The sequence below is a fragment of the Streptomyces sp. NEAU-174 genome, from assembly GCF_052665095.1.
Window position 1 is genome coordinate 1 of sequence record NZ_JBQTCE010000004.1, and the last position, 57671, is coordinate 57671.

At 71.9% G+C, this 57671-nt stretch carries 45 protein-coding genes and 1 pseudogene (1 of these 46 running past the window's edge); 29 read left to right on the forward strand and 17 right to left on the reverse strand.

Annotated elements, in window-relative coordinates; translation table 11 throughout:
* Positions 1 to 782 (reverse strand): nitrilase-related carbon-nitrogen hydrolase (locus tag ACT2CW_RS13260; RefSeq protein ID WP_445516683.1); only part of this gene is annotated, 782 nt, incomplete at its 3' end.
* A 284-nt stretch (positions 783 to 1066) separates the two neighbouring features.
* Between ACT2CW_RS13260 and ACT2CW_RS13265 the strand changes: the two genes are divergently transcribed.
* The 11 genes from ACT2CW_RS13265 to add all read left to right on the forward strand — a co-directional run bounded on the left by ACT2CW_RS13265 (position 1067) and on the right by add (position 12404).
* A complete protein-coding gene (locus ACT2CW_RS13265; protein ID WP_086879946.1) occupies positions 1067 to 1675 on the forward strand; it encodes a helix-turn-helix domain-containing protein in 609 nt (202 codons plus the stop codon).
* 256 nt (positions 1676 to 1931) lie between these two features.
* Positions 1932 to 3299 carry an FAD-dependent oxidoreductase gene (locus tag ACT2CW_RS13270; RefSeq protein ID WP_445516684.1) on the forward strand — a complete coding sequence of 456 codons (1368 nt, stop codon included), beginning with the start codon at positions 1932 to 1934 and terminating at the stop codon, positions 3297 to 3299.
* Positions 3296 to 4486, forward strand: a complete 1191-nt coding sequence (locus ACT2CW_RS13275) for a CaiB/BaiF CoA transferase family protein (protein ID WP_445516685.1) — start codon at positions 3296 to 3298, stop codon at positions 4484 to 4486. Before ACT2CW_RS13270 ends, ACT2CW_RS13275 begins: the two co-directional genes overlap by 4 nt.
* Positions 4483 to 5292: an enoyl-CoA hydratase-related protein gene (locus ACT2CW_RS13280; protein ID WP_432049038.1), complete on the forward strand. Its 810-nt coding sequence runs from the start codon at positions 4483 to 4485 to the stop codon at positions 5290 to 5292. Before ACT2CW_RS13275 ends, ACT2CW_RS13280 begins: the two co-directional genes overlap by 4 nt.
* Positions 5293 to 5352: 60 nt before the next feature.
* The gene (locus tag ACT2CW_RS13285) at positions 5353 to 6273 is read left to right on the forward strand and encodes a dihydrodipicolinate synthase family protein (RefSeq protein ID WP_445516686.1); all 921 of its coding nucleotides are present in this window, start codon (positions 5353 to 5355) and stop codon (positions 6271 to 6273) included.
* A complete protein-coding gene (locus ACT2CW_RS13290) occupies positions 6273 to 7046 on the forward strand; it encodes an SDR family oxidoreductase (protein ID WP_445516687.1) in 774 nt (257 codons plus the stop codon). Before ACT2CW_RS13285 ends, ACT2CW_RS13290 begins: the two co-directional genes overlap by 1 nt.
* A gap of 31 nt (positions 7047 to 7077) precedes the next feature.
* Entirely contained in the window at positions 7078 to 8517 is a 1440-nt protein-coding gene (locus ACT2CW_RS13295; protein ID WP_445516688.1) for an aldehyde dehydrogenase family protein, read from the forward strand.
* 134 nt (positions 8518 to 8651) lie between these two features.
* Complete coding sequence (locus tag ACT2CW_RS13300; protein WP_182467344.1) at positions 8652 to 9680, forward strand: ABC transporter substrate-binding protein; 1029 nt, start codon at positions 8652 to 8654, stop codon at positions 9678 to 9680.
* Between the two features lie 23 nt (positions 9681 to 9703).
* Positions 9704 to 10567 carry an ABC transporter ATP-binding protein gene (locus ACT2CW_RS13305; protein ID WP_445516689.1) on the forward strand — a complete coding sequence of 288 codons (864 nt, stop codon included), beginning with the start codon at positions 9704 to 9706 and terminating at the stop codon, positions 10565 to 10567.
* Positions 10567 to 11409 carry an ABC transporter permease gene (locus tag ACT2CW_RS13310; RefSeq protein WP_445516690.1) on the forward strand — a complete coding sequence of 281 codons (843 nt, stop codon included), beginning with the start codon at positions 10567 to 10569 and terminating at the stop codon, positions 11407 to 11409. Before ACT2CW_RS13305 ends, ACT2CW_RS13310 begins: the two co-directional genes overlap by 1 nt.
* Positions 11409 to 12404 (forward strand): adenosine deaminase, encoded by a 996-nt coding sequence (add, locus tag ACT2CW_RS13315; protein WP_445516691.1) that lies wholly within the window; start codon positions 11409 to 11411, stop codon positions 12402 to 12404. Before ACT2CW_RS13310 ends, add begins: the two co-directional genes overlap by 1 nt.
* A gap of 17 nt (positions 12405 to 12421) precedes the next feature.
* Here the strand turns inward: add and ACT2CW_RS13320 are convergent, their stop codons facing one another.
* The 5 genes from ACT2CW_RS13320 to ACT2CW_RS13340 form a co-directional block, all read right to left on the reverse strand.
* On the reverse strand, positions 12422 to 15292 hold the full coding sequence (locus ACT2CW_RS13320) for an NHLP bacteriocin export ABC transporter permease/ATPase subunit (RefSeq protein WP_445516692.1): 2871 nt from the start codon (positions 15290 to 15292) through the stop codon (positions 12422 to 12424).
* A 1-nt stretch (position 15293) separates the two neighbouring features.
* Positions 15294 to 17576, reverse strand: coding sequence for an NHLP family bacteriocin export ABC transporter peptidase/permease/ATPase subunit (locus tag ACT2CW_RS13325; RefSeq protein WP_445516693.1), 2283 nt, complete (start codon positions 17574 to 17576; stop codon positions 15294 to 15296).
* Positions 17573 to 18379 (reverse strand): HlyD family efflux transporter periplasmic adaptor subunit, encoded by an 807-nt coding sequence (locus ACT2CW_RS13330; RefSeq protein WP_164423284.1) that lies wholly within the window; start codon positions 18377 to 18379, stop codon positions 17573 to 17575. The genes ACT2CW_RS13325 and ACT2CW_RS13330 overlap by 4 nt, the downstream gene beginning before the upstream one ends.
* Positions 18380 to 18504: 125 nt before the next feature.
* Positions 18505 to 18723, reverse strand: a complete 219-nt coding sequence (locus tag ACT2CW_RS13335; RefSeq protein WP_086879959.1) for a type A2 lantipeptide — start codon at positions 18721 to 18723, stop codon at positions 18505 to 18507.
* Positions 18724 to 19186: 463 nt separating this feature from the next.
* Positions 19187 to 20206 (reverse strand): glutathione S-transferase family protein, encoded by a 1020-nt coding sequence (locus tag ACT2CW_RS13340; RefSeq protein ID WP_445516694.1) that lies wholly within the window; start codon positions 20204 to 20206, stop codon positions 19187 to 19189.
* Between the two features lie 179 nt (positions 20207 to 20385).
* Here ACT2CW_RS13340 and ACT2CW_RS13345 point away from each other — a divergent pair, with 179 nt between their 5' ends.
* A complete protein-coding gene (locus ACT2CW_RS13345) occupies positions 20386 to 21396 on the forward strand; it encodes a DMT family transporter (protein ID WP_445516695.1) in 1011 nt (336 codons plus the stop codon).
* Between the two features lie 177 nt (positions 21397 to 21573).
* Here the strand turns inward: ACT2CW_RS13345 and ACT2CW_RS13350 are convergent, their stop codons facing one another.
* Together ACT2CW_RS13350 and ACT2CW_RS13355 are read right to left on the reverse strand one after the other, a co-directional pair.
* The gene (locus ACT2CW_RS13350; RefSeq protein ID WP_445516696.1) at positions 21574 to 23166 is read right to left on the reverse strand and encodes a helix-turn-helix domain-containing protein; all 1593 of its coding nucleotides are present in this window, start codon (positions 23164 to 23166) and stop codon (positions 21574 to 21576) included.
* Positions 23167 to 23343: 177 nt separating this feature from the next.
* Positions 23344 to 23928 carry a TetR/AcrR family transcriptional regulator gene (locus tag ACT2CW_RS13355; protein ID WP_445516697.1) on the reverse strand — a complete coding sequence of 195 codons (585 nt, stop codon included), beginning with the start codon at positions 23926 to 23928 and terminating at the stop codon, positions 23344 to 23346.
* Positions 23929 to 24126: 198 nt separating this feature from the next.
* Between ACT2CW_RS13355 and ACT2CW_RS13360 the strand changes: the two genes are divergently transcribed.
* The 16 genes from ACT2CW_RS13360 to ACT2CW_RS13435 all read left to right on the forward strand — a co-directional run bounded on the left by ACT2CW_RS13360 (position 24127) and on the right by ACT2CW_RS13435 (position 38393).
* A complete protein-coding gene (locus ACT2CW_RS13360) occupies positions 24127 to 25350 on the forward strand; it encodes a cytochrome P450 (RefSeq protein WP_445516698.1) in 1224 nt (407 codons plus the stop codon).
* A 132-nt stretch (positions 25351 to 25482) separates the two neighbouring features.
* Positions 25483 to 26625, forward strand: a complete 1143-nt coding sequence (locus ACT2CW_RS13365; RefSeq protein WP_445516699.1) for an amidase domain-containing protein — start codon at positions 25483 to 25485, stop codon at positions 26623 to 26625.
* Between the two features lie 349 nt (positions 26626 to 26974).
* Entirely contained in the window at positions 26975 to 29413 is a 2439-nt protein-coding gene (locus ACT2CW_RS13370; protein WP_445516700.1) for a beta-glucosidase, read from the forward strand.
* Between the two features lie 120 nt (positions 29414 to 29533).
* Positions 29534 to 30328: an SDR family NAD(P)-dependent oxidoreductase gene (locus tag ACT2CW_RS13375; RefSeq protein ID WP_182467329.1), complete on the forward strand. Its 795-nt coding sequence runs from the start codon at positions 29534 to 29536 to the stop codon at positions 30326 to 30328.
* A gap of 140 nt (positions 30329 to 30468) precedes the next feature.
* Entirely contained in the window at positions 30469 to 31137 is a 669-nt protein-coding gene (locus ACT2CW_RS13380) for a hypothetical protein (protein WP_445516701.1), read from the forward strand.
* Positions 31134 to 31331: a helix-turn-helix domain-containing protein gene (locus ACT2CW_RS13385; protein ID WP_445516702.1), complete on the forward strand. Its 198-nt coding sequence runs from the start codon at positions 31134 to 31136 to the stop codon at positions 31329 to 31331. The genes ACT2CW_RS13380 and ACT2CW_RS13385 overlap by 4 nt, the downstream gene beginning before the upstream one ends.
* Positions 31332 to 31497: 166 nt before the next feature.
* Positions 31498 to 31905, forward strand: a complete 408-nt coding sequence (locus ACT2CW_RS13390) for a hypothetical protein (protein WP_445516703.1) — start codon at positions 31498 to 31500, stop codon at positions 31903 to 31905.
* Positions 31906 to 31959: 54 nt separating this feature from the next.
* Positions 31960 to 32535: a phage tail tube protein gene (locus tag ACT2CW_RS13395; RefSeq protein ID WP_164423265.1), complete on the forward strand. Its 576-nt coding sequence runs from the start codon at positions 31960 to 31962 to the stop codon at positions 32533 to 32535.
* Positions 32536 to 32573: 38 nt separating this feature from the next.
* A complete protein-coding gene (locus ACT2CW_RS13400) occupies positions 32574 to 32864 on the forward strand; it encodes a hypothetical protein (RefSeq protein ID WP_086881880.1) in 291 nt (96 codons plus the stop codon).
* 14 nt (positions 32865 to 32878) lie between these two features.
* Complete coding sequence (locus tag ACT2CW_RS13405) at positions 32879 to 33268, forward strand: hypothetical protein (RefSeq protein ID WP_445516704.1); 390 nt, start codon at positions 32879 to 32881, stop codon at positions 33266 to 33268.
* A 12-nt stretch (positions 33269 to 33280) separates the two neighbouring features.
* A complete protein-coding gene (locus ACT2CW_RS13410; RefSeq protein ID WP_445516705.1) occupies positions 33281 to 33892 on the forward strand; it encodes a hypothetical protein in 612 nt (203 codons plus the stop codon).
* Positions 33893 to 33906: 14 nt separating this feature from the next.
* Positions 33907 to 35064, forward strand: a complete 1158-nt coding sequence (locus tag ACT2CW_RS13415) for a hypothetical protein (RefSeq protein WP_164423258.1) — start codon at positions 33907 to 33909, stop codon at positions 35062 to 35064.
* A gap of 1 nt (position 35065) precedes the next feature.
* Positions 35066 to 35974 (forward strand): phage distal tail protein, encoded by a 909-nt coding sequence (locus ACT2CW_RS13420; protein ID WP_445516706.1) that lies wholly within the window; start codon positions 35066 to 35068, stop codon positions 35972 to 35974.
* Positions 35975 to 36060: 86 nt separating this feature from the next.
* A complete protein-coding gene (locus ACT2CW_RS13425; protein WP_445516707.1) occupies positions 36061 to 37101 on the forward strand; it encodes a hypothetical protein in 1041 nt (346 codons plus the stop codon).
* Positions 37102 to 37107: 6 nt separating this feature from the next.
* A complete protein-coding gene (locus ACT2CW_RS13430) occupies positions 37108 to 38196 on the forward strand; it encodes a hypothetical protein (protein WP_445516708.1) in 1089 nt (362 codons plus the stop codon).
* Entirely contained in the window at positions 38196 to 38393 is a 198-nt protein-coding gene (locus tag ACT2CW_RS13435) for a hypothetical protein (protein ID WP_445516709.1), read from the forward strand. Before ACT2CW_RS13430 ends, ACT2CW_RS13435 begins: the two co-directional genes overlap by 1 nt.
* 21 nt (positions 38394 to 38414) lie before the next feature.
* Here ACT2CW_RS13435 and ACT2CW_RS13440 read toward each other — a convergent pair whose 3' ends face one another.
* From ACT2CW_RS13440 to ACT2CW_RS13475, 8 genes and pseudogenes are all read right to left on the reverse strand, one after another.
* Positions 38415 to 39536: a methyltransferase domain-containing protein gene (locus tag ACT2CW_RS13440; RefSeq protein WP_445516710.1), complete on the reverse strand. Its 1122-nt coding sequence runs from the start codon at positions 39534 to 39536 to the stop codon at positions 38415 to 38417.
* Positions 39533 to 40882: a glycosyltransferase gene (locus tag ACT2CW_RS13445; RefSeq protein ID WP_445516711.1), complete on the reverse strand. Its 1350-nt coding sequence runs from the start codon at positions 40880 to 40882 to the stop codon at positions 39533 to 39535. The genes ACT2CW_RS13440 and ACT2CW_RS13445 overlap by 4 nt, the downstream gene beginning before the upstream one ends.
* On the reverse strand, positions 40879 to 41715 hold the full coding sequence (locus tag ACT2CW_RS13450; protein WP_445516712.1) for an alpha/beta fold hydrolase: 837 nt from the start codon (positions 41713 to 41715) through the stop codon (positions 40879 to 40881). The genes ACT2CW_RS13445 and ACT2CW_RS13450 overlap by 4 nt, the downstream gene beginning before the upstream one ends.
* 3 nt (positions 41716 to 41718) lie before the next feature.
* Positions 41719 to 41973, reverse strand: coding sequence for an acyl carrier protein (locus ACT2CW_RS13455; protein ID WP_138913693.1), 255 nt, complete (start codon positions 41971 to 41973; stop codon positions 41719 to 41721).
* A 143-nt stretch (positions 41974 to 42116) separates the two neighbouring features.
* Positions 42117 to 46661, reverse strand: coding sequence for a beta-ketoacyl synthase N-terminal-like domain-containing protein (locus ACT2CW_RS13460; protein ID WP_445516713.1), 4545 nt, complete (start codon positions 46659 to 46661; stop codon positions 42117 to 42119).
* Positions 46658 to 53833: an SDR family NAD(P)-dependent oxidoreductase gene (locus tag ACT2CW_RS13465; protein ID WP_445516714.1), complete on the reverse strand. Its 7176-nt coding sequence runs from the start codon at positions 53831 to 53833 to the stop codon at positions 46658 to 46660. Before ACT2CW_RS13465 ends, ACT2CW_RS13460 begins: the two co-directional genes overlap by 4 nt.
* A gap of 275 nt (positions 53834 to 54108) precedes the next feature.
* On the reverse strand, positions 54109 to 55038 hold the full coding sequence (locus ACT2CW_RS13470; protein ID WP_445517005.1) for an ATP-binding cassette domain-containing protein: 930 nt from the start codon (positions 55036 to 55038) through the stop codon (positions 54109 to 54111).
* A gap of 123 nt (positions 55039 to 55161) precedes the next feature.
* A pseudogene (locus ACT2CW_RS13475) lies at positions 55162 to 55773 on the reverse strand (ATP-binding cassette domain-containing protein); the annotation flags it as partial.
* A 456-nt stretch (positions 55774 to 56229) separates the two neighbouring features.
* On the opposite strand from ACT2CW_RS13475, the gene ACT2CW_RS13480 reads away from it, so the two are divergent.
* Entirely contained in the window at positions 56230 to 56922 is a 693-nt protein-coding gene (locus ACT2CW_RS13480) for a hypothetical protein (RefSeq protein ID WP_445516715.1), read from the forward strand.
* A 72-nt stretch (positions 56923 to 56994) separates the two neighbouring features.
* Here ACT2CW_RS13480 and ACT2CW_RS13485 read toward each other — a convergent pair whose 3' ends face one another.
* A protein-coding gene (locus ACT2CW_RS13485; RefSeq protein WP_445516716.1) for an alpha/beta fold hydrolase crosses the window boundary here: on the reverse strand, positions 56995 to 57671 show its 3' portion. The gene runs 25 nt beyond the window's last position; the window shows 677 of its 702 coding nt (coding positions 26–702); the start codon falls outside the window, past its right edge; it ends in the stop codon at positions 56995 to 56997.

A 57671-nucleotide genomic window follows, 5' to 3' on the forward strand; every position in this document is an offset into this window, starting at 1 on the left:
TGGCGCACCTCGTCGATCAGGCCGAAGTCGAGGTCGCGGACGATCAGCTCCTCCTCCTTGTCACTGGCCACATCGCCGACGAACTGGCCGCGCGGATCGACGAAGTAGCTGGTGCCGTAGAAGTCGTTGTCGCCGTACTCCTCGGTGCCGACGCGGTTGATCGCGGCGATGAAGTACTCGTTGGCCACGGCCGCGGCGGGCTGCTCCAGCTGCCAGAGGTAGGCCGACAGGCCCCGGGAGGTGGCCGAGGGGTTGTAGACCAGCTGCGCCCCCGCCAGGCCCAGCGCACGCCAGCCCTCGGGGAAGTGGCGGTCGTAGCAGATGTACACCCCGACCTTGCCCACGGCGGTGTCGAACACCGGCCAGCCCAGGTTCCCCGGCTTGAAGTAGTACTTCTCCCAGAACCCCTTGACCTGCGGGATGTGGTGCTTGCGGTACTTGCCCAGGTAGCTGCCGTCCGCGTCGATCACGGCGGCGGTGTTGTAGTAGAAGCCGGACTGCTCGAGCTCGAAGACGGGGACGACGATCACCATCCCGGTCTCCCTGGCGAGCGCCTGCATCCGCCGCACGGTCGGCCCGTCCGGCACCGCCTCCGCCCACCGGTAGTGTTCCGCCTCCTGCACCTGGCAGAAGTACGGCGCGTTGAACACCTCCTGGAAGCCGATCACCTTGGCGCCCTGTTCCGCGGCGGTACGGGCGTACTTCTCATGGAGTTCGATCATTGATTCGCCGTCGCCCGTCCACTTCGTCTGGACCAGGGCAGCGCGCACGATATTGGCCATTATGAACTTCCCTCATGAAACCGCGACACACGGGGTCGCGGACTGGGACAGGGATAAACGGCTGCGGCAAGACCGTAAGCCGAAAGTACGAGTCCGTAAATGGCCACCGCAATATTCTGCGCGTTTCTTTTGCGTTTCCCGTCGGTAAAAACCTGACAGGCCGTCAGTCATTGGCCCGGGCGGCGGGGCCCGGCCCCGGGGACCGGGACGCCACCCCTTGACATGTTGAAGAACTTCATTATGGTGAAGTCACCGTTCCATGGTGGCCGGACGAGGAGCGACGCATGAGCAGCAGCAACGCGGGCGACAAGGACAACCGTCCCGACGCCGATGCGTCCATCGCCTCGTTGGGCGAACAGATCCGATCCCTCCGCAAGCATCTCGGACTCACCCTGGAGGAGCTGAGCAGCCGATCGAATGTGAGCACGGGCCTCATCAGTCTGCTGGAGCGAGGAAAGGGAAATCCTTCCTTCGCAAGTCTGATCCAATTGGCCCATGGGCTCGATGTGCCGATCGGTCGGCTTTTCCATGGTGAAACCCCGGCCAGTCCCGTGGTGCGCGCAAAAGAGCGCCGCACTCTGGAATGGCATGGAAATGAAAAGCTCGACGGTGCCCGTTACCAGCTCCTCACTCCGTCCCTGAAAGGGGCGCTCGAAGTGGTCTGGGTGGAAACGGAGCCCGGCCATGACACCAGCGGTACTCCCTTCCGGCACAACGGCGAGGAGTTCGGCATCGTTCTGTCCGGGGTGAAGGACGTCTTCCTCGACGGTGTCCGGCACCGGCTCGAGGCGGGCGACTCCATCACCTACTCGTCGAGCATTCCGCACTGGTACGTCGCGGTCGGCGATGAGCCGTCGACCGCGATCTGGGTGATCACCCCGCCCACCTGGTAGAGCCAGGCCGTCGGGCCGTTCCACCCCATCTCCCGATCCGGTACGGGTCAGGGCAGCGTCGCCCACGCCACTCGTGCTTCCCCTCTCTTCCCGCTTTCCGCCCGGCCATCAGGGCGGGGGCGTTCCCCGGCTCACCTCGCTCACCTCGCGGTACGGCCATGTGTCCGGCGTTCCCTCCGGGCGCCGTGCGCCGTCCTCCCCTCCCCGAGGTCCACGGACGTCCGGTGACGCGACGCCGTATTCGAAAGGAGACAACGTGGCCGACCTCAATGGGTCCGTGACCCTGGAGGCCATCGACGCACCGATCGTGCGCCGCAGTGACGTCGTGGTGGTGGGCGGAGGCCCGGCGGGTGTCAGCGCCGCGGTCGCCGCCGCGCGGGCCGGTGCCGAGGTGACACTCCTGGAGCGCTATGCGGCGCTCGGCGGCCTCGCCTCCGGCGGTATGGTCCTGGTGCTCGACGACATGTGCAACGCCGATGAGATCACCGTGAGCGGTGTGGTGGATGAGTACGTCGAGCGCATGGCCGCCATGGACCTGGCCGTCTACCCGCCCCCGGAGGAGCGGGTCTCCTCGCCCGAGGCATGGGCCAAGTGGAGCCGCTGGGGCGCCTTCGACTTCCACTCCCACGCCAGCCCCAAGCCCATCTGCTACGCCGTCGCCTTCGACCCGGACGGCTGGAAGCGGGTCTCCAACGACCTGGTGCGCGAGAGCGGTGTCCACCTGCGGCTGCACAGCTGGTTCTCCCGGCCGGTGATCCAGGACGGCGCGATCAAGGGCGTGGTGTGCGAGACCAAGGCGGGCCCACAGGCCGTCCTCGGTGATGTCGTCATCGACACCAGCGGGGACATCGACGTGGCCTCGCGCGCCGGAGCCCCGTACACCGAAGGCCGGTACATCGTCACCCTCGTCTCCCGCCTCGGAGGTGTGGACACCGACGCGGCGCAGCGTTTTGAGACGGAGAATCCCGTTGAGTTCCGGGCCGTCAACCGCAAGATCAAGCGCCTGCTCGGCGGCGCCTGGGACCTGTGGTGGCTCAAGACCCCCGTCCCGGGCGTCGTGTGGTGCAACTGCCCGCATCTGACCGGCTACGACGGCGCCGACCCGACCTCCCTGACCGAGGCGGAGTTCGACGCCAGGGCACGGATGGGAGCCGTGGTGGAGTACGCCAGGCAATACCTCCCCGGCTTCGAGAGCTGCTATCTGCTCGACGTCGCCGAGCAGATGGGCGTCCGGCAGACCCGGCTGCTCGACGGGGAGTACGTCGTCACCAAGGACGACATCGTCTCGCGCCGCCACTTTCCCGACACCGTCGCCCGCGGCCGTGACTACTACTACCCCTATCGGTCGTTCGTTCCGCGGAGCGTCGACCAGCTCCTCGTCGCCGGGCGGCACTACTCGGCCACCCCGGACGCCCAGCGGATGTCCCGGGAGATTCCGCCCTGCATGGCGATGGGCCAGGCCACGGGTATCGCCGCGAGCATCGCGGCCGACCGCGGCATCCTCGTCCGCGACGTGCCGACGCGGGACATCCGGAAGCTGATGCGTGACCAGGGTGCCGACCCGGGCGACGTCCCCTCGGAGAACGCCACGATCGACGAGACGAACAGTGAGGCGGCCGCATGAGCACCCGACGGCTCCCGCTCGACGGCGTGGTCGTCGTCGACTTCACCCAGGTGTACGCCGGACCGTCCTGCACCCAGATGCTCGGCGACTTCGGCGCGGACGTGATCAAGATCGAGCGCCCCGGCACCGGCGATCTGTCCCGCACTTCCTTTCCCGACGAGGCGGGCCTCGACAACCCCGTCTTCTGGAGCATCAACCGCAACAAGCGCAGCGTCAGCATCGACACCCGGACCGAGGAGGGCAAGCGGGCGGTTCTCGACCTCGTCGCCCGCGCCGACGTCGTGACCTCCAACTTCCGGGCCGGCGTCATGGACCGGATCGGCTTCGGCTACGAGGCGCTGCGTGCCGTCAACCCCCGCGTCATCTGGGCCTCCGCGACCGGATTCGGGGAGAAGGGCCCGTACGCCCACAAGGGCGGCCAGGACATCCTGACGCAGGCGTACACCGGCGTCATGTGGCGCAGGGCCTCCGACGACACTCCGGTCAGCATCTATCCGACCAGCCTGTGCGACTACACCACGGGCATGCACATGGTGCAGGGCATCCTCCTGGCGCTGCTCCACCGGGAACACACCGGGGAGGGGCAGAAGGTGGAGATCGCCATGTACGACTCCATCCTCCATATGCAGATGCAGGAGGCGGCCACCCGGATGAACCGGGACGCGGAGATCAACTGGGCCGCGATGCCGCTCACCGGGGCGTATCAGACCACCGATGGCGCCGTGGTCATGGTCGGAGCGTTCAAACAGAACCCGCTTCGGGACATCTGCGCCGCCCTGGAGATCGGCGAGGACCTTTCGCTCCGCCCGGAGTACGCCACCGCGGAGGGACAGCAGCAGCACCGCCCCGAGCTGCGGCGGCTGTTCGCCGAGCGGTTCGCCACCGGAAGCACCGCCCACTGGATGAAGCGGCTGGAGGCACAGGACCTGCTCTGCGCGCCCGTGCGCACCATGGAGGAGGCGCTCCGCGATGAACAGACCATCGTCAACGGCATGATCGTCGAGATGGAACACCCCACCGAGGGCTCGGTGCGGGTCCTGGGCAATCCGGTGCATCTGTCCGCCACCCCGGCCGAGGTGCGCAGGGTGCCTCCAGGGCTCGGGGTCCACGGTGACGAGGTGCTGGGCGAGGCCGGTTACGACGCGACCCGGCTGCGTGCGCTGCGCGAGGCGGGGGTGCTGCGATGAGCGGCGACGAGGCGGTGCGCGACGAGGTGCGCTGCGTACGGGAGCACGACGGGCGGGTGGCGCGGGTCGTCATCGACCGCCCCCGGGTCCTCAACGCCGTGGACCGGGCCACCACCGAGCGGCTGAAGGAGATCTGGGCCGAGATCGAGGCCGACCGCGGCATCCGCGCGGTCGTCGTCACCGGGGCGGGCGAGCGGGCGTTCTCCACCGGGGCCGACATGTCGGCGGGCGCGACCGCCAAGAGCGGTCTGGAGTACTGGGCCGGGCTGGACCCCGATGGCTTCGGGGCCCTGAGCCTGCGCGAGACCCTCGATGTCCCGGTCATCGCGAGGGTCAACGGCTATGCCCTGGGCGGTGGCATGGAGATGGTGCTGGGCTGCGACATCGTGGTCGCCGCCGAACATGCGCGGTTCGGCCTCACCGAGCCCAGGGTCGGGCGCATCCCCCTCGACGGAGGGGTGTTCCGGCTCATGGAGCGGATTCCGCACACCCAGGCCATGGGGCTGCTGCTCACCGGCCGCAAGGTACCGGCCGCGGAGCTGTACCGGATGGGCCTGGTGAACGAGGTCGTGCCCGGGGAGCGGCTCGACGAGGCGGTGGATCGCTGGCTCGCCGAGGTGCTCGCCTGCTCGCCGGTGTCGCTGCGCGCGATCAAACAGATGGCGCGCGCCGGGGCCGGGCTCACCGCCCGTCAGGCGCACGCGCTGCGGCTGCCCGCGCTGATGGACGCGGTGGACAGCGAGGACGCGGCGGAGGGCGTACGCGCCTTCCAGGAGAAGCGTCCGCCCGTCTGGCCCGGCCGCTGAACCCGCCCCCGATCGAATGCCACGGCCACCGGAACGGGCCGAACAGCGAGGAGAGAACCCATGTCCATCCCACCGCGGCCACTGCCGCCCGGCGTCTGGGGCGTCGTGGCGACACCCTTCGCCGGCTCGACCCTCGACGTCGATGAATCGGCCCTGGCCCGCCTGGTCGAGCGTTACGCGGAGCTCGGTGTCACCGGGCTGACCGTGCTCGGCGTCTTCGGCGAGGCCGCCCAGCTCTCCCGTGCCGAGCGCCGGGCCGTCCTGGAGGTCGTCCGCGACACCGTCGATCTGCCGCTGGTGGTCGGGGCCACCGGTCTGTCCACAGCGCCGGTCGTCGAGGAGGCCGAGCTGATCGGCGAGGTGGCGGGCGACCGGGTCGCCGGGCTGATGACCCAGGTCAACTCCCCGCTTCCACAGACGGTCACGGCCCATTTCAACGCCGTGCACGAGGCCACCGGCCTCGGGCTCGTCATCCAGGACTATCCGGCGGCCAGCGGAGTCTCCATCCGCCCCGGGGACCTGGCCGCCGTGGTGCGCCGGGTGCCGTCGGCGGTCGGGGTGAAGGCGGAGGCGCCACCGACGCCCGCCGTCATCGGCGTCCTGGCGGAACAGACCGACATCCCCGTCTTCGGTGGGCTCGGCGGGCTCGGTCTGCTGGACGAACTGGCCGCGGGGGCCGCCGGGGCGATGACCGGTTTCTCGGCACCCGAAGGGCTCATCGCCTGCGTCGAAGCCTACCGATCCGGTGGGTACGAGGCGGCGCGCGAGGCGTATCTGCCCTATCTGCCGCTGGTCAACTTCGAGGCGCAGGCCGGCATCGGGCTCGCGCTGCGCAAGGAGGCGCTCCGGCAGCGCGGTCTGATCATGGAGGCCGAGGTCCGGCCGCCCGCCCGTGCGCTCCCCGAGAGCCTCGTCCCTCAGCTCCTTCGCCATCTCACCGCGCTGCCCTCGGCGGAGCGCGTGCCGGAAGGGGCGCGCTGATGGATCTGGGGCTGACGGGACGTACGGCCGTCGTCGCCGCGTCCACCGGAGGGCTCGGCCGCGCGGTGGCGGAGGCACTGGCCGATGAGGGGGCACGGGTGGTGGTCTCCGGCAGGCGCGGGGAAGTCGCCGAGAAGGTGGCCGCCGGGCTGCCCGAGGCGATCGGTGTCGAGGTGGACCTCACCGCGCCGAACGGCCCGCGCGCCCTCATGGACGCGGCGTATGCGGCATACGGGCACGTGGACATCCTCGTCCTCAACGGCCCCGGTCCCGAACCGGGCCCGGCGGCCGGGGTCGACGACACCGATCTGGCCCGGGCGGCGGAGAGTCTGCTGCTCGCGCAGGCGCGCCTGGTCACGGCGGCGCTGCCCGCGATGCGCGAACGCCGCTGGGGCAGGATTCTGGCGATCGGTTCCAGCGGTGTCACCGCACCGCTGCCGGGCCTCGCTCTGTCCAACGCGGGCCGGGCGGCGCTGGCCGGGTATCTCAAGACGCTGGCCGCGGAGACCGCCGCGGACGGGGTGACCGTCAACCTGCTGCTGCCGGGCCGGATCGCCACCGACCGGGTCGCCCGGTTGGACGCGGCCAAGGCCGAGCGGGAGGGGCGCACCACCGAGGAGGTGGCGGCCGCCTCACGAGCCACGATCCCGGCCGGACGGTACGGCACCACCGACGAGTTCGGCGCCGTGGCCGCATTCCTGTGCGGGGCGCCTGCCTCGTATCTGACCGGTACCGCCGTGCGCTGCGACGGCGGTCTGGTGCGCAGTCTGTGATCCGCGGCGTGATGAACCGAGAGGCACACCGATGACCGAGTCCGGCACTGTGCGGATAACCAACCACCTCGCCGGTTCGGCGGCGGGGGAACCCACGGTCGAGCGCCGCAACCCCGCGGATCCCACTGATCTCGTGGCCGTGACCCCCGCCTCCGACGCGGCGGCGGTGACCGAGGCGGTCACCGCCGCCGAGGGGGCGCAGCCCGGCTGGGCGGCGCTGCCGGCCCCGGCGCGGGGCACCGTCCTGATGGACGCGGCGGAGATCCTGCGCGGCCGGCATGAGGCAGCGGCCCGCGATCTGACCCGGGAGGAGGGCAAGACCCTGGCCGAGGCGCGCGGCGAGGTGCGGCGCGCCATCGACGTCCTGCGCTACTTCGGCTCCGCGGGCTGGCGGCTGGGCGGGCGGACGTTCCCCAGCGCCACGCCCGATACGACGGTGCACACCCGGCTGGAACCGATGGGGGTGGCCGGGCTGATCACCCCGTGGAACTTCCCCATCGCCATCCCGGCCTGGAAGATGGCGCCCGCCCTGGTGAGCGGGAACAGCGTGGTCATCAAGCCCGCCGAGCTGACCCCGGTGTCGGTGCGCCATCTCACGACGGCCCTGACGGAGGCGGGTCTGCCGCCCGGAGTGCTGAACGTGGTGCACGGCAAGGGGTCGGTGGTGGGCGAGGCGCTGGTCGCCGACCCGCGGGTGGCGGCGGTCTCCTTCACCGGTTCCACCGGTGTGGGCAACCGGATCCGTGAGACGGTCGAGCGCCGTCACGGCCGGGTCCAGCTGGAGATGGGCGGTAAGAATGCGGTGGTGGTGCTGGACGACGCCGATGTGGAGCAGGCCGCCGCGCTGGCGGCGGCGGGGGGCTTCGGTCTCACCGGGCAGGCGTGCACGGCCTCTTCGCGGATCATCTGCACCCCGGGGGTGCATGACGCGTTCGTCGAGGCGCTGGCCGCACAGGCCGACCGCTACCGGCCGGGCGACGGGCTCGTGGCAGGGACGGCGATGGGCCCCGTGGTCAGCGCCTCTCAGCTGGAGACGGATGTGGCGGCGGTGGAGCGGGCACGGGCCGAGGGCGCCACCGTCGTCACGGGCGGAGCGGCGCCGGACGGGCTGTTCCTGGCGCCCACGGTGCTCGCGGGAGTCGGCCCCGGCCACTCCTCGGCCCGGGACGAGATCTTCGGCCCGGTGGTGGCGGTGCTCCCGGCCGAGGGCCTGGACGAGGCCATCAGCCTGGTCAACGATTCGGTGTACGGCCTCGCGGCAAGTATCTGCACCCGGGATCTGACGGCCGCCCAGCATTTCGTGGCAAGGGCGCAAGCAGGAGTTGTCAAGGTCAACCGTCCCACGACCGGGCTCGATTTGAACGTCCCGTTCGGCGGGGTCAAGGACTCCTCCACCAATACCTTCCGCGAACAGGGGCCGACCGCGGTGGAGTTCTTCACCTGGTCGAAATCCGTCTATCTCGGCTGGTGAGTTTCACCGCCGTAAACAATGGCATTCGACAACGCTCCACCATTGCTGGTTCGAAGAAATGCTGATGTAGTGAAGGAAGCCATCGGAAGCAGCAGTTCCGTTTCACTGTTTCCGCCTCCGGAATTGAGGTAGTCATGAGCGACAAGGTTTCCCGGCGGAGATTCCTCGCCGTCGGCGGCGGTCTCGCCGTGGGCGGTTTCGTCACGGCCTGCGGCGGTGGGCCCGGCGGGGCGGGCGGCGCCGGCGGCACCGCCAAGTACCAGATAGCCTGGACGGGTGACAACGGGGTTCTCGGTGAGGTCGTCGCCGACGCGAAGGGCTGGTACAAGGAGGCCGGGGTCAACCTCACCTTCCAGCCCGGCGGCCCCAATGTGAACGGTGTGACCCTGGTGTCCGGCGGCGCCGCGGCCTTCGGCCAGAACGCGTCCAGCCCCGCCGTCATGATGGCGCGCTCCCAAGGGCAGCCCGTGCGGGCGTTCGCCGTGGGCGTGCAGCAGCATCCGCTCGCATACATCTCCCTGCCCGGCAATCCGGTCAGAAAGCCGAAGGACCTCATAGGCAAGACCGTCGGCATACAGGCGGGCGGCGATGTGGTCCTCGACGCGGTGCTCGCGGCGAACAACATCGACAAATCCAAGGTCAAGGTCCAGGTGGTCGGATCCGACTTCACCCCGCTCAAGCGCGGAAAGGTCGATGCCATGGCGGGCTGGATCACCAACCTCGAGGCGTTCTCCATCCTGGACGAATACGAGACACTGCGGGTGTGGGACTCGGGCGTCCATCTCTACGGCAATGTCTACTTCGCCACCGACGCGACGATAGAGAAGCGCCCGAAAATGCTCCAGGGATTCGTGGAGGCGACCGCCCGCGGCTATGAATACGCCCATGCGCATCTCGACGAGGCCGTCGAGATGCTGGTGAAGAAGTATCCCAGCCTGAAAAAGGAATCCCAGTTCAAGGCCAGCGAGGTGTTGCTGAAGCTGATCTTCACTGAGGCCACCGCCAAGGGCGGATGGGGCGCCATGAGCAGGGACGTCTGGCAGCAGCAGATCAGCCAGTACACACGGCTCAAGCAGTTCACCTCCAAGCCGCCGACCGTGGACAAGGTCATGACGACCGACGTTCTGCGGGCCACGGCGGCATCCCGACCCAAGCTCGGCTGACCGCCCCCGAGGGAGGAACTCTCGTGACAGCCAAGACAGCCATGGCAGCCGGATCAACGACCGCCGCGGACACCCCGGACTCCACGACGGCGACGCCGGGCGGGGCCGGGCCCAGCAACAGCGTCGAACTGGAAAACATCACGGTCACCTTCGCCACCGAACGCGGGGAGGTGACCGCGCTGCGCGACATCAGCCTCACCGTCGAGAACGGCGGATTCGTCTCGCTCCTGGGCCCGTCCGGATGTGGCAAGTCCACTCTGCTGCGCGTGGTGGCGGATCTGCTCTCCCCCACAGCGGGCACGGTCGCGGTGCTCGGCACCTCGGCACACCAGGCGCGCACCTCCCGCCGGCTGGGGTTCGTCTTCCAGGACTCGGCGCTGCTGCCCTGGCGCACCGCGCTGGAGAACGTCCGGCTGCCGCTCCAGGTCGGCGGCGGCACCAAAGCCGTACCGGACGCGGCGGACGCTCCGTCCCCCGAGGAACTGCTGACGCTGGTGGGCCTCGCGGGGCGGGAGAACGCCTATCCGCATGAGCTGTCCGGCGGAATGCGCCAGCGCGTCTCGATCGCCCGCGCGCTGGTGTGCCGGCCGCGGGTGCTGCTGATGGACGAGCCCTTCGGCGCCCTGGACGAGATCACCCGTGACCGGCTCAACGAGGAGCTGCTGCGCATCTGGGAGGCGACCGGGACCACCATCCTCTTCGTCACCCACAGCATCGCCGAAGCCGTGTTCATGTCGCAGCGGATCCTGGTGCTCTCCTCTCATCCGGGGCGGGTCCGTGAGCTGGTCCCGGTGGACCTGCCCCATCCACGCACCCTCGACGTCCGTGAGACCCCCGAGTTCACCGCGCTCGCCGCCCGCCTTCGCCGCCTGCTGGAGGATTGCTGATGCCGACCGCCACCGCCTCGACGCCATCGGCGGCCGCCGAGCCCGATGTGAAGTCCGCCGGGCGCGGGCGAGGTTCCGGACGCGGCGGCGCCCGCCCGCTCCGCGCGCTGCTGCCGGTGTCCGTGGCGCTCGTCCTGCTCGCCCTGTGGGAGCTCGGCTGCCGCCTCTTCTCGGTGCCCCAGTATGTGCTGCCGATGCCCTCGGACATCTGGCGTTCCCTGAACGACGACTCGGCCCTGCTGATGGACAACGCCTGGCCCACCGTCATCGAATCCGCCCTGGGCTTCGCGGTGGGCAACGCGGTGGCGGTGCTGTTGGCCGTCGTCTTCGTCCACTACCGGCCGGTGGAGCGGGCGTTGATGCCCGTCGCGCTGTTCATCCGCACCATCCCCATCGTGGCCATCGCGCCCGTCCTCGTCATCATGATGGGCAACGGCTATGCCCCGAAGGTGGCCATCGGCGCGCTGATCTCGTTCTTCCCCACCCTGGTCAACATGGTGCGCGGGCTCCAGGCGGTGGACAAGCAGTCGCTGGAGCTGCTGCGGGTGCTGTCCGCCTCCCCCTGGGAGATCCTTTTCAAGGTGCGGATATACGCCTCGCTGCCGTACCTCTTCTCCTCCCTGAAGATCGCCACGGGCAACTGTGTGATCGGGGCGATCGTGGCCGAGTGGATCGGCTCCCAGCAGGGGCTCGGCTATCTCATCATCCAGACCACCTACAACTTCAACACTCCACAGCTGTACGCCGTGATGGTCATCGCCTCCGCCATCGCGATCGTCTTCTACGCACTGGTCGGCACGGCGGAGCGGCTGATCGTGCGTTGGGAGGCCAAGGCCCCCTGATGGAGCGGAAACCACTGGCCGCGGCCGACTTCCTGACCCTGCCGAAGGCCGAACTGCATCTGCACACCGAGGCCGCGATACGCCCGGACACCGCGCGGGAGTTCAGCGAGCGGTACGGGCTGCCGATGCCGCCGCTGGGCGACGCGTATCCGACGTGGCCGGTGTTCAATCATGCCTATGAGAGCTGCCGCGCGCTGGTGGGGTCGCTCGAGGATCTGCGACGGGTGGTCGAGGAGGTCTTCGACGCGGCCCCGGACGCGGGTGTCGTCTGGACGGAACTCCATCTGGGCCCACATCTCTACCGGGGTCGGCTGGGCCCGCCCGAGGCCCTGGTGGAGGCCGCGCTGGACGGCCTGGCCGCGGCAAGCGGCGACGGCGGCATCATCGTGGGGATCGGGCGCGACCGGAGCCCGGTGGAGGCGGCCGAGGCGGCCGCCTTCGCGGTCCGCCACCGCGAACGCGGCGTCGTGGCGATGGGCCTGACCGGAGACGAGGCGGGCCGTCCCGCCGACGACTTCGCCGAGGCGTTCCGCGTCGCGCGCGAGGGAGGCCTCGCGGTGGTCCCGCACGCCGGGGAGAGCGGCCCCGCCTCGAGCGTGCGCAACACCGTGGAGCTGCTCTCCCCCGACCGGGTGTGCCACGGCGTGCGCGCCGTCGAGGACCCCGGGCTCATCCGTGAGCTGGCCGAGCGGCGCATCTGCCTGGACATCGCGATCACCGGCAACGTCATGCTGAAGGCCGTCGCGTCGGCCACGGCCCATCCCCTGCCCGCCCTGGTTCGCGCGGGCGTCCCGGTGACGCTGAACAGCGACGCGCCGTATCTGTACGGCGTCGGCATCCTGGACGAGTACGCCACGGCACACAGCCGCTACGGCCTGAGCGCCACCGACCTCGCCCGCATCGCCGCGGACTCGCTCCGCTTCTCGGCCGCCGGGCCGGATCTCGCGGTCCGGATGCGGGACCGGATCGACGCCTGGGCGGCCCACCACGGCTGACCGCCGGGATGACGCCCCTAGAGCGTCTGGCGCCGCACCAGCTCGTGCAGCTTGCCGCCCGGGATGGCCATCAGCTCGGCCGGGGCGCCCTGCTCCACGATCCGGCCGTCCTCCATGACCAGCACCCGGTCGGCGTCCATGACGGTCGACAGCCGGTGGGCGATCACCAGCCGGCTGGCGTTGAGCCGCCGGGTGCTGTCGATGACGATGCGCTGGGTCTCGTTGTCCAGGGCGCTGGTGGCCTCGTCGAAGAAGAGGATGCGCGGACGGCGGATGAGGGCCTGGGCGATCATCAGCCGCTGCCGCTGGCCGCCGGAGATGGCGCCGCTGCCGGAGATCATGGTCTGGAGCCCCATGGGCATTTGCCGGATGTCCTCGGCCAGACCCGCCAGTTCGGCGGCCTCCATGGCCTCCTCGGGGGTGTACGGCTCGGCGCCGCGGATGCAGTCGAGGATCGTGCCGCCGAGGGGCTGGGCGTTCTGGAGGACCACCCCGCACTGGCGGCGCACGGCCGCCTGGTCGAGGGCGGCGAGGTCCTGGCCGTCGTAGAGCACACTGCCGGACACCGGCCGTTCGAAGCCGATGAGCAACCGCAGCAGGGTCGACTTGCCGCAGCCGCTCGGGCCGACGACGGCCACGAACTCGCCCGGCCGGATCTCCAGCGAGACATCGTCGAGCACCAGCGGCCCGTCGTCGCCGTAGCGGAAGGTGAGGTTTCTGGCCCGGAGGTCACCGGAGAGCCGCCCCGGCTGGGCACTGCCGCCGCGCACCTCCGGCGGCTCGTCCAGGATCGGCTTGACCTGCTCGAACATGGGCAGGACGGCGACCACGGAGACCAGGGAGTTGGTGAGCTGCGTGAGGGAGGTGAGCAGCATGGTCACCGAGGTGTTGAAGGTCAGGAAGGCGCCCGCCGACATGCTCCCCCGCGCCGGACCGGCCAGCAGCATGAACACGGCGAGGGAGACCAGCGGGAGGTAGACGGAGTCCAACACCTGGGTGAGGTTCTTGATGCGCCCGGTGCGCTGATGCAGATCGCGGGAGTGGGCGAAGCCGCGGGCCCAGGCCGCGTAGGCGAAGTTCTCGGCCGCGGCGACCCGCAGCTTGGGCAGCCCGCGCAGGGTCTGGAACGCCTGGTTGTTGAGCTTGTTCTCGCTCTCCACCAGCCGTCGCTGCCAGCGCACCTGCCACAGCCCCATGCCGAGGAAAACCCCGGAGACCACCAGCAGTACGGCGATCACCGCGAGCGCCAGCGAGGCGCTGTAGTACAGCAGCAGGGCGAGGTTCATCACGCCCACGGTCCCGGCCTGGAGGACCGTCGGGGCGACCCCGGACATCACCCGGCGCATGGTGCTGATGCCCATTGCCGCGCTGGCCAGCTCTCCGGTGGAGCGCTGGGCGAAGAAGGTGGTGGGCAGCCGCAGCAGCCGGTCCCACACCGCGGGCTGGAGGGTGGACTCCAGCCGCCCCTCGAGCCGCAGCAGGGTCAGGTTCTGAAGCAGCATGAACGCGGCCGCCACGACGCCGGCGACGATCAGGGCCAGGGAGATCTGGACGATGGGGCTCTTCTCGGCGCGGGGCACGAAGCCGCCCAGCACCTGGCCGGTGGCGAGCGGCACCAGCGCGCCGAGCGCCACCGTCACCAGCCCGCCGATCAGGAGGTTGCGGAAGTCCCCGGCGGCGCCGCGCACGCTGAAGCGCATCAGCCGCCACACCGTCATCGGCCGGTCGGGCAGCGGACGGTAGAACATCACGCCCCGCGGCTCGAACTCCTCCGCGTTGCCGCCGCCCACACGGATCCGCAGCCCGGAGGCGGGGTTGACGGCCTCGTACCGGCCGCGCCGCCACAGCAGCGCCACCGGGGCCCCGGACTTGGCGCGGTAGCCCACCAGCGGTCCGGCGTCCTCCCGCCACCACTGGCCCTCAAGACGGACGGCCCGGGTGCGGATCCTGGCGTGGGCGGCGATGCGCTCCACCGGGTCCGTACGGTCGTCGGTGGCGCGGCCCCGCTGCGGGTCGGGCAGGGTGATCCCGGCGGCCTCCGCCACCGCGCGGCACACCGCGTGCACGGCGTCGTCGGTGCTCTCCTCCGACGGCCGCCGGTCCCGCCGGGGCCCTCCGATGGAGGCGATCAGCGCCTGGTCGGCGCGGGTGCGCACAGCCTCGCCGGCCCGGATACCGGCCGCCGTACGGTCGGCGTGGGCCCGCTCCATGGTCTCGATCCAGCGGTCCACGGCGGTGCCGAGGCGGTACTGCTGGTTGACCATCCGCTGCCACAGCGCGCCGTCGATCAGCAGGTCACCGGCGGCCTGGGCGCTGTACTCGGCGCCGTAGCGCACACTGCCGGGCGGCACCGGGAGCCAGAGCAGGTCCTCGTCGGCCGCCTCCGCCTCGGACGCGGCCCCGCCGTCCAGCGGGGCCTGGAAGAGGACGCCGAGGCTGCGGCTCACCCCGAGCGCCACGGCGTGCTCCAGCGGGGTGGGCGGGGTGTCCTGGAAGCCGCCGCCGTACGTGGCGTACGGATCGCCGGACTGGCCGGTGCCGTATGCGTCGTGGACCTCCGGGCGGTACAGCTCGCGCAGCGGGATGCGGCGCACCTGGCAGTCCTGCGAGGGGCGGCCCAGCAGGGTGTGGCGCGGCCCCTCGACCGGGCCGGGGAGCGCCGCGCCCGTCTCCAGGCGGCCGAGGAAGTGCCACTGCCCCTCCTCGGCGGCGTCCACCGCGAACAGATCCAGGGCGCCGCCGACGACGAGCCAGAGCACCTGCGGGCCCTCCAGCGGAAGGCTGCGCAGCCCGGCGCAGTCGACGGGCGCACCGAGGGCGCCCAGCGCCTGGACCACCGCGTCGCCGCCGTCCGCGGCCACCGCGGCGGCCGGGTGAACGGACGCCATGTCAGTGCTCCTTCATCAGCTCGGCGTACGGGCCTCCGGCGGCGGCGAGCTCCTCGTGCCGGCCGCGTTCGACGACCGTGCCGCGGTTCAGGACGAGGATCTCGTCGCTGTCCCGCACGGTGCTGAGCCGGTGGGCGATCACCACACACGCACAGCCGCGGCGGCGCAGGTTGTCCATGACGAGCTGCTCGGTCCGCGCGTCCAGGGCGCTGGTGACCTCGTCCAGCACGAGCACGCTGGGGCGGCGCACCAGGGCGCGGGCGATCTCCAGCCGCTGCCGCTGGCCGCCGGAGAAGTTGCGGCCGTCCTGCTCCACCCGGCAGTGGATCCCCTCCGGGCGCCGCGCGATCACATCGTCGTAGAGCGCGGCGTCCCGCAGGGCCTCCACCACCGCCTCGTCCGGGATCGACGGGTCCCACAGCGCCACGTTGTCCCGCACCGTCCCCTCGAAGAGGAAGATCTCCTGGTCGACGAAGGAGACGGAGGCGGCCAGCGCGCCGCGGGGGATGTCCTCCAGGCGCTGTCCGTCGATGCGGATGACCCCCTCCCAGGGGGCGTAGAGGCCGGAGACGAGCCGGGAGACGGTGGACTTGCCACTGCCGGAGGCGCCGACGAGCGCCACCTGCCGGCCGGGGCCGACGGACAGCGAGAAGTCGCGCAGCAGCGGCTCGTCCAGCGGGTTGTAGCCGAAGGTGATGTTCTCCAGGGTCACCTGCCCGGTCAGCCGGCGGGTGTCCTCGCGCGGCTCGTCGCGGGTGTAGAGGGAGTCCACCGGGAAGTTCTCCACGTCCTTGAGCCGGGCCACGTCGGCGGAGAAGTCCTGGATGCGCCCGGCCACCCCGTTGAGCCGGGTGATGGGCGCGGTGAAGCGGGTCACCAGCGCCTGGAAGGCCACCAGCAGACCGATGGAGATATGGCCCTCCACGGCCCGCAGCCCGCCGATCCAGAGGATGAGGGCGCTGTTGAACGTCGCGAGGGTGGGCGCGACGACGGCCAGTACGGAGCTCGGCACGCCGAGGCGCTGCTGCTCCTCCAGGGTGATGGCGTGCTGACCGGCCCAGCGGCGGAAGTAGCCCGCCTCGCCACCGGTGGCCTTCACCGTCTCGATGAGCTGGAGACCGGTGTACGAGGTGGTGGTCAGCCGCGCGGTGTCGGCCCGCAGCTTCTGGGTCCTGGTGGCCCGCAGCCGCACCACCACCCGTATCGCCACCACGTTGAGCAGCGCCAACCCGACGCCGACACCGGTGAGTTGGGGGTCGTAGGTCCACAGCAGCACGGCGTAGAGCACCACGACGACCCCGTCGACGGCCGCGGCGGCCAGATCGCGGGCGAGCGTCTCGGCCACGGTGTCGTTGGAGCGCAGCCGCTGGACCAGGTCGGCCGGGCTGCGCTGGGCGAAGAAGGTGACGGGCAGCCGCAGTAGATGGCGCAGGAACCGCGCGCTGCTGAGGGTGGAGGAGATGATGCGCCCGCGCAGCAGGTTCGCCTGCTGGACGCCGGTCAGCACCGCGGTGAGGACCACCGCCACGGCCATGGACGCGAACAGCGGCTGAAGCGTCGAGTCCTGGCCGGCGATCAGGAAGGTGTCGATGAAGGTGCGGCTGAGCGCCGGGACCGCGGCCCCCACCGCCACCAGCAACAGGCTGGCCAGCAGCGATGCGAGCAGGGTGCCGCTGGTGCCGCGCATGCGCGGGGGCAGGGCGCCCAGCACCCCGGGGCGGCGCCCGCCGCGGCGGAAGGAGTCCTCGGGTTCGAAGACCAGGACCACACCGGTGAAGCTGGTGTCGAACTCCTCGATGGGGACGAAGCGGCGCCCCTTGTCGGGGTCGTTGATGTGAACGCCGCGCTTGCCGAACCGCCGCCCCATGCCGTCGTAGACGACGTAGTGGTTGAACTCCCAGAACAGGATGGCCGGGGCCTGGATCTCCACGAGGGCGTCGGGCTCCATCTGCATGCCCTTGGCGCGCAGACCGTAGCTCCGGGCGGCCTTGAGCAGATTGCTGGCGCGCGAGCCGTCCCGGGAGACCCCGCAGGCGATCCGCAGCTCCTCCAGCGGCACATGGCGCCCGTAGTGTCCGAGCACCATGGCGAGCGACGCCGCACCGCACTCCAGGGCCTCCATCTGGAGCACGGTGGGGGTGCGTACGGTACGGCGGCGGGGCTTCCTCGGCCCGGCCCCGCCACGCGGGGCGCGGCGCCGTCCGCGGGCCGGCTGGGGGCGGCGCGCCCCACTGCTTCCGGCGGGTGCGGGCCGGGGCGGGCCGGCCTCGTTCGTCGCGGTCACGGGAGCAGCCAATCGATGGGGTGCTGGGCGTCCAGGTGGACGGTGCCGTCGGTCAGGGTCATGGAGCCGAGGGCGAACGGCGGGCCTTCGGGGGACGACCAGCGGTAGCCGGAGCGGGTGCCGCGCTCGCGGTCGAGGCGTACCTGGACGGCGACCGGCGGGCCGTGCTTGGAGAACTCCTCGCCGAGTTGCTCACTGCCGAGGTAGGAGCCGATCTGCTGGCTGGACTGGGCGGTCCGGCCGACGGCCCGCACCTCACCGCGGAGCACACCGTAGGTCTGCGTCGGCGCGGACTGCACACTGAGGTCGACCGAGGCGCCCACCCGCACCGAGGCCGCCCGGTCCGCGGGGACGAACAGGGTCGCGACCAGGGGGTCGTCGGAGTGGCGGACCCGCTCCACGGAGGCCACGTTCGCGCCGGTGTTCAGCACCGAGCCGATCGAGGCGGAGAGGGTGGTGAGCCGGCCGGCGGCGATGGTGCGCACGACGGTGGTGCCACGGGTGGTGCGGACCTTCAGCAGCGGAGCGCCCGCCGGAAGGGTGCTGCCCTCCTGCGCCAGGACGGAGGTCACCTGGCCCGCGATCGGGCTCTGGAGCACATAGCTGCCCTGGCCGTGGGTGAGGATCCCGGTGGTGTCGAGGGTGTTGGACACGGTGCCCGTGACGGCCCATACGGCGGCCCCGGCCATGACCACCACGGTGACCGCGAGCGCCAGCCACCCCTGGGGACGGGCGTAGCGCACCGGCAGGTCGATGTCCTCTGCCGACTGTGCCTTGGAGAGGGCCTGCTGGCGGAACTGCACGAAAGTCTTTCCTCAACCGCTAAGGGAGTGATCGAAAACCGCGAAGTGATCGAAAAGGGCACCGTGGACCGCCGAATGCCCCGGACCAGGCGGGCCCGGGGCAGAGGGAAGGCGGTCTGTCAGCCTCAGAGGCTGCCGACGACCCCACCGACGATGCCGGTGGTGTTCAGGCCGGTGACACCGTCAACCGTGCCGGTAACGGTGCCGAGGGCGCCGGTCACCGGGGCGGTGACGGAGTCGACGGTGCCGAGGACGTCGCCCACCGGGTTGCCGATCCCGCCGGCCACGTTGTCCAGCTCGGCGTCGGAGATCTCCTGGGTCGCGACCTTGGGCGCGTTGTTCATTGTTGCGTCTCCCTTGGGTGACTGTCTCGTTGAGCTTGCAAGCAGCGCATGGGTGCCGAGGGGAATCGGCACCCACGGCATGGTCACGGGGTTCCGGTGGGAACCGGGGATCCGTGGATGCCTTAGCGCGGAAACGGATGTAATCACGGGGCTCGCCACGCTGCGAATCAGCCAAGTCCGGAACCGGGCATTCCGCCACTTTCCGATCACACGGCGGGCACAGGTGCGCACCCCATCGGCGCTATTCCCTCACAGAAAGGTCACCGAACTCGCCGGGCGGCGCGCCCCTTGTGCGAGGTGACGCGCGTCATGTCGGACCTGCTCGCCACGGCCGGAGCCGAGGTGGCATACGGGCCGGGGCGCACACATGGGATGTGTGTAACAGGTGTGCCGATCACTTGAAGACCGGGCGAACGAAGCGACATGCGCCGCTGGGCGGCACGGGAATGCGACATGTGCGACTTCAAGCCACCCGGCCCTGTTCCGGCACCGCCTCGCCGTCCGGCACCGGTCCGGGTGCGGTGCCGTCGCCGAACGGGCGCCCGCCCAGTTCCTCGCGGTGATGCGGCGTCAGCCACCCGGAGAGGTCGGGGCCGAGCGGAACGATGCGACGGGGGTTGATGTTGGTGTGCACCTGGTAGTAGTGGCGCTTGATGTGGTCGAAGTCGACGGTGTCCCCGAAACCCGGCGTCTGGAAGAGATCACGGACATACCCCCACAGCACCGGGTCCTCGCTGAGCTTGTTGCGGTTGCACTTGAAGTGGCCGTGGTACACGGCGTCGAACCGGACCAGCGTGGTGAAGAGCCGGATGTCGGCCTCGGTGATGGTGTCGCCGACCAGATAGCGCCGCGTGGCCAGCCGCTCGGACAGCTCGTCGAGGCGGGCGAAGAGCCGCCGGTACGCGTCGTCGTAGCTGTGCTGGTGCTCGGCGAAGCCCGCCCGGTACACACCGTTGTTCACATCGCGGTAGATCCCCTCCGCCACCTCGTCGATCTCGGCGCGGTGCTCCTCGGGGTACAGATCCGGGGCGCCCTCGCGATGGAGGGCGGTCCACTCGGTGGCGAGGTCCAGGGTGATCCGGTGGTAGTCGTTGGTGACCAGTTGGCCACTGGGGACGTCCACCACCGCGGGCACGCTCACCCCGCCCGGATATCCCGTCTCGCGGGCGTCGTACGCCTCGCTGAGGAACCCGATACCCAGCACCGGGTCCCGGTCCCCCGGGTCCAGGGTGAAGCGCCAGCTGCGCTCGTCCTGGATGGGGTCGGTGACGGCCAGCGAGAGGGCCGGCTCCAGGCCGAGCAGCCGCCGTGAGACCAGCGCTCGGCTCGCCCAGGGGCAGGCCCGGCTGACCACCAGCCGATAGCGCCCGGCCTCCACCGGCCAGCCGTCCCGGCCGTCGGCGGTGATCCGGTCGGCGAAGTGCGGCGCGGAGCGGCGGAACTCCTTGCGCTCGCGGGGTGTCTCCTGGTCAGCGGTGTTCAACGGGACCACCTACCACCTTCCGAAGGGCCACGGGTGACATCTACCCGGTTCCACATCTCGGGAAGGGGTATTCCTCACGGAACGGACAGGGTGGCCGGGTGGCGATGCGGAACGGGTGGCGCCGGGGCGGCGCACCAGCGTTCAAGACCGGAGGGGAGGGCGGGGGTCAGGGTCGGGGCATGCCTGACGACAAGGGATGGAAGAGCCCGTACCTCCTGCTCACGGTCACCATGCTGCTGTGGGGCAGCGCCTTCTCCAGCTCCAAGTCGGTGGTGGCCCAGCTGCCGCACACCGTGGCGGCGCTGCTGCGCTTCGGCGGCGGTGCGGTCGCCCTGCTGGCGGCGGTGGCGGTCTTGGGCAAACCGGCGGCCGCCCCGGCCGCGATCACCCCGACCGCGACCACCCCGACCGCGGCCGGCCCGGCTTCCGCGCGTGGCGGCGGGCGGCGTGCGGCGCTCGCGGGCGTCCTGGGGGTCTTCGCCTACAACGGTTTCTTCTTCTGGGGGCTGTCGCTGGCGCCCTCGCTCGACGCGGGCATCGTCATCCCCGTCCTCAGCCCGGTGCTGACCAGCGCCTTCCTCCTGGTCACCGGCCGTGAGCGGGCCTCCGGGGGGCGGCTGGCGGGGCTCGCCCTCGGGCTCGCCGGAGCGGTGGTGTTCTTCTTCGGCGCGGGCGGCAGCGCACACGGCGGCACCACCCGGCTCACGGGCGATCTGCTGTATCTGCTCAGCGCGGTGTGCTGGGCCGCGTACACGCTCATCGGGCCCCGGGTGCTGGCCGGGATCGACCCGCTGCGCGCCACGACGTACGCCACGTGTGCGGGGGCGGTGCTGCTGGGCGCGCTCGCCGCACCCGATCTCGGCGAGGTGCGCTGGGACGGGCTGCCGGCCGGCCTCTGGCTGAACGTGGTGTTCCTCGCGATCGGCCCGGCCGCCGTGGCCAATCTCCTGTACTACCGGGGAGTGGGGGCGGTGGGCCCGGCTTCCGCGTCCTTGATGATGTTCATGGTCCCGGTGGTCAACACCGTGTGCTCCATGGTCTTCCTGGGCGAGTCCTTCGGCGCTCTCCAGGCGCTGGGTGCCCTGGTGCTGCTGTCGGGCGCGGTGCTCGCCGTCACTCGGGGACGTGTACCGGCACGTCCCCGAGCGCGCACCGCGCCCACCGCGGGAAAGAAGCCCTCGGAGCTGTGAGCACCGTACGGCGCCGGTCTGTATCACTCCCCTCGTGGTGATACAGACCGCCCGCCACGCTGGGAGGCGGGGCTCGTTCCCGCGCGGTGCGGCGGGAGAGACGCTAAGACGGATCACGGGGGCGGGCAACGGTGCACGGTGCGCATCGCCCGCCCGCGACATGTGCACGGTGCGCAGTCAGTCCCCCGCGTGGAGCCCGGTGATGTGCAGGGCGTGCACCAGGTCGTGGATCCCGGAGCCGGTGGTGAGCAGATCCCGGCTGAGCAGGTGTTCGGCGGCCCGCAGATGGGCCCTGACCGTGTTCCGGCTGAGACCGAGGTGGCGGGCGGTCCGCTGGGCGTCGGTGTTCGCGTCGATCCAGGCGCGCAGGGTGGTGTGCAGATCGCGGCCGCGGGTGTCCTGGAGCGGGCGGAGGAACTCCCGCGCCCAGGCGTGGGCGGGCTCGGTGCGGAACAGCTCGTCCAGGGTGGGCACCGGCCGCCCGCCCCGGGCGCCGAGGCCGCCTTCGGCCCCGGAGCCGCCCTCGGGGCCGTAGGTGGTTTCGGGGCCGAGGCCGCCGTCCGGCTGCCCTCCGGTCAGACAGAAGGCCAGGTCGAGGGCGGCCCGGGTGCGTACGTCGCCCAGGTCCAGGCCGAGGGTGGCCTCCACCCGGCCGAGGTGGTGGGAGACGGTGTTGCGGCTGATGTCCAGCAGCCGGGCCACCGCCGACCGGGGGAAGGTGACGGCGAGCCGGGTGATGTCCAGGGTGACTCTCGGGGTGGATCCCAGTGGCCGCAGCAGGGCGCGGGCCCAGGCGGCCGCCTCCGTGTGAGGCAACAGGGGCACCAGCGGTGTCCGGCCGAGGTACGCGGCCATCCGCTCGGGCGTATGGCGCGCGGCGGCCAGGGCGTGCAGGGCCTGCCCGTACGCCTCGGCCGTCGCGCCGAGCGGATACGGGCTGCTGATGCCCAGCGCGTAGTGCGCGTTGTCCCGCACCAGACGGCGCAGCACCGCGCCCTGGCCATGGGCCGTCTCGGGGTCATCGGCGACGCCGGGCCCATCCGCGACACCGGGCCCATCCGCGACGCCCGGCCCGTCCGCGACCAGACAGATGAGGTGCTCCTTGAAGGCCGGGCAGTGCACCATCAGGCCCGTGCCGTGATAGCCCGAGCCGTCCTGGTAGGTCTGCGCCAGCCGGTCCCGGTCCTCCGGCGGGCAGTGCAGCAGATAGACGCGCAGCCGTTCCGCGTCCAGCAGCGCGGGGACGGCGCCTGTGGTCATCCGGCGGGCCAGGGTCAGGTCTCCCGCCAGCAGGGCGCTGAAGACGGCGAACCGCAGCTGCCGCGCCTTGTACTGATAGCCGCGGAAGGTGGTGTCCGCGTCCTGCGCCCGGTCCAGGAGCGCGATGAGGCTTCCGGCGTGCGAGACCAGCGACGCCGCTTCGCGGGTGGGCGCCGAGGCGCCCGCCACCACCAGCACGGGCCGTGGCGCGTGTGGGCCGAGCGCCTCGAGACGCACCTGAAGGGCGCCGCTCTCGGTGGCCGCCGCGGCCATCTGCCCGCCGGACAGCCGTGCCAGCGTCGGTTCGAGCGAGGGCAGGATCTGCCGCGGGAAGCGCGCGGTGGAGGCCTCGACCGCGCCCGCGCCGCCGACCAGCGCGACATCGGCGTCGATCTGCCGGCCCAGCCAGTCGAGTACCGGCCGCGGATCCGCCCCGGCCCCTCGGCTCATCTGTCGCCGCACCTCGTGCAGCAGCTCGTCCAGCCGCCCGGTGTGGGCCCGTGCCTCCACAGCCGTACTCCTCCCCACCCCCCGCGCCGCGTCATCCCGCGCGGACCGATCGGCGGTCCGCGCTCCGACGTACTTTATTGACCGGTACACGGGACCTCGGCCGGTGCCATACGCATCAGGAAGGGCGGCAGCGACGGCGGGCGGGGCCAGGGCCGCCGAACGGATCGGGGCCGGTCTTCAGGCCACCGAGCGGAACAGGCCTTCCAGCGCCATCGCCACCTGGTCGGTGGAGAGCGGATCGGCGACACCGCCCGCCGCGTAGATGCCCCGGTCCAGCTTGATGCCGCGCGTCATCGCGCCGAGCAGCGCGGCCAGTTCGGTGCCCCGCAGGGCGGGCCGGTGGCCGGCCCGGTCGAACAGCCCGTCCAGCATGGTGCCGATCCGGCGGCTGAACCGCTTCTCATGGTCCACCAGCGCGGCGGCGGCATCGCCGTCCCGGAGCGCCATCAGCCGGAATTCCAGGTGGATGAAGACCCAGCGGGTGTCCAGGTGCTCGCCGTTGAAGATCTCGGCGAAGGTCCGGGCGAGCTGGGGGGCCAGATCCCGCTCGGTGTCCATCTCGTCGATCCGCTCCCCGATGTAGTCGGCGGTGCGGTCGCTGTGCCGCCGGAAGACATCGAGGAAGAGCTTCAGCTTGCTGTCGTAGTTCGAGTAGAAGGCCCCGGTGGTCCTGCCCGCGCACTGGCAGATGTAGCCGATCGACGCCCCGTGGAAACCGCGTTCGGCGAACGCCCGCTCCGCCCCGACGATCAGTGCTTTCACGGTCTTTGACCGCTGCGGCGGCATCGGTGTGCCCCTCTCCCCCAGCTGTTCGGAAACCTGGCCAGATCCGTACGGTAGCCGATCTGTCCCTCTATTCAGTAGGGAACCCTATCGGTAGCGTTCCCTATCGAAGACCGCGGCCAACGGCTCCGGGACGTTCGCCCCGGGACAGTTCGAGGATCACGAAGGAGAGCCATCGTGAACGCTCCGATGCCCACGACCCATGACGACCTACGAGACCTCAACGACCTCCCTTCGTATCCGAAAGAGCGGGACGACTACATCAACCCGGCCCGCGCGCTGCTCACCGGGCCGCCGATCAGCCCGCTCAGGTTCGCGGGCGGCAGCACCGGCTGGCTGGTGACCGGGTATCACGAGGCGCGGGAGGTGCTGCGGGACCCCCGGTTCAGCGCCGAGCGCTGGCGGGGTGACGACGCGATGCGGCCGGTTCCCGAGTCGGTCCGCAGGGACCGGAGCAGCGGGGCGGGGTCGTTCCTGGCCATGGACGCGCCGCAGCACGGCCACTACCGGGGCCAGCTCACGCGGTACTTCACGGTTAGGCGGATGCGGGAGCTGGAGGCCCGCATCGAGGACATCGTGGCCGACCAGCTGGACGCGCTGGAGGCGGCGGGCAAACCGGCCGACCTGGTGCGGCACTTCGCCCTGCCCATCCCCTCGCTGGTGATCTGCGAGATGCTCGGCGTGCCGTACGAGGAGCGGGAGCTCTTCCAGTCCGTCGCGGCGCGGCTGCTCCGCCAGGACCGCACCGACGCGGAGTTCGTCGCCGGGAAGACCGAGCTCGACACCTTCCTGCGCACTCTGGTCGAGGCCAAGCGCAAGGATCCGCGGGACGATCTGATCTCCCTGCTGACCGCCGTCGACGAGCTCGACGACGAGGAGATCGGCGGCATCGCGGGGCTGCTGCTGATCGCCGGTCACGAGACCACCACCAACATGCTCAGCCTCGGCACCTTCGCCCTGCTGCGCGACCCCGAGCAGCTGGAGCGGCTGCGGGCCGACGAGTCGCTCCTCCCCCAGGCCGTCGAGGAGCTGCTGCGCTACCTCAGCATCGTCAACGCCTTCCCCGTCCGCATCGCGCTGGAGGACGTCGTCGTCGGCGGTGTCACCGTCACCGCGGGCCAGTCCGTGGCCGTCTCGGTCCCGGCGGCGAACCGGGACCCGGCGCTGGTGGAGGACCCGAACAGGCTCGACGTGGGACGCCCCCGCAGCAGCCACCTCGCCTTCGGCTACGGCATCCATCAGTGTCTGGGGCAGCATCTGGCCAGGATCGAGCTGGTGGCGGGCTACCGCGGGCTGCTCCGCCGGTTCCCCGGACTGCGGTTCGCCGTGCCCCCGGAGCAGGTCCGGATGCGCAGCGACATGGTCATCTACGGAGCGCATGAACTGCCCGTCACCTGGTGACGGCGCCGGGCCGGATCGGGCCCGGTCTCCACACGACGGAAATCGTCACATGAGCTCCACAGGCGCGGAGTTCATGTGATGATTCGGTGACCCCGGCCCGTCCGGTCCGGGGGTGTGGAGGGATAAATACACGTGAAGTCAACGACCTTCAGATCCGCCGTGGGGGCCGTGCTGACGGTGGCCCTGTCCGCCGTGGTCCTGCCCGCCTCCGCCGCGAGCGCGGCGGAGAGCCCGGCGGCGGCCGGCACCGTGGACACCGCGACCGCGCAGTCCTTCGGACGGCTGGCCGACGCGGTGCTGACCCAGCGCACGGCGGCTCTGCTGGACAACAACAAGCAGTCGGGGCGGCGCGCGGCCCCGCTCGCCGAGCAGAACGTCCGTCTGTCGGCCGGGCAGACCCGGACCGAGGACACCGCGCTGTCCACGCTGCGCACCCGCAAGGCGCGGCTCGCGGCCCTGGGCGAGGCGTACACCTCCGCCGACACCCGGGTGGCGGTGGACCGGATACGGGTCGAGGCCGGGCACGCCACGGTCCAGGCCACCGAGACCACGACGCTGGCCTACAAGAAGATACGCGGCGACGAGCCCGCGACCACCGGCTTCCAGGCGCACCACCGGCTGAGCTTCGCCGCCACGGCGGACGGGAAGTGGCAGCTGACCGGCCTCACCTCGACCGACGACGGCCCGCTGGCGGTCAACGAGCCCGCCACGGCGCGGGGGGCGACGGCCCGGACGACGGCCCTGCCCGAGGCCACGCCCGCCGCCATCTCCAAGCCGTCCCAGCCGCAGACGAAGCCCGCCGGAAGCTACAACTACGCGGCGATGGCCTCGTACGCGGAGAAGTACTGGCAGAACTACAACCCCGCCTACCGGAAGTTCAACGAGGCCGGCGGGGACTGCACCAACTTCGTGAGCCAGGCCCTGAAGGCGGGCGGCTGGGCCAACAAGTCCGGCGACGCCGAGGACTACCACAGCTGGTGGTACGACACCTCGTACCAGTCGACGTCCTGGGTCGGCGCCAACGAGTGGTCCTGGTTCACCCTGGACGCCAAGCGGGCCACCAACCTGGCGAACGTCTACTACATGGGCGTCGGTGACGTCATGCAGATGGACTTCGACAAGGACGGGTCCAAGGACCACACCATGATCGTCACCTACCGGAGCTCCAGCGGTGTGCCGTACATGACCTACCACTCGGTGAACACCTACCGGAAGTCCCTGGCCAGCATCATCGCCTCGTACCCGAACTCGCTCTACTACGCCTACCGCACCTGAGGCGCCCGGCACGCACCCGTGTCCCCCGTGACAGTGGACCCCGCCCCCGGGCGGGGTCCACCGCGTTTGCGCCCGGCCGGGGGCCGTGGCTCGGCGCGGCGCTGACCTCCTGGCTCACCCGGTACGCCGTACGCAGGCTCTGACCGGCGACACCCCGATCCCGAAACCCGGCGCACCCCGGCAAGCGGCCGACCCCGTGATGTGATGTCCGCACGGTGTTCACCCGACGGACACCGGAGCCACGTCAGCACGCCTGCGTACACACACGTCTTCGAGCCGCGAGAGATGGAGTGACGCCATGCCGGGCGCCCTGTCACGCCGTTCCGCCCTTTCCCTCCTGGGAGGGGCGATGGCCGTCGCCGCCACCGATGGGAGCGGATGGCCTGCGGCCGCCGCCGAGCCCGCCGCCGGGTCCGCCCCCGAGCCCGGCTCGCGGGTGGACGCCCTCCTCGGCCGGATGACGCTCGAGGAGAAGCTCGCACTGCTGCACGGCGCGAAGGATCCCCACAGCCTCGGCCAGGCGGGGTACACCCCGGGTGTCCCCCGGCTCGGCATTCCGCCACTGCGGCTCGCGGACGGGCCCGCCGGTGTACGGGTCACCCGGCATGCCACCGCGCTGCCCGCGCCGGTGCTGCTCGCCTCCGCCTTCGATCCGGCCCTGGCGCGGGAGTACGGGCGCGTCATCGGGCGCGAGGGCCGTGCGCTGGGCCAGGACGTGCTGCTCTCCCCCATGGTCAATCTCATCCGCACCCCGTACGCCGGGCGCAACTTCGAGACCTTCGGCGAGGACCCCGTGCTCGCCTCCGAGCTGGTGGCCGAGGAGGTGCGCGGTATCCAGGGCGAGGGCCTGATCGCCACCGTCAAGCACTTCGCCATGAACAACCAGGAGCACGAGCGGGAGTCGATCGATGTGATCGTCGACGACCGGACGGCGCGGGAGATGGAGCTGCCCGGCTTCGAGGCGGCCGTACGGGCGGGCGCGGGAGCGGTCATGGGCGCCTACAACAAGGTCAACGGGGCCTTCGCCTGCGAGAGCGGGCCGCTGCTGACCGGGGTGCTGCGCGAGGACTGGGGCTTCGACGGCTGGGTGATGACCGACTGGCACGCCGCTCACGGCACCGCGGCGGCCCTCGGCGCCGGGCTCGACATGGAGATGCCGGACGGAAAGTACTTCGGCGACGCCCTGCGGAAGGCGGTGGCCGACGGGACCGTACCGGAGGCCGAGGTGGACCGCGCCGTCGGCCGCGTCCTGACCGTCATGGACCGCTTCGGGCTGCTGGACGGCGGCGCTCGTCCGCGGCCCGGCCGGGACCCGGGGGCCGGGGCGCGCACCGCGCTGAAGGTCGCCACGGCGGGCGGCGTCCTGCTGCGCAATGAGCACGGCACACTGCCGCTGACCGGGTCCGCCGCCCGGTCGATCGCCGTGGTCGGGCCCACCGGCGCCATCCCCTTCGTCAGTGGCGGCGGCAGCGCCCATGTGGTCCCCGACCACGCCGCGAGCCCGCTGGAGGCGATCCGGGAGCGCGCCGGGAAGGGGGCCCGGGTGGACTACGCCCTGGGCGAGGACGTGTTCGGCAAGAAGATCCCCGCCTCCGCGCTCTCCCCGGCCACCGGGCTGGAGAAGCGGACGGTGGCGGCGGGCAAGAGCTGGGCGTACGAGGGCGCCCTCACCGTGGCCGAGGCCGATGAGTGGACGTTCGTCCTGCACTTCAGCGGCCCGCCCGCCGGCCGCCCGAAGGTGCTGCTGGACGGCGTGGAGCTGTTCCCGTTCCGGCCCGGCCTGGGCGAGTACTTCACCGGTGGCTTCGTCAGCGCCGCCCCGGACGGCCTCGCCGTGCGCCGGGCGGCCGTCAAGCTGACGGCGGGAAGGCACCGGCTGAAGGTCACCGCCAAGGGCGGTGGAAAGGGGCTGACCTTCCGGCTGCGCCGCACCACCTCCGCCACGCGCGCCGCCGATGTGGCCGAGGCCGTGCGCGCCGCCCGCGCCGCGCACAGTGTGGTGCTCTTCGGCTACGAGGACGCCACCGAGGGCAGGGACCGGACCACCATCGCCCTCCCCGGCCACCAGAACGCGCTGATCGCCGCCGTGGCCGAGGCCAATCCGCGCACGACCGTCGTCCTGAACACCTCCTCGTGCACCTCGATGCCCTGGCTGAGGCGCACCGGCGCCGTCCTCCAGATGTACTACCCCGGCCAGGAGGGCGCCGCCGCCACCACCGCCCTGCTCTTCGGCGACGCCAACCCCGGCGGCAGGCTCACCCAGTCCTTCCCCGTCTCGGACAACCGCCACCCGATGGCCGGAGACCCCCGGCGCTACCCCGGGGTGAACGGCCGTGAGGAGTACTCCGAGGGCGTCCATGTCGGCTATCGCTGGTACGACGCCGAGGGGGTGCGGCCCCTTTTCCCCTTCGGCCACGGCCTGTCGTACACCACCTTCGGCTATGCGGGGCTGCGGCTGCGGCGGCGCGGAAGCGGTCTGGAGGCGGTCTTCACCGTGCGCAACACCGGGCGGCGGGCCGGGGCGGAGGTGGCCCAGGTGTATGTGGGGCCCTCGCCCGATCTGCCGCTCGACCAGGCCGAGCGGGCGCTGGCGGGCTTCCGGCGGGTCCATCTGCGGCCCGGCCAGGCGCGGAAGGTGACGGTGCGGGTGGCCGCCCGGGCGCTGTCCGCATGGGACTCCGAACGCCATGGCTGGGTACTGGGCACCGGGCGCCGGACCGTGGAAGTGGGCTCCTCCTCGCGCGATCCGAGGCTGCGGGGGCAGATCGAGGTCCGCCATGGGTCCTGAGCATCGAGGTCCGTCATGGGTCGTGAGCGGCCGCGGCCGTCGTCGCATCGGGCTACGCTAGTATGGCGCGTGTGCAACTAAAGGCGCACGCAAGTAATCAGGCATTGACGAAGGAGCTCCGTGCAGATCGACCTTTCCGGTAAGACCGCCCTGGTCACCGGCTCCACGCAGGGCATCGGATTCGCCATCGCCGCCGGGCTGGCGCGGGCGGGCGCCCGTGTCGCCGTCAACGGGCGCCGGCAGGAGTCCGTCGAGGCCGCCATCCAGAAGCTGGAGGAGGACACGGAGGGCGGCTCGTTCGTCTCCGCCCCCGGTGACATCACCACCGAGGACGGCGCCCGCCAGGTCACCAGCGCCGTGCCGGACGCCGATATCCTGGTCAACAACCTCGGCATCTTCGGGGCCGCTCCGCCGCTGGAGATCGGCGACGACGAGTGGCGGCGCTACTTCGAGGTGAACGTCCTGGCCGCCGTCCGGATGATCCGCACCTACCTGCCCGGGATGAAGGACCGCTCCTGGGGCCGGATCATGAACGTGGCCAGTGACTCCGCCGTCGTCATCCCCGCCGAGATGATCCACTACGGGATGTCGAAGACCGCGCTGCTCGCGGTCACCCGCGGCTTCGCCAAGGACGCGGCCGGCACCGGGGTCACGGTCAACTCGCTGATCGCCGGGCCGACCCACACCGGCGGGGTCGAGGACTTCGTGTACGAGCTGGTGGACCCGGAGCTGCCCTGGGACGAGGCCCAGCGGGAGTTCATGGCCAAGCACCGGCCGCAGTCGCTGCTCCAGCGACTGATCGAGCCCGAGGAGATCGCCAATATGGCGGTCTACCTGAGCTCCACCTTCGCGTCGGCCACCACCGGCGGAGCCGTGCGCGTGGACGGCGGCTACGTCGACTCGATCCTCCCCTGACACCCGCCGCGGCGCCTTCCCGACGACGCCTGCTCCGGCGCCCCCTGATCCCCGCTTCCGCGCGCCCTTCCGGTGGGAACCGTTCCGCGTGGACCCGGGGTCCCTAGGGAGCGAAGAAGCAGACGACCTGGGGGGTTCTGTTGAGCAATGACGCACTCGCGCATCCCGACCGCATCAGAGCGAGCCACTGGATCACCGTCCTGATGCGGCAGTTCCCCGAGCTCCAGGCGGAGTTGACGCCCTCCCCGCACCGCCCCGGCCTCGGCCGGCCGCGGGGAGGCACCGACCGCCGCGGGCCCTCGGAGCCGTTACGCCTGCGGGTCTCCGACACCGTACGCGACATCACCGACGGCGTCGTGGAGCTGGAGGAGGCCGTCCACGACCGGCTCGGGCTGCCGCCCACGGGCAGGGGCACGGTCGAGGTCAGACTGGCCCGTCTCGCGGGGCTGCTGGAACGCATCGAGGCCGACCCGTTGCTGATGCGCCATCTGCTGGACGAGATCAGCGGAATGGCGCGGCGCTGCGCGGGCGCGCTCGGGGACGCCGAGCCCGTGGTCCGGCTGAGCGGCCGGTGCCCGCTGTGCGCCTCGGTCTCGCTGCGGGCCTTTCCGCTGCGCCGGGCGGTGCTGTGCATCAACCCCGGCTGCCGCTGCCCGCACACCGCGTGCGGCTGCCACGCGGAGCGGGCGCATCGGCACTCCTGGCCGGAGGGCGAGTGGGCGGAGCTGGCGGCCGGTGGCGCGCTCGCCCTGGAGGAGATCACCGCCGCCCTGGACGAGGGTTCCACCGTCGTGGCGGTGAGCCGATGAGGACCACACCGGCGCCCGAGTATCCGTTGCTGACCGCCGCCGTGGCCGCCGTGGAGGTGGGCGTCACCCCGGCCACCATCCGCAAGTGGGTGCAGCTGAAGCATCTGCGGCCCGCGGGGCGGCAGGGCAAGGCGTTCCTCTATCGGCTGGAGGATGTGTTCGCGGCCGAGCGGGCCACACGACGACGTTCGTGACCTGCGGGGCCCATGGTCATCTCGGCATAAGTGACGACAAGTGGTTGTCAATGGGCATCCGGTGCATCACACTTGGTGCCAGCGGCGGAGCTGTGCCCCCTGGAGGGGCCACGGCCCCGCCGCTTTTCGCTGTGCGCAGCCCCTGACCACAGCAAGGAGTGCGCGCATGACCGAGCCCTTGGTGATCTTTCCCGACGTCGAACGCCTCGTCGTCGAGCATCTGAAGAACCGCCCCGAACTGGCCGGGGTACTCGTGGACAACCGGACCCCGCCGGACTTCGACGGAACGCAGAAGGCCGTGCTGGTCTCCCGGGCCGGTGGCGTCTGGGTCGAGGACATCCATCTGGACCAGCCGCTGATCGACCTCGAGGTGTACGGCCCGGACAAGCCCACGGCCCACACCGTCGCCACGGCCGCCCGTACGGCGCTGTTCACCGTGCGCGGCACCACGTTCGGCACCGCCTGTGTCACCGATGTCTCCGAGGTGGACGGCCCCCGGTGGCTGCCCGACTACCAGCACGCCGCGGCCAGCCGCTATCTGTCCACGGCCCGGCTCTCCATCCGCCCGGCGTAGGCCACGCACCAGCCGACCGCTCGCCCTCATCACCACGCCACAAGGAGCAATCGCATGCCCGGAATGAACCCCAATGAGATCCGTGTCGCGGGGACCGGCCGCATCCTGACCGCCCCGCTCGGCACCGCCGTCCCGGCCGATGTCTCCACAGCCTGGGCGACGGGCTGGAAGGACCTCGGGTACACCACCACCGACGGCATCAAGTTCAACAAGAAGGACAAGATCGACCCGGTGGACACCTGGCAGTCGGTCAGCCCGGCCCGCTTCGTCTACTCCGACCGCGACCTCACCGTGAAGTTCCAGCTGCTCCAGCTCAACGAGGACACCCTGCCGTTCTTCTTCGGCGGCGCCGTGGTGACGGAGACGGAGGCCGAGTCCAAGGTGTACCGCTACGAACTCGCCGCCGAGCCGAAGAAGGACGAGCGGATGCTGGGCGTGGAGTTCGCGGACGGCGATGTCATCAAGTACCGGTTCATCCTCCGCCGCGGCCAGGTCACCGAGACCGAGGAGCTCCAGCTCACCCGCACGGCCGCGGTCCGGCTCGGGGTCACCTTCACGGCACTGGCCGTCGACAACGACACCCCGCTGGCCACCTGGCTGATGAACGACCCGGCGTTCGCCGGATCCTGACCCCTCCCCGCCACGTCGATCGCGAAGGAGCCGCCGCCATGGCCACGTTCAACGTCAACGCCGCCCGCGCCCAGCGCCTGGAGGCGCTGGGCCTGACCTGGGACTTCGAGGTTGACGGGGAGACGTTCTCCCTGCCCACCGAGATCCCCCGCCGCTCGGCGCACGCGCTGGCCGAGCTGAAGGACAACGACCTGGACGGACTGCTCGCCCTCCTCATGGGCGAGGAGAGCTACCAGCGGCTGTGCCAACACGAGGTGAGCGTGCAGGACATCGCCGCCATCCTCGAGGCGTACGGCCAGGACACCGGGCTCGGCGTGGGGGAAGGCTGAGCCTCGGCGCGCTCGTGGAGGAGCACGCCGAGGCTCTGGAGGCCGATCTGCTGCGGTACTACGGCGTCGACCTGCTCGACTGGCACCGCGAGACGCTGTCCTCGCGGCGCCTGGCGGTCCTGGTGCGCCACCTTCCGCCGGACTCGTCGTTCGTCCGGGCGCGGGAGGGCGAGGCCGCGGAGTGGGGGCTGACGGCCCATCTGCTGGCGGCGGTCGTGGACCACTTGGCGATCGCCAACTGGATGTTCGCCTCGGCCAACCGGGACGAATACGCGGACCCGCCGGAGGCGCCGCTACCGGTACCCCGCCCGGGGGCAACCGATATGCCCGACGGCCCGCCCGCCGACCGAGCCGCCGACGAACCCGCGCCGACGGCGGCGGAGTTGGCGCGGTTCTTCGGGTGACCTGTGGGAGGAATGATGGCGGACATCGTGCGGGACCTGCTCGGTACGGTGCAGGACCTGCGACAGACACTGGACAAGAAGCTCAAGGAGTGGAACGTCGAGCACGCCTGGGTGAAACAGGCGATCACCGGCTTGAACTCGGAGGCCAACGCCCTGAAGGCGGAGGTCACGGGTATCACTGGGGCCGCCAAGTGGGGCTCCGCCGAAGTCACCGGTGCCTCCGCCGGATTCAAGCTGTTCAACTTCGAGAAGACGCTGTTCGACGTGCAGGAGATGCGCGACAAGGCGAAGGGTCTGGATGCCGAATCCCTCAAGAGCAGCATCCAGGCCGTCCGTCAGATCGCCGAAAAGGCCGAGGCCGCCGAGGCCGTCAAGAGCAGTATCAGAGCCGTCCGTGAGATCGCCGAGAAGGCCGAGCGGGACAGCCAGCAGGCCCTGCGAAGGGGCAAGGACGCACTACAGAAGGCGGAGGCCGCCCACCGGCGGCAGCGCACGGCCGCGAGCAACGCCCGCGGCCCCATGCCACCCGGCCGGGTGTCGAACGTGCAGGACATCAATGAGGCGAGCCGGGCCATCAACGAGCTGGAGCGACGCCTGAGCGGTCTCGTCAGGGCTCTCGGCTGAGGAGGAGGCCGTCCATGTCGTTGGTGCAAGCGCTCAACCGATCCGTCTCCGGCTTCCGCGGCCTGCGCAGCACCGTGGGCCAGACCGATACCAGCGTCTCCAAGTTCGCCCGTACCGCGACGCAGGCGGGCTCCGCCGTGGGCCGTATCAAGGGCGACGTGGACAAGTCGGCCAACTCGATGCGCACCCTCCAGCGGGAAGCCAACGCCGCGGAACGCAGCGTGGCCAAGAGCGGCCGCTCCATGACCACCGCCGGCCGCAGCGCGGCGACCGGGGGTGGGCTGATGGGGCGGATGAGGACGGGGCTCCAGGGGGTGACCACGGCCCAGAAGGGCCTGAACACCGCCATGAAGTCAAACGTGTTCGGTGCCATCATGGCGCTGCTCATGCCGCTGATCATGAAGCTCGTCGACATGGCGATGCAGTCCAAGACGGTCCAGCGCATCGTCCAGGCCGCCTTCAGGATCATCGGCCAGGTCATCGGCTCCACCATGCGTGTGGCGAAACAAGTGGTGCAGACGACCTGGAACGGCATCAAGACGGCGTTCACGGTCGTGCTGAAGGTCATCTGGACCGTGGTGAAGACGTACTTCAACATCTACAAGACCATCATCACCACGGTCATCCACGCCATCATGGCCGTGGTCCGGCCCCTGCTGTCCTTCTTCTCGGAGCGGATCCCGGGCGCCTTCCGCTCCGCCCGCAACGGCATCCAGCGCGCCTTCAACGGGCTGGCGGACATCGTCCGGGGTGCCTTCAGCGCCGTGCTCGGGGCCGTGCGGGGGCCGCTCAACGGGGTGATCGGGCTGGTCAACCGGGCCATCGGCGCGCTGAACCGGGTCAAGGTCTCGGTGCCCTCATGGGTGCCCGGGATCGGCGGCCAGTCGTTCGGCGTGAACATCCCCACCATTCCCACGCTCGCCCAGGGCGGCATCGTGCTGCCGCGCCCCGGCGGCACGCTCGCGCTGCTCGCCGAGGGCGGGCAGGCCGAGGCCGTGCTGCCGCTGAACCGGCTGAGCACCCTGCTCGCCCGCAATGGGCCCACGCCGGCCCTCGCGGGATCCGGCGGGCCGGGTGGCGGATTCGTCATCGAGCACTACCACGAAGCCCCGGGCGGCAGCGCCCGGCAGACCGCCGAGGATCTGATGTTCCTGATGAAGGCGAGGGGGTGACATGGCGGACGAGACCACCGCCACCGAGCCGGGGCCGCTCATCACCACCGATGGACAGGTGCAGTGGGCCGGGCTGCTGATGGGCCCCGGCACCGACTACTGGATCGCCGCCGAAGGGCTCACCGGCTGGGAGGAGTTGCCCGCGCTGGACACCTCCGACGCGGACCGCCCCGTCGGGCACGGCGGCTGGCCCGGCTCACAGTGGGCACAGGCCCGTACGGTCACCGCGCAGGTGTGGTTCGCCCCCGACCCGGACGCCGGGCCGGAGGCCGTGCGGGGCGCGCTGCGCACGCTGCGCGCCGCCACCGCCGTACGCGACGAGGAGGAGTGGCTGGCCGTACGCCTGCACGGCGAGACGCTGGCCGTACGGGCCCGGGTCACCCAGCGCGTGGTCCCCACCGACCGGCAGTTCGCCGCGAGCCGCCTCGCCAAGATGACGCTTCAGTGGAAGGCGAGCGATCCACGCCGCTACGAGGCGGTGGGGCGGCGGGACACCGCCGGGCTCCCGCAGCCGGAGGCGGGGCTGACCTGGCCGCTCAGCTGGCCGCTGGTCTGGGGCGCGCCCGCTTCCACCGGCGATCTCGCGGTGGAGAACGACGGCAGCGCACCCGCCCATCCGGTGATCACCTTCACGGGGCCGTGCACCCGGCCGCGGCTGGCCAACCGGACCAGCGGCGACTGGCTGGAGTACGCGATCACGCTCGCTCCGGACGACGAGCTGGTCGTCGACACCGCCGAGGGGACCGTGATGTTCAACGGCACCGCGTCGCGCCGCCACACCGCCACACCGGGCAGCGCCCCGGAGGAGTCGTTCACCCTGCCGTCCGGGACCTCGCAGCTGTCCTTCCGCGCGGCGTCGGGAGGGGAGGGGGCGACCGCCACCATCGCCTGGCGCCGCGCCGAGTGGTGAGGCGCCGCGCCGCCCCATCATCCCGCTCCGATCCGCAAACCCCGTACGACCACAAGGAGTTCTCCGATGACCGTGGGAGCCGTCTTATGACCGTCCGTTCCGCCTGGCATCCGCCCACCGGCCAGACCCGTGAGGACACCCGGCTGGCCGTCAGCCTCGGCATGGCCTCCGCCGGACCGCTGCTGACCCGGGCCGGATGCGTGTTCGGCGGGCTCCAGCTCACCGGCACCACCGCCACCGGTATGCAGGCCAAGCTCTCCCCGGGCCAGGTGTGGATCCCGGGAACCTCCACCGGATCGCAGGGCGGCTATCCGGTCACCGTCGACTCCGACACCCTGCTGACCGTAGCCGACGGGCACTCCAGCCTGCCCCGGGTGGACGCACTGGTGGTGCGGGTCTACGACACCGACTACGACGGCTCCGGCAAGTACGAGGCCACCCTGGAACTCCTCCAGGGCACCCCGGCCGGCTCCCCCACCGCCCCGGCCGTGCCCAAGAACGCGGAGCTTCTCTACGAGATCGCCGTCCCCGCCGGGGCGTCCGCCGCCAAGGGCATCACCTGGGCCTCCGCCATCACCGACCGCCGCCGCTACACCGCGGCGCTCGGCGGTATCGTCCCCGCCGCGGGCGGCGCGCCGCACAACGGGGCGTATGCCGGGCAGTACCGCGACGCGGGCGGCCGGCTGGAGCGCTGGGACGGCGCCCAGTGGGCGAAGTACATCCCGGACACCGTGCTGCGGCACACGGCGGACTGGGGAGCCACCACCTCGGCCACCTACCAGGAGATGCTCACCGACACCGTCGCCACGCTCACCGCCACCTTCACCGCCCCGGCGTCCCGGTGGGTGTCCATCACCTTCGGCGCCTTCACGGCCGCCGACGGGAACGCCACCGCGTACATCTCGTTCCGGCTCAGGACGCAGAGCGGTACCGAGGTGCTCGCCCCGTCCGACGACCGCGCGGCGATCCTCGACGGTGCCGGGCGGGCCTCGATCTCCACCTGTTTCCCGGTGGGGGGCCTCACCCCGGGCGCCGTCTACACGGCGACCGCCGCGTACCGTTCCTCGATCGCGGGGACGCGTGTGCACTTCGACAACCGCTTCGTCCGCGTGGACCCGGTGGCGTGAGGCGCCGTGGACGCCCGCTACCGCGCCGTCTTCACCGATCTGCGCACCGACCAGGCCATCGATGTACTGCCCCTGCGGGAGGTGGAGTACGACGACTACCTCGGCAAGCCGGGATCCCTGACCGCGACCCTTCCGGTGCCCGACGCCCGGATGGCCCGGCGGGTGCGGGAGCTGGTGGAGGGGCGCACCGCCGTCTATCTGGAGCGGGGGGACGAGGTCTGCTGGGGTGGCATCGTCTGGACCCTGACCCCGGCCACGGACGACCGGGGAATCACCACGGTCGGGCTTCAGGCGGCCACCTTCGACTCCTACGCGGGCCGTCGCTACATCCGCGCCAATCTGAGCTTCACCGCGCTCGACCATCTGGAGATCGTCCGCCGGCTGTGGGACTACATGCAGGGGTCCGAGGGCGGCCACATCGGTGTGGAGTACGCGCCGACGGCCCCCACCGCGGCCCGTACGGTGGCCTACAGCGACGGTGACGAGACCCTGGTCGAGGAGGCGATCGGGCAACTCGCGGCGATGGAACCGGGTTTCGAGCACCGGATCGCGGTGTACCGGGATCCGGTGACCGGGCGCCGGGTGAAGCTGCTCCAGCTGGGCTCTCCGACGATCCGGGTGGGCAGCCAGCCGGTGATGCTGGATCTGCCGGGCGATGTGCTGTCGTACTCCTTCCCCCGCGACGCCACGCGCGGCGGGACGACCGCACGGGCCAGGGGCGGCACCCCGGAGGGCGGGGCGGGCGGCCCCGTGATGTCCGGGGAAGAGGTGGCCGAGGATCTCCTCGCGGCCGGGTTCCCCCGCCTGGACACCTCGTCCGACCACAGCAATGTCACCGACAAGGCGACGCTCGACGCGTTCGCCCGGTCCGAACTCGCCGCTCTGCGCGGCACGGTGGTCATCCCCTCGGTGCGGATCCGCCTCGGCTCGGGTACCACGCCCGCGCTGCTCGGCACGACCGTGCGGCTGCGCATCAAGGACGTGTGGTTCTCCGAGGGGCTGGACGCCCGCTACCGCGTCATCGGCATCAAGGTCACCGCCCCGGAGCGGGGACGTCCGGAGACCGCCGATCTGTATCTGGAGGAGGCAGACTGATGGCGAACCTGCCCGAGGACATCGTGGACCGGATCAGAGCCCTGGAACGTCAGGTGCACCGGCTCACCACCTACGTCAACAGCAAGCCGGGCGGAGCGCCCGCGGCCCTGGCGGCCACCGAGCCGCCACCGCCGCAGGCCCAGGAAACCTCCGGGGAGGAGCCGCCACCGCCCGGCGGCACGGCGACGGGCTCCTGACGTCCGGGACCCGGGGCCACTTCAGCGGGGACCGGAATGGGCGGAGGCATCGCACCGGGCCACCACCCGATAGGCGTTGGACATCTTGCCGAACCCCGCCAGTGGCTTGAGCAGCAGACGGTCCAGGGCGGTCGCGACCACGAGGGCGGGCACGCCCGCCAGCAGGATCGCGCAGCGCAGCAGCCAGCGGAGCCGGCCGGGCGGCTTGGCGAGGGAGGGGGCGTCATCGGGCGGGGCGATCGCGTTGAGCCCCAGCCAGACGGCGCCGAGCAGATCGACGGTGTCCGACGGCGCGCGGTGCTGTTCGTCGGTCACGGTGAAGCCCAGCGCGGTCAGCTCCTCGCGGAGGTTGGCCACCGGAACGAAGTGCAGATGCTGGGGCTGGAGCCAGGGGAGCCAGAACCGGCCGAAGAGGCGGCCGAACCAGCACTCCGGGTCGGGCACCTCGATCAGCAGATGGCCGCCGGGCCGCAGGGCGCGGCGGGCGGCGCGGAGTTCGGCGCGGGGGTCCGTGCTGTGCTCCAGGTAGTGAAACATGCTCACCACGTCGTAGCTCCCGGCCAGCCGCTCCTCGGCCAACTCGGGGAAGCTGCCGCGGATGGCCCGGTCGATGCGGCCCGTACGCTCGGCCAGTTCGACACCGGCGGTGAAGTCGAGTCCGTCGAAGCGGGTGCCGGGGAAGACGGTACGGGCCACCTCGGGGAAGTGGCCGTGTCCGGTGCCGACGTCGAGCCAGGTCTTCGGGGGCTCGGCGGAGGGCTCCTGGAACATCGCGCGCCGCCGGTACACCTTGTCCCGCCCGGAGAAGACGTTGCCGAGTTCGATCTCCCCCATCCCGTCGTAGAAGTCGCGGTAGTAGAACTCCAGGCCGTCGTCGTTCAGCCGTGGGTTCTGGAAGACATGGCGGCAGTCCCGGCACTTGTCGAGCCGGAAGCGGCCGGGTTTGCTCTGGTACCGGTCCTTGGTGCGCAGCCGCCGCACCAGCCGGGTGGAGCCGCACCACGGGCAGTCCGTGCGGCGGGGTTCGAAGAACCGCTCGGTGCCCCGCGCCAGATCGGCCTGGTAGCGGGGGCGCAGCGCGGCGACGGTCGCGGCGCGGGACGGCTTCTCGGGTGTGCGGGGTGGGGCACTCTCGCGGCTCATCGTTCCCCTTCCGGGTGCGCGGTGGGGTGGGTGGCGGCGCTCGCGGTGGCATGGGGAGCGACCGCCGAGGCATGGGTGGCGGCGCTCGCGGTGGCATGAGGGGCGACCGCCGAGGCATGGGTGGCGGCGCCCGCGGTGGCCAGCCGCTCCAGATGGGTGGCGGCCGCGGTGGCACCGCCCGCCGCGCGGAAGGACGCGCCCACGCGCTCGGCCGCGGCGCGGTAACGCGGTTCGTCCAGCACCGCGTCGAGCGCCTCGCCGATGGCCGCCGCCCGCGCCCTGCCGAAGCGCACCCGGATGCCCGCGCCCGCGTCCACCACCTGGGCGGCCACCACCGGCTGGTCGTCCCGGATGGGCGCCACGACGAGCGGTACGCCGTGCCAGAGGGTTTCGCAGACGGTGTTGTGGCCCGCGTGGCAGACGACCGCGTTCACCCGTCGCAGCAGGGGAAGTTGGGGGACGTAGCGGCGCACCAGGATGTCGTTGTCATGCGGCGTGCCGGGGGCGAGTACGTCGTCGGGGTCGACGATGACCGACTGGAGGCGACCGGCCCGTGCCCGTACGGCCTCCAGGCACTCGGTGAGGAAGCGCGCCCCGGCGTCGGTGTTCGCGGTGCCGAGCGTGATGAGGACGGCGGGGCGCGTGGGGTCCAGCCACTCCCAGGGGAAGTCCGTCCCGGCCGGTCGCTCGGCGATCGACGGGCCCACATAGTGGATGCGGTCGCCCGCCCGGGCCGGTCGTCCGGCCAGCTCCTCGGTGGTGAAGGCCAGGACGAGATCCGGGGAGAACCGGGGATCGGCGGTGCCCTCCGGGTCGCCGATCCGGCCCCGCATCTCGTGCAGCAGCCCGTCCAGCCAGGCGTCGATCTTGGGCATCCCGTCCAGCGCGCCGGTGAACTCCGCCGAGGTGGTGGCGGACGTGGCCCAGCGCACCCCCAGCCGTTCGGCCACCAGCGCGCCCGCCACGGTCTGCTGGTCGGCGATCACCACATCGGGGCGGAACTCCGCGATGGCCTTGGCCACGCCCGGTGCCATGGCCTCGGCGAGCGGCACCAGGAACCGCTCCCACAGGAACTTCAGCGCGGCGGGACCGCGTACGTCCGGTGGCCGGCCCGCCCCGCCCTCGCCCAGCACAGGACCAGCGCAGCGGTGGACCGTCGTCCCCGGCCCGGTCAGCCGCTCGACGACCTCGGGCATCCCGGCCCAGGCCACCTGGTGTCCGCGTGCGGTCAGTTCGGCCGCGATGCCGAGGGTGGGGTTGACGTGGCCGACGAGCGGCGGCACGACGAAGAGAAAGCGGCGGGCTGCGCGGGGGGAGGCCTCCGGATCTCTGCTCGGTTCGCTCATCGGGCATCGGCCTCGTGGATCCAGGACAGCAGCAGTTCGCGGATGCGCGTGGGTGCCTCGGCGAGGACCGAGTGGCCCTGCCCCGGCAGGACGACGGTCCGGGTGCCGGGCAGCACCGACTCCAACCACCGCTCCTGCCCGGCGAGTTCGGAATCGGCGCCGTAGACGGCCAGTACCGGGCAGCGCACCGCGCGGACCTGCTCCTCGCTCACCACCCGGCTCGACGGCACGTCCTCGGCGATGGTGGTCGTACGGACCAGGCGGGCGGCCGACTTGGCCAGCCGTGCGGTGTGGGCGCCCCGGTGGGCACTCACCCAGGCCAGTGACTCGGCCTCATGGACGACCAGTTCCTCCTCGACACGCCGGAGGATCCGGCTGATCTCGGTCAGCCAGCTCTCGGTGGCGGGCTTCGCCTCGATCACCGCGATACCGGCCACCCGCTCCGGATGGCGCATGGCGTAGGCGAACGCCACCGTTCCGCCGAAACAGTTGCCCACGAGGTGGACCGGACCGGTGATGTCCAGCCGGTCGAGCAGCCGCTCCAGATCGGTGACGAAGGTGTCCAGCCGGTAGCCGGAGTCGGGCCGCTCGCTGCGGCCGTGTCCCCGCTGGTCGTACATCACCACCTCGAGACCGGCGGCCGCGAGGTCCGGGGCCACCGTGAAGTACCAGCTGGCGAGGGAGTCGGTGAGCAGACCGTGGATGAGCACGGCGGTGGCGGTGGGCGGACGGCCGTCGGGTGGGGACAGCCGCTGGACATGCAGTCGTACGCCGCCCGTCCCGGTATGCGGGCCGTCGTGGTCGGTGGCGTGGTCGGTGTCGATCATCGCCATGGGTCAGCGCTCCCGGGCGGCCCTGAGGCACCGGACGACATACTCGACGAGCCGGCCCACGGTGAGGTCGATGATCTCGTCAAGCTCGAGATCGGCCACGAACTCGGCGAAGTTGACCTGTCTGCCGTACCGGGCCTCCAGGCTGCCGGCCAGTGTCACCAGGTCGATGCTCTCCAGCTCCAGATCCTCGGTGAAGCGGGTCTCCATGGTGACCTCGATATCGTCGAGGCCGTATTCGTCGAGCATCGTCCGGAGCATCCCGGATATCTCCGCGAGCACGGCCGGTGCGTCGGCTTCCGGCGCGCTGACCGGTGCCTCGGCCGGTGCGTCGGCCGGTGCGTCGGCCGGTGCGTCGGCCGGTGCGTCGGCGGCGGGTGACGGGGCGGTCTGATTGACGGTGGTCACTGATCGCTCTCCTCGTCCTGTTCCTGATGGTCCGGGCCGGTCGTCCAGGCCACGGCGTAGTCCCGGTCCGGCAGTCCGGGCGGGTTGGCGACGGTGATGGAGTGGACTGCGTAGCGGCGCGGGGGCTGTCCGGGGGTGGCGGCCGCCACCTCGACGACGAGCCGGGCGGGTGGCGCATCGGGGCGGCCCGTTCCCGGCCGTACCTCGGCGATGGTCAGGGCCCGTGGCCGGTCGCGGGGCCCCGCCCCCTCCGCCGTGGCGACCGCCTCCTTCGCGGCCCGGAAGGTGGTGGCCCAGCGCGCGGGTGACCCACCGGTCCGGGCCGTCACGGCCGCGAGGAGTTCCCGCTCCGGCCGGGCGAGGACGGCGGCCACGTCATCGCGGTCGGTGACCTCTTCGAGGGCGATACCGGGACTCGCGGCGGCGTTCGCGTGGCGCGGCACCACGAGGGCGACCCCGGTCTCGGCCCGGTGCGCCAGCGAGAGCGCCAGTTCGGGCAGGGTCCGGCCGTGCACGCCGATGGCGTACGGGCGCCCCTGGGCGTCCTCGCGGATCCCGATCTCGGCGGGGAAGACCGGGCCTTCGCCATGGTCCCAGAGCCATCGGCGCACCGCGTCCTTGGCCGCGATCCTGCCCAGCAGCCACTGTCTGCGGCCGCGTGGCGGCTGGTGTTCATAGTCGGCGCGCTCGTCACTGCCCAGGTGGTTACGCATGATCAGGTCGCGTGAGGCCAGGTCGGGCCAGCGCTCATGGAGCAGCACCCAGCCGCCCGGCTGGGGCCGGGACAGCGTGTTGCGCTGCGGGAAGCGCTCCACGGGCCGGGTCTCGGGGTGGTTGTCGAACCGGCGGTCCTGCCAGCCGGACAGCTCCGCCCACACCTGGCCGCCGATCAGCAGCTGTGCGTCGGCCTCGAGCGCGGTATCGGTCAGCGAGGTGATCCTGATCAGGCACTCCACCGGAGTGCCGGGGGCCGGATGCGGGCCGAAGAAGCGCATCAGACGCATGCCGACCGGGAAGACCACGGTCCGTTCGGTGCGGGTCGCCATGATCCAGTAGCCGAGGAGCTGTCCGACGTTGTCCAGCAGGGCCCCGGGCGCGGGGGGTGTGGTGATCGTGCCGCGTATGTGCGACGCACCGATCGCGGTGAGTTCGGTGAGCCCTTGGAAGCCCGGGCCGTGGAACATCCAGCGCTCGGCGTAGATGAGCCGTGCGGTGTGGTCGGGTGTGCGCTCGGTGGCCGGGTCGACGGTCCAGCGCGTGGGACGGGTGTCGGGGTGACGGGCGGCCACCTCCACGGTGGCGCGGGCGCTGCGGCCGAAGGTGACGGTGTAGTGGGCCGCCCGCGAGGTGGGGGTCGCGGTGACCTGGACGGCGGTGAGTGGTGCGGCCGTCACCCACTGGTCGAAGCGGGCGCCGTGTACGGCGACGGCCACGGGGTTGGTGCCCGCCGTGCGCTCCGCCGTGTCCATGAGGTGCTGGACGATCGTGGTGGCCGGGACCACCGGCCAGCGGTCCGACTCATCGGGCCAGCCCGGGCGTTGCGGGAAGAAGCAGTGGTCACGGAGGTAGGGCATGGTCTCGGTGGAGACCCGCAGATCGTGGGTGTGCGGGGTCGGTGGGTGGCTTGCCGCGATGACCGCTGTCGCGGTGGCGGCGGTCTCGCTGAGCAGGGCGTTCAGTTCTGCTGCCCACGGGGTGGACGGCGGGTGCGGTGTCGCGCCGTGAGACGCATTCGCCGTTGCCGGGTGCGGGTGGGGTGGTGCCCACCCGTTCCGCCCGGGGGAACGATTGCCCACCACGTTGCGAAGCTCGCTCAGCCTCGCTTCGCCGAGCGAGATCAGCGAACCGCTCAGATCCAGCCGGACCGCGGGAAGCGCCGATCTCGCGCCCGAGGCTTCACGAGACAGCGCGGGAGCCACCTCCGCGCCCTCCGCCCACAGCGCCGTGGCCACGCGCCGAAGTTGGGACACCCCGTCCCGGTGGGGCGAGTTGGCGGCCACCACCAAGTGATCACGGCCGTGCAGCGTGTCACCGATGAGCGACCCCAGCTGCCCCGTGCCCACCTGGACGAACGCGCGGAACCCCGCCTCGTACAGGGCCTCCGTCAGCAGCCGGAAGCGCACCGGCTCCAGCAGATGCCGGATGAACAGTGCGCGCACCTCCGCCTCGGTCGCCGGATACGGTGCGGCCGTCGTCCCGGACCAGACGGGGGTCCTGGGCGGCAGCAGCAGCTCGAAGCGTTCCGTCACGGCTCGGATGGGGTCGAGGTAGGGCGCCAGCATCGGGGTGTGGAAGCCGGACTGGAAGGGCAGGACCTGCGCGATCACGCCCTCGGCGCGCATGGCCCGGACGAACTCCTCGACATCACCACGCGGTCCGCACACCATCGACTGGCCGGGCGCGTTGTCGTGCGAGAGCACGATCCGGCCGTCCGCCCGCCCGGTGAGCGCGTCGGACACCCGCCGCGCGCCCGCGCCCAGGACGGCGAAGGCCAGACCGGGCACCCGCAGCGCGTCCGGGTCGAAGGAGTCGAGGAAGGCGTCGACCTCCTCGCCCGCGTAGAGGCCGCCCACGACCAGCGCGGTCCACTCCCCCACGCTGTGCCCGGCCACCGCGTCCGGTACGACCCCCATCCGCCGCAGCGCCGCGTCCAGCAGCCGCCCGACGCCGAAGACGCCGACACCATGGCGGCCGATGTCGCCCACGCGCGCCGCCTCGCCGAAGCGGTCCCCGGCGGGCCGGGAGAGCCCGAAGTACTCCGCGACACCGTCCACGCGGGGGACGAACTCGGCTTCGAGACCGGGGAAGACGAAGGCCAGCTTCCCCCTCGGCGCCGGGCCCGCGCCGAGCAGTGGCTCGGGGGTGAACCAGATGTCGTTGCGGCCCCGCCACGGACGGCCCTTGGCCACCATCCGCCGGGCGAGCGCCAGCCGTTTCGCGGTGGGGTCGACGATGCCCAGGCGGGTACGGGCGTCCCGCCCCGTCACCGTCGTCCGTACGGTCGTGTCGTCCGCCGCCAGCAGTTCGGCCAGCCGCTCCGGGGTGTCCGCCGCCAGCGCCAGCACTCGCTCCGGTTCGATGACGCGGGTCGTGGCGCGCCGCGTCTCCGGCACCCGCGGCGGCTGCTCCAGCACCACATGGGCGTTGATCCCGCCGAAGCCGAAGGCGTTGACGGCGGCGCGCCGTACGGGAGCGTCCCAGGGCGCGACCGAGTCGAGCACCGAGAAGCGGGTGGCCGCCAGCGCCGGATGGGGGTCGTCGCAGTGCAGGGTGGGCAGCAACCGGCCGTGGTGGACCGCGAGGGCGGCCTTCACCAGACCCGCGACACCGGCGGCGGGCATGGTGTGGCCGATCATCGACTTCACCGAGCCGATGACGGCCGTCTCACCCGGCCTGTCACCGGGGCCGAACACCTCCGCCAGCGTGGCGAGTTCGGCCGTGTCCCCGGCAGGCGTCGCGGTGCCGTGCGCCTCCAGCAGCCCGAGGGCACCCGGTTCGCGCGGATCGAGGCCCGCGGCGCGCCACGCCTGCCGTACGGCACGGGTCTGACCGCCCGGGTCGGGGTTGACCAGTCCGGTGGCACGGCCGTCGGAGGCCACGCCGGTGCCCCGGATCACCGCGTAGACGCGGTCCCCGTCGCGCAGGGCGTCGGCGAGCCGTTTGAGGACGACCACACCGGTGCCCTCACCGATCAGCAGACCGTCGGCCGCGCGGTGGAAGGGCCGGATCCGCTGGCTCGGCGACAGCGCGCGCAGCTGGGAGAAGACGCTCCACAGGGTGATGTCGTGGCAGTGGTGCACGCCACCCGCGAGCATCACATCGCACCGCCCCGAGGCCAGCTCCCCCACCGCCTGGTCGACGGCGACGAGCGAGGAGGCGCAGGCGGCGTCCACGGTGTACGCGGGGCCCCGCAGATCGAGCCGGTTGGCGATGCGCGAGGCGGCGAGGTTGGGCACCAGGCCGATGGCCGCCTCGGGCCGGTCCGGGCCGAGCCGTTCGGTGAACGCCTCCCGTACGCGGTCGAGTTGGCCGGGCCCGAGGTCGGGCAGCAGCTCGCCGAGGGTCCGTACGAGCTGGTGGGCGGTGCGCACCCGCTGATCGAGCCGGACCAGCCCGGGGGTGAGATAGCCGCCCCGCCCCAGCACCACGCCCACCCGCTGGCGCTCCGGCAGCCGGTCCGCACCGCCCGCGTCGGCGATGGCCGCCGCCGCGACACCCAGGGCGATCAGCTGGTCGGGTTCGGTGCCGGACACCGAATTCGGCATGATCCCGAACCGGGCGGCCTCGACCCGGGCGAACTCGTCCACGAATCCGCCTCGTCGGCAGTACACCCGGTCGGGCGCCGCCGGCGTGTCGCCACCGCCTTCCGGGGCGTAGAAACCGGGGTCCCACCGCCCGGCCGGGACGTCGCTGATCGCGTCCACGCCGCCGACCAGATTGCGCCAGTACGAGTCCAGGTCGGGCGAGCCGGGCAGCAGCACGGACATCCCGACGATGGCCACCGGCGGCTGCCGGTGCGGCTGCTCGTCCGTCACGCTCACCAGCCCGAGGCGGTGTAGACGACGGACCCCGTGGACTCCTCGCCCCAGGCCAGCTCGCGCAGCAGCGCCAGCGTGCCCTCCTCGGGGTCGATGAGCGAGACGCCGCGCCGGGCGTACTCACGGCCGAGCTCCGGTGTCACCATCCCGCCGTGGGCTCCGGCGGGTGCCCAGGGGCCCCAGTGCACGGTCAGCGCCCGGCGGCCGGTGCGATCCCGCCAGCGTGCGCCCAGGGTCTCCAGCGCGTCGTTGGCCGCCGCGTAGTCCACTTGGCCGCGGTTTCCGAGGACGGCCGCGATGCTGCCGAACAACACGGCGAACGTCGGGGGTTCCGGCAGTTCGGCCAGCGCGTCCAGCAGCGTCCGGGCGCCCTCCACCTTGGTGCCGTACACCCGCTGGAAGGACTCGGCGGACTTCTCCGCGATCAGCCGGTCCTCGATCACACCGGCTCCGTAGACCACACCGTCCAGCCGTCCGTGGTCGGCGTGGATCTGCTTCACCGCCTGGAGCACCGCTTCGGCGTCGCGGACATCCACCGAGCGGTAGCGGACCCGGGCGCCGAGCGCGGTCAACTCCTCTGCGGTGGCCGCCACTTCGCGCCGGGCCAGGATCCGGGCGGCCTCCCGCTGGATCTCGGCGGGCCCCAGCCCGCCCCGGGCCGCGAGCGCCGCGCGCAGGGCCGTCTCGTCACGGGCCCCGGCGGTGGCCGGGTCCTCGGGGCCGGCGGGCTCCGGCGTACGGCCGAGCAGTTCGACCCGGCAGCGGGCGGCGGACGCGAGGGTGGCGGCGAACCGCGCGGTGATGCCCCGCGCCCCGCCGACCAGGACCACCACCGCGTCCCGGTCCAGCCCGAGCGCGGCGGCCTCGGCCGCGCCGTCCCCGGCGGGCCCGGCGCCAGAACCGGCGAGCGCGCCCAGCGGGGACAGCACGAGGTCCATCCGGTGGCGCCGCCCTTCCGCGGTGCGCAGAACGACGGGTGTACGGTCCGGGGCGAGCAGCTCGTCGAGCAGCCCGTCGGCGACGGCGTGGGCGGACCCGGCCACGTCGGTGAGCCCGGCCGTATCGGCGAGTCCCACCGCATCGGCGAGTCCGGTCGCCTCGGCGGGGAACTCCACCAGCCGGACGACCGTGTCCGGGTACTCCCTGGCCACCGTACGGAACACCCCACGCAACCCTGCCGTACGCGCGGCGAGCGGGTCGGTGCGGCTGAGCGCCAGCAGCCACCACGGAGCGCGCCGCAGCGCCGACTGGACGACCGTGAACGCCTCCGGCAACACCGGCGCGCCGGAGGCGGCCAGCGGATCGAGCAGCAGCACACCGTCCACCCGGCCGTCGTCCTCGGTGAGCTGATGACCGGCGGGGAGGACGACGGCCTCGGCACCGCGTTCGCCGAGGCGGGCGGCCACCGCCTCGGCCACCCCATCGCCGTCCCCGCCGAGCAGGGCGAATCGCTGGCCGGTCAGGGCGGGCGACGCGGGGGCACCCTCGTCCGGTGCGCCGAGGGGCACCGGCACCAGCCGCATCCGCTTGGGCGCCACGCCGGACACTGCCACGGGCTCGGGATCCGCCACCTGCCGGGCCATCTGCTCGGCCACCGGCTCCGGTTCATCGGCCGGTGCGGTGGTCGCGGGGGTCTCGGGGGGCGCGGCGGTCGCGGGTGCGAGACGGGCGGTGAGCCAGTCGGTGACGGCAGCGGTGGTACGGGCCTTGGCCAGCTCCTCCAGCTCCTCATCACCCAGGGTGGCGGTGTCCGCGCCCGCGACACCGAGCCGCCGCGCCAACTCGCCCGCGATCTCCGCGCGTTTGATGGAGTCGATGCTGAGATCGGCCTCGAGATCGAGATCCGGTTCGATCATGTCGACCGGATAGCCGGTGCGTTCGCTGATGATTTCGGAGACGGCGTGGAGCACATCGGGTCCGGTGACGGGTGCGGACGGGGGTGCGGCCGAGGCAGGACCCACGTCGGCGACCGGGGACGCGGCCGGGGCCTCCGGGGCGGCGGCCACCGGGGCGGGCTCGGCGGGCAGGGACGTGGCCGGGGCGACCGGGGACGGCGGCGCCGCGCGCCGTTCGCCCGGGGCGCCGCCGAAGTAGGTGAGGAGCACATCGCGCTGGGCGGCGATCATCTCCCGGCTGGTCCTCAGGAACTCCGAGATCAGGGCGTCTCTGTCGCCGTACTCGCCGCCACCCGTCCGATCCGTCTGGCTCACCGTGGCCTCCATGACACGTCGGGCCGGTGCCAGCGCACCGGGCAGGAGCTCACCGTTCGCGGTGCGGACGAGGTGTCCGTCGACCGTCCAGCCGGGCCGCTTCGGTGGCGGGGCGGATCCCGCCGCCACCGCGTCCCGGCCGTGGAACATCCAGGCCGTACGCACCGGCACGCCGGCGACGGCCAGCCGGGCGAGGCCGTCGAGGAAACCTCGCGGCCCGGTGGCGCCGGACCGCCGTCCCTCGCAGGCGAGGGCGAGGTGCGGGCGGCCGTCGAGGATCTCGTCCACCAACCGGGTGAGCACCGTCCCCGGGCCCGCCTCCACGAAGATCCGTGCACCCGCCTCGTACATGGCCTCGATCTGCGCCACGAAGCGGACGGGAGCGCCGATCTGGGCGGCGAGTTCGGCGCGGATGGCATCCGGCTCCGCGCCGTGCGGCGCGGCGGTGCGGTTCGCCCAGACGGGGAACTCCGCCTCGCGCACCGGATGGCGGGTCAGCGCCTCGGCGAACCGGGCACCGGCCCCGGCCACCAGCGGGCTGTGAAAGGCGCAGGCCACCGGGATCCGTTTGGCCGAGTGCCCGGCCTCCCGCAGCAGCCGTACCGCCTCCTCGACGTCCCGCTGGGGTCCGGAGATCACGGTCTGCCGTGGCGCGTTGTGGTTGGCGGCCACCACACGCCCGTCGAGCCCGGCCGCGCGCAGCACCGGCTCGACGTCGTCGGGGGCCGCGGTCACAGCGGCCATCGTGCCGGGCTCCTCCGCGTCGGCCTCGGCGGCGCCGAGGATGGCGGCCGCCCGCTCGGCGCTCAGCTGTGGCAGCGTACGGGGGTCGAGCGCACCCGCGGCGCACAGAGCGATCAGCTCGCCGTAGCTGTGTCCGGCCGCCATGTCGGGCCGCACCCCGGCCGAGGTGAGCAGGGTGTACGCGGCGAGCCCGACGATGCCCAGTGCGGGCTGGGCCACCCTGGTGTCGGTGATCGCGGTGCGCTGTGCCGTCTCCCCGGTCTTGTCGAAGGCGGCGGGGGGATACAGCGCATCGGCGTAGCCGCGTCCGTGGCGCAGATGGCGCTGGAGCCCGGGGAAGGTGACGAAGTCGTCGGCGAACATCCCGGGCCGCTGGCTGCCCTGCCCGGGGAAGAGAAACGCGACCTTGCCGCGCCCCGGCTGGCCCCCGGTCTCCCCGCCGGCCCCGGCTTCTTCTGTCTTCTCGGGCGGGTCCGGGGCCATGTACAGCCCGTCCGCTCCGCGCGGCCCCTGGTCCGGCGGATCGCCCGCGAGCACCTGACGTAATCGTGCGGCCAGGTCGTCCAGGTCCGAGGCCACGACGGCCACCCGGACCGGTTCCCGTCCCGCGTCGGCCCGCCGGGAGGCGGTCAGCGCGAGGTCGCGCAGCCGCCACGGCCGGCCCGCCGCGTCATTGGCCATGAGCTGGTCGAGTGTCTCCTGGACCATCCGCAGCGCCGCCGCCCGGTCGGCCCCGCGGAAGAGGAACAGTTCGGCGGGCCAGTCGTCCAGCCCGTGTGCGGGTGGCGCTCCGCGGCCGTGTGCCGTGAGCACCACATGGAAGTTGGTCCCGCCGAAGCCGAACGCGCTGACCCCGGCCACCCGTTCTGCGGGCGCGGCGGGCCAGGGCCGGGCCCGGGTGTGGAAGGCGAAGGGGCTGCGGTCCGCGTCCCATGCCTCGTTGGGCCGGGTCAGATGCAGGGTCGGCGGTGTGATGCCCGTGTGCAGCGCCATCGCGGCCTTCACCAGCCCGGCGAGGCCCGCCGCGCATTTGGTGTGGCCGATCTGGGACTTCACCGAGCCCAGCGCACACGACCCCGGTGCGGCCCCTGCCTCGGTGAACACTTCGCCCAGGACGCTGAGTTCGGTACGGTCGCCGACGACCGTACCGGTGCCGTGCGCCTCGATCAGGCCGACGTCGGCGGGCGAGACGCGGGCATTGGCGTAGGCGCGCTCCAGTGCGGCCCGCTGTCCCTCGGGGCGCGGGGCGGTGAGCCCGAGCGAGCGGCCGTCGCTGGAGGAGCCGACGCCCTTGATCACGGCGTAGACGCGGTCGCCGTCCCGTTCGGCGTCGGCCAGCCGTTTGAGGACGACGCAGGCGACGCCCTCGCCGAGCGCGATCCCGTCGGCCGAGCTGTCGAAGGTCCGGGAGCGGCCCGTCGGGGAGAGGGCGTGCACCGAGGAGAAGAGCACATAGTCGTTGATGCCGTTGTGCAGATCGGCGCCGCCGCACAGCACGAGGTCACTGGTGCCGGCGGTCAGCTCCTTGCAGCCCACGTCCACGGCGGCCAGCGATGACGCGCAGGCCGCGTCCACCGTGTAGTTGGCGCCGCCGAGGTCGAGCCGGTTGGCGATCCGCCCGGAGATGACGTTGGCGAGCATGCCAGGGAAGGAGTCCTCGGTGAGCCGGGGCAGCCGGTCCACCAGGGCCTGCGGCACCTCGTCGAGGTAGGACGGCAGGACGGCGCGCAGCGTCTGGGCGTTGGACAGATCGCTGCCCGCCTCGGCGCCGAACACCACGGAGGTGCGGGAGCGGTCGAAGGTCCGGCCGCCATCACACGGGTCGCCGTACCCGGCGTCGTCCAGGGCCCGGCGGGCGGCCTCCAGGGCGAGCAGCTGTACGGGTTCGATGCTGCCGAGCGAGGCCGGGGGGATGCCGTAGCGCAGCGGGTCGAAGGGGATGGGCGGCAGAAAACCGCCCCATCGGGAGGCGGAGGCGCCGTCCTTGTCGCCCGTGTAGTGGACGGCGGGGTCCCAGCGCTCGGCGGGCACCTCGGTGACGGCGTCCACACCGCCCACCACATTGGCCCAGAACGAGGCGAGGTCGGGTGCCTGCGGAAACATGCACGCCATGCCGACGACGGCCACGTCCAGCGGCGCGGGTGGCTCGGCCGCCACCGGGGCCGTGGCCATGCCCAGGCGCTCGCACACCGCCTCCGCGCGTGCGGTGAGGAAGTCGGCGGCGCCGGGGCCCACCGCATGGTGCAGTGCGGCGATCGTGGTGGTGGCCGAGCGCATCACGGCCACCTGCCCGGCCATGAACATCCCGCCGCCGAGCTGGCCTTCCTCGTCCACCGGGGCCAACGCGCCGTCGGGTCCGCGGTCCACGCCCTTGCTGGCGATCCTCAGCCGTCCCACGTTCAGCCGCTCCAGCCGCTCCCAGACCTCCCGGTCCGGCAGGCCCTCGTTCCGCAGCCGCTGCTTCACGGTGTCGAAGCTCTCGGTGAAGGGGCTGGGCACGCAGCGGGTGGCGTGGCCGGGGGCGGTCTCCAGCAGCACGGTGTGCTCGGCGGCCACCACCTGGCGCTGGAAGAGCGGCTGTACGGCGCCGTGTGCCACCGCCTCCTCGGTGAACAGATACGCGGTGCCCATCAGCGATCCGATGGCGACGCCGCGCCGGGTGAGCGGGGCGGCCAGCGCGGCCACCATCGCGGCGGAGCGTTCGTCGTGCACTCCCCCGGCGAAGAAGATCTCGACACCCGCGCCATCGGTGCCATCGGTGCCATCTGTGCCATCGGTGCCATCGGTCACGTCGGCGCCGTCGGTGTCCGCCGTGTGACGCGGGTCGTGCGCGGCCTCGTCCAGGAAGTCCTCGATGACGGCGATCTGCGCCTCCCACAGCGGGAAGCTGTTGCGCGGCCCGACATGCCCGCCGCATTCCGAGCCCTCGAAGACGAACCGCCGCGCCCCGGCCCGGAGGAACTGGTGCAGCAGCCCCGGCGAGGGCACATGCAGAAAGGTGGCGATGCCGTCCCGCTCCAGCGCCTTGGCCTGGGACGGCCGTCCGCCCGCGATGATCGCGTGGCTGGGGCGGATCTCCCGTACGGCCTCGAGCTGGGCGTTCCTGATCTCCTCGGGTGCGAAGCCGAGCACACCGACGCCCCAGGGGCGTCCGTCCAGCGCGGCCGCGGCCTCCTCCAGCATGGTGCGCGCCTGCTCGCGTCCGGCCAGGGCGAGCGCGATGAACGGCAGCGCTCCCCCGGCGGCGACGGCCGAGGCGAACGCGCCCCGGTCGCTGACCCGGGTCATCGGGCCCTGTGCGAGGGGCAGCCGGGTGCCGAGGCGGGTGCTCAGCGGGGCGCCGGGGCGCAGCGCCGAGACGACGGCGGAGCCGTTGCGTACGGCCTCGTGTGCGGCCTCCCGGACGGCGTCCGTGATGCCTCGGACGGTACGGCCGACGTCCCGCCACCGCTCGGCCAACCGCGCGGCCAGAAAGCCATCCTGACCGATGGTCAGGTCAGGCCCGGGGCGCGGGCCGAGCCCCCGGCGCCGTAGCACGCGGTGGCCGTCGAGGACGGTGGTCTCGGAGCCGTCCATGGAGCGGATGGCGGCGGCGCGGTCCTCCGGGAGCCCGGATTCGGCGAGCAGGGCCAGCTGGGTGTCGAGGACGACCCCGGCCGCGCCGCCGAGCACGGACGCGGCGGCGCTGCGCGGGCCGATGCCGCCGCAGGCCCACACCGGTAAGGACACCCGGGGGTCGGCGAGGAGCCGCTGGAGCAGGACGAAGGTGCCCAGCGGACCGATCCGGCCGCCGCTCTCGCTCCCCCGGGCGATCAGCCCATGCGCACCGGCGCGGATGGCCTCGATGGCCTCGTCCAGATCGGTGACCTCGGCCAGCACCCGGTAGTGGTCGGCAACGGCCTCCACCGGCCAGGGTGAGTCCACGCCGAGCACCACCGTATGCGGACCGGGCGCCCCGCCATATGAGCCGCCGGCGGGCGGGGCGCCCAGGAGGTCCGCGGGGGTGAGGCGGCAGCCCGCCGCGACCCGCACGCCGTACCGGCCGTCGGCCACCCACTCACCGATGTCCTCCCATGCCTGGAGGGCTTCACGGCCCGCTGTTCCCAGGTCGAGGATGCCGAGTCCGCCCGCGCGGCTGACCGCCGCGGCGAGCCTGGCGTCCGGTTCCCCGAACGGAGTGATGCCGATGACAAGATCGCCTGCGTCCACGGCGGCTGACATGTTTTCTCCAAAATCGCTAGCGCGGCAGGAAATGGAGATAATTCGGGCAAGGCATGTCGAACGTATGGCATGGCAATCCCGCGAAATGGCGCCGACTGAAATTAGCCACGTCATTACTGAAGAGTCAACAAGCAGTCGTGCACGCTCTCGCCGCGACGGGCTGAATCGCGCCAGCCGCGAGCACATCGGCCGCGCCGCCACCTTCTCTCCCCCGTTAAAAGTTCATATATCTCGTGCGAACGAGTCGTTAAGGAGATCGTTTTCGAAGGCGGCACCTACCCTGCCGTGGATGTCGTCTCGAGCAGATCCCGGACCTCGTCGGCACCGGTCTCCCGCAACTCCTCGCCGACCAGCAGCCACCGGGTGATGCCGATCGATTCCAGGAACGGCAGGTCGTGGCTCGAGACCACGAGCGCGCCCTCGTAGGAGTCCAGTGCGCTCGTCAGCTGCCGCACACTGGCCAGGTCGAGATTGTTGGTCGGCTCGTCGAGTATCAGCAGCTGCGGGGCCGGTGCGGCGAGCATGGTGGCCGCGAGGGCGGCCCGGAAACGTTCGCCACCCGAGAGGGTGCCCGCCGGCTGTTCCGCTCGCGCCCCCTTGAAGAGGAAGCGCGCGAGCTGGGCGCGGATGTGGTTGTCGGTGACACCGGGCGCCCGGCTCGCCACGTTCGCCGCCACGCTCAGCTCGTCGTCCAGCACATCCAGCCGCTGGGGGAGGAACCGCAGCGGTACGTGCGTCCTGGCCTCCCCCGAGAGCGGGGCGAGTTCGCCGGTGAGGGTGCGCAGCAGTGTCGTCTTGCCGGCTCCGTTGCGCCCGACCAGCGCGATGCGTTCGGGCCCGTGCACATGCAGGGTGGCATCGCGCAACGCGCCGTACTGGGGGCGCAGTTCGCTCAGGGTCAGTACGGTGCGGCCCGCGGGTACGGCGGTGTGCGGCAGGCTCACCCGGATCTCGGCGTCGTCGCGGACCGCGTCCGCGGCCTCCTCACGCCGCTCGCGCGCCTCGTGGAGACGGTCTTCGTGCAGATCGCGGAGCTTGCCGGCCGACTCCTGGGCGGCTCGCTTGCGGGCACCGGCGACGATTCTCGGGGCCCGCCGCTCGATGTCCATCTTCTTGCTGTTCCGCTGACGGCGTGCCAGTTTGATGTGGGTCTCCTCCAGTTCGCGCTTTTGCCGCCGTACGTCCGCCTCCGCGGCCCGCAGCATGCGCGCCGCCGCCTCCTGCTGGGTGGCCAGCGCCTCCTGGTAGGCGGACCAGCCGCCGCCGTACCAGGTCACCGATCCGGCTCGCAGTTCGGCGATGCGGTCCACCCGCTCCAGCAGCTCACGGTCGTGGCTGACCACGACCAGCACACCGGAGCGCCAGGAGTCGACGGCGTCGTAGAGCCGGCGTCGCGCGAACAGGTCGAGGTTGTTGGTGGGTTCGTCGAGCAGCAGGACGTCGGGCCGTTCCAGGAGCAGGGCGGCCAGGCGCAGCAGTACGGTCTCCCCGCCGGACAGATGGCCGACGGTGCGGTCCAGTTCGACATCGCCGAGCCCGAGTGAGCCCAGTGTCGCCAGGGCGCGCTCCTCGACGTCCCAGTCGTCGCCGATCGTCTCGAAGTGCGCCTCGTCGACGTCCCCGGCCTCGATGGCCCGTAGCGCGGCGCGCCGCTCGGCGATGCCCAGGGCCTGGTCCACGCGGAGGGTGGTGTCGAGGGTGATGTTCTGCGGAAGGTAGGCGAGGCTGCCGCCGACGGTCACCGCCCCCTCGGTGGGGCGCAACCGGCCGGCGATCAGCCGCAGCAGCGTGGACTTGCCACTGCCGTTGGTGCCCACCAGGCCGGTGCGGCCCCGCCCGATGCCGAGCGAGAGCCCGTCGAAGACGGGTGTGCCGTCCGCCCACTGGAAGGACACGGCCGAGCAGGTCACGGAGGCGCTGGGGGTGGGGGATGCTGCCATGGTGTTCTCGCATTCGTCAGCGCTGTGAAAAAGGGGCTACGTATGCGAGCACCACGCGGCGACCAAGCCGGGGAATGGGGTGCGGCCCTCCGAAGGGTGAGGGACGGCGTATGCACCGAGGTCGCATCCACGCGGGTCACGGGCGGCAGGAAGGCCGGCTACGGCGTGACGGGCTACGGCTTGTGCCGTACCGCGCGATGATCGCGAACCTCAGATACGCAACGTCCACCTCTATCGGAGACAACAGGACCCGGGCAGTATACCCCAGCCGTGGTGTGTGATGTCGTGGACGCGGCCGGGCGGAGGCCGCGCTGCCACCTTCCTGCCAACCTTTCCCACTCCCCCGCTGCCGCGTGCGGCCGCCGTTACGATCACCCCTGATCTGGCGGCGCATCCGCACCGAGGCGCGCCGCCCGTTTCGGATCGCATGGATCATTCGATCAAGGGGCGTGAGAAGTGAACAGCCGGTTAAGCATCGCGGCCGTGTCGGCGGTCTCCCTGGTGGCGCTCCTGGGCGGCACGACAGTGGCGACGGCGCAGACGGCGCAGGAGTCCGACCCCGCGCCGAAGTCCTGTGACGGTGTCCGGCTGACCGGTGAGCTCCCCGCTCCGGCGCCCGGCCAGGCCGTTTCGGGGCAGATCACCATTGGCGCCGACTGCAAGCCGGAGCGGGTCTCCGTCCAGCACGGTCCGGCATCGGCCCGCTCGGCCCGCACCGCGACCGCTGCGGGGGGCGCCGCCACGGCCGCCGCCGGCCATCAGCTGCGTGGCTGGAACGAGATGTACGACTGCTGCAACATCCGGATGACGGGTCTGTACACCGCCTCCTCCTGGGACACGGCGAACGGGCGCGTCACCACGGGCGGCACCACGGCCACTCAGGAGTGGAACCGCGAGCCGTGGGACGCCGGCTGGTCGCTCACCTCGCAGAACGCGAAGGACGACTGCGTCACGGACTGCGCCGAGGTCAACTCCGAGGCGCACGCCGACTTCGCGTACAAGGGCGTCTTCGACCCGACCGGCGACTGGTACAACAACACCCACCACTCGTACGTCCAGTTGAAGGCGGACGGTACGGCGAGCTGCCGCTTCGATGTGGAGCTGCGGCACACCTTCGTGGGGTGGAACTGGCGGTACGGCTGCGAGTGACCGCACCTGCGGTGCGATGGCACACGGCGTCGCCACCGTCGTGTGCCATCACCCGTCAGGTGTGGTGCGGCGTCACGATGCCGCGGCGCATCCGAGCAGTATCCGGGCGAGCTCACGTGGCTGGGAGAACATCGGCCAGTGGCCGGTGTCCATCTCGACCAGCCGCCAGTGCTCGCTCTTCAGCAGCTCGGCCACATCGCCCATCGGCTCGGCGCCGTCGAGCAGACACTTGATGTACGTGGCCGGAAGCCCGCCGAGCGGGCGCGCCAGCACGGCAGGCTCGGACAGTGTGGCGCCCGGATGCGGCGTGGCACCGGCCACGAACCGCGCGACCTGCTCCTCGGTGAGCCCCTGGCCCTCGCAGTCGGCCTCGGTCAGGGGCGCCCAGAAGCCGTCGTTCGCGGCCATCGACGCCTCCACCACGGCCCGGCCGCTGGGCCAGGCCGACAGGAACGACTCACCGTCCACCGGAACGTTGGAGTCCACGAACACCACATGGGCCAGCCGGTCGCCGATGCGCTCGGCGGCCTGGCCGACCGGGATGCCCGCATAGCTGTGCCCCACCAGGATCACATCGCGCGGATCGAGGCGCTCGATCTCGCTGACGATGTCCTGGACGTGGGTCTGCTGCCCGGCCGGCACACCCTGCTTCTCGGCGAGTCCGGACAGCGTGAGGGCATGGGCGCCGTGCCCGGCCGCCCGTAGCTCCGGCACCACCTCGTCCCATGCCCACGACCCCAGCCACGCGC

Coding starts and splice junctions, on each gene's coding strand:
- ACT2CW_RS13265 (WP_086879946.1), top strand. CDS start 1,067: ATGAGCAGCAGCAACGCGGGCGACAAGGACAACCGTCCCGACGCCGAT.
- ACT2CW_RS13275 (WP_445516685.1), top strand. CDS start 3,296: ATGAGCACCCGACGGCTCCCGCTCGACGGCGTGGTCGTCGTCGACTTC.
- ACT2CW_RS13280 (WP_432049038.1), top strand. CDS start 4,483: ATGAGCGGCGACGAGGCGGTGCGCGACGAGGTGCGCTGCGTACGGGAG.
- ACT2CW_RS13285 (WP_445516686.1), top strand. CDS start 5,353: ATGTCCATCCCACCGCGGCCACTGCCGCCCGGCGTCTGGGGCGTCGTG.
- ACT2CW_RS13290 (WP_445516687.1), top strand. CDS start 6,273: ATGGATCTGGGGCTGACGGGACGTACGGCCGTCGTCGCCGCGTCCACC.
- ACT2CW_RS13295 (WP_445516688.1), top strand. CDS start 7,078: ATGACCGAGTCCGGCACTGTGCGGATAACCAACCACCTCGCCGGTTCG.
- ACT2CW_RS13300 (WP_182467344.1), top strand. CDS start 8,652: ATGAGCGACAAGGTTTCCCGGCGGAGATTCCTCGCCGTCGGCGGCGGT.
- ACT2CW_RS13310 (WP_445516690.1), top strand. CDS start 10,567: ATGCCGACCGCCACCGCCTCGACGCCATCGGCGGCCGCCGAGCCCGAT.
- add (WP_445516691.1), top strand. CDS start 11,409: ATGGAGCGGAAACCACTGGCCGCGGCCGACTTCCTGACCCTGCCGAAG.
- ACT2CW_RS13320 (WP_445516692.1), bottom strand. CDS start 15,292: ATGGCGTCCGTTCACCCGGCCGCCGCGGTGGCCGCGGACGGCGGCGAC.
- ACT2CW_RS13335 (WP_086879959.1), bottom strand. CDS start 18,723: ATGAACAACGCGCCCAAGGTCGCGACCCAGGAGATCTCCGACGCCGAG.
- ACT2CW_RS13345 (WP_445516695.1), top strand. CDS start 20,386: ATGCCTGACGACAAGGGATGGAAGAGCCCGTACCTCCTGCTCACGGTC.
- ACT2CW_RS13370 (WP_445516700.1), top strand. CDS start 26,975: ATGGCCGTCGCCGCCACCGATGGGAGCGGATGGCCTGCGGCCGCCGCC.
- ACT2CW_RS13385 (WP_445516702.1), top strand. CDS start 31,134: ATGAGGACCACACCGGCGCCCGAGTATCCGTTGCTGACCGCCGCCGTG.
- ACT2CW_RS13390 (WP_445516703.1), top strand. CDS start 31,498: ATGACCGAGCCCTTGGTGATCTTTCCCGACGTCGAACGCCTCGTCGTC.
- ACT2CW_RS13395 (WP_164423265.1), top strand. CDS start 31,960: ATGCCCGGAATGAACCCCAATGAGATCCGTGTCGCGGGGACCGGCCGC.
- ACT2CW_RS13400 (WP_086881880.1), top strand. CDS start 32,574: ATGGCCACGTTCAACGTCAACGCCGCCCGCGCCCAGCGCCTGGAGGCG.
- ACT2CW_RS13410 (WP_445516705.1), top strand. CDS start 33,281: ATGATGGCGGACATCGTGCGGGACCTGCTCGGTACGGTGCAGGACCTG.
- ACT2CW_RS13415 (WP_164423258.1), top strand. CDS start 33,907: ATGTCGTTGGTGCAAGCGCTCAACCGATCCGTCTCCGGCTTCCGCGGC.
- ACT2CW_RS13420 (WP_445516706.1), top strand. CDS start 35,066: ATGGCGGACGAGACCACCGCCACCGAGCCGGGGCCGCTCATCACCACC.
- ACT2CW_RS13425 (WP_445516707.1), top strand. CDS start 36,061: ATGACCGTCCGTTCCGCCTGGCATCCGCCCACCGGCCAGACCCGTGAG.
- ACT2CW_RS13435 (WP_445516709.1), top strand. CDS start 38,196: ATGGCGAACCTGCCCGAGGACATCGTGGACCGGATCAGAGCCCTGGAA.
- ACT2CW_RS13440 (WP_445516710.1), bottom strand. CDS start 39,536: ATGAGCCGCGAGAGTGCCCCACCCCGCACACCCGAGAAGCCGTCCCGC.
- ACT2CW_RS13445 (WP_445516711.1), bottom strand. CDS start 40,882: ATGAGCGAACCGAGCAGAGATCCGGAGGCCTCCCCCCGCGCAGCCCGC.
- ACT2CW_RS13450 (WP_445516712.1), bottom strand. CDS start 41,715: ATGGCGATGATCGACACCGACCACGCCACCGACCACGACGGCCCGCAT.
- ACT2CW_RS13455 (WP_138913693.1), bottom strand. CDS start 41,973: ATGCTCCGGACGATGCTCGACGAATACGGCCTCGACGATATCGAGGTC.
- ACT2CW_RS13465 (WP_445516714.1), bottom strand. CDS start 53,833: ATGTCAGCCGCCGTGGACGCAGGCGATCTTGTCATCGGCATCACTCCG.
- ACT2CW_RS13470 (WP_445517005.1), bottom strand. CDS start 55,038: ATGCTGCGGGCCGCGGAGGCGGACGTACGGCGGCAAAAGCGCGAACTG.